At 68.2% G+C, this 57,312-nt stretch carries 48 protein-coding genes and 4 pseudogenes (1 of these 52 only partly in view); 5 read left to right on the plus strand and 47 right to left on the minus strand.

Annotated elements, in window-relative coordinates:
* Window positions 1-23: 23 nt before the first annotated feature.
* Window positions 24-794 (minus strand): annotated as a pseudogene (locus tag ACWHYQ_RS00005) (CheR family methyltransferase); the annotation flags it as partial.
* Between the two features lie 12 nt (window positions 795-806).
* Window positions 807-2,750 carry a HEAT repeat domain-containing protein gene (locus ACWHYQ_RS00010; RefSeq protein ID WP_447973759.1) on the minus strand — a complete coding sequence of 648 codons (1,944 nt, stop codon included), beginning with the start codon at window positions 2,748-2,750 and terminating at the stop codon, window positions 807-809.
* Between the two features lie 293 nt (window positions 2,751-3,043).
* On the opposite strand from ACWHYQ_RS00010, the gene ACWHYQ_RS00015 reads away from it, so the two are divergent.
* Window positions 3,044-4,021: a P-loop NTPase gene (locus tag ACWHYQ_RS00015; protein ID WP_447973760.1), complete on the plus strand. Its 978-nt coding sequence runs from the start codon at window positions 3,044-3,046 to the stop codon at window positions 4,019-4,021.
* A gap of 147 nt (window positions 4,022-4,168) precedes the next feature.
* On the opposite strand, the gene ACWHYQ_RS00020 is transcribed toward ACWHYQ_RS00015, so the two are convergent.
* On the minus strand, window positions 4,169-8,398 hold the full coding sequence (locus tag ACWHYQ_RS00020; protein WP_447973761.1) for a glycosyltransferase: 4,230 nt from the start codon (window positions 8,396-8,398) through the stop codon (window positions 4,169-4,171).
* A gap of 475 nt (window positions 8,399-8,873) precedes the next feature.
* A pseudogene (locus tag ACWHYQ_RS00025) lies at window positions 8,874-9,617 on the minus strand (NAD-dependent epimerase/dehydratase family protein); the annotation flags it as partial.
* Window positions 9,618-10,032: 415 nt separating this feature from the next.
* On the opposite strand from ACWHYQ_RS00025, the gene ACWHYQ_RS00030 reads away from it, so the two are divergent.
* Window positions 10,033-10,293, plus strand: coding sequence for a flagellar protein FlaG (locus tag ACWHYQ_RS00030; RefSeq protein WP_447973762.1), 261 nt, complete (start codon window positions 10,033-10,035; stop codon window positions 10,291-10,293).
* Window positions 10,294-10,312: 19 nt separating this feature from the next.
* Complete coding sequence (gene fliS / locus ACWHYQ_RS00035) at window positions 10,313-10,723, plus strand: flagellar export chaperone FliS (RefSeq protein ID WP_447973763.1); 411 nt, start codon at window positions 10,313-10,315, stop codon at window positions 10,721-10,723.
* A 470-nt stretch (window positions 10,724-11,193) separates the two neighbouring features.
* Here the strand turns inward: fliS and fliD are convergent, their stop codons facing one another.
* The 4 genes from fliD to ACWHYQ_RS00055 all read right to left on the minus strand — a co-directional run bounded on the left by fliD (window position 11,194) and on the right by ACWHYQ_RS00055 (window position 15,997).
* On the minus strand, window positions 11,194-12,591 hold the full coding sequence (gene fliD / locus ACWHYQ_RS00040; protein ID WP_447973764.1) for a flagellar filament capping protein FliD: 1,398 nt from the start codon (window positions 12,589-12,591) through the stop codon (window positions 11,194-11,196).
* A 142-nt stretch (window positions 12,592-12,733) separates the two neighbouring features.
* Window positions 12,734-13,555, minus strand: coding sequence for a flagellin N-terminal helical domain-containing protein (locus ACWHYQ_RS00045; protein WP_447975606.1), 822 nt, complete (start codon window positions 13,553-13,555; stop codon window positions 12,734-12,736).
* A 5-nt stretch (window positions 13,556-13,560) separates the two neighbouring features.
* Window positions 13,561-14,250, minus strand: coding sequence for a hypothetical protein (locus tag ACWHYQ_RS00050; RefSeq protein ID WP_447973765.1), 690 nt, complete (start codon window positions 14,248-14,250; stop codon window positions 13,561-13,563).
* On the minus strand, window positions 14,174-15,997 hold the full coding sequence (locus ACWHYQ_RS00055) for a glycosyltransferase family 9 protein (protein WP_447973766.1): 1,824 nt from the start codon (window positions 15,995-15,997) through the stop codon (window positions 14,174-14,176). Before ACWHYQ_RS00055 ends, ACWHYQ_RS00050 begins: the two co-directional genes overlap by 77 nt.
* A gap of 86 nt (window positions 15,998-16,083) precedes the next feature.
* Between ACWHYQ_RS00055 and tnpA the strand changes: the two genes are divergently transcribed.
* Together tnpA and ACWHYQ_RS00065 are read left to right on the plus strand one after the other, a co-directional pair.
* Window positions 16,084-16,497 carry an IS200/IS605 family transposase gene (tnpA, locus tag ACWHYQ_RS00060; RefSeq protein ID WP_447975607.1) on the plus strand — a complete coding sequence of 138 codons (414 nt, stop codon included), beginning with the start codon at window positions 16,084-16,086 and terminating at the stop codon, window positions 16,495-16,497.
* A gap of 3 nt (window positions 16,498-16,500) precedes the next feature.
* On the plus strand, window positions 16,501-17,634 hold the full coding sequence (locus ACWHYQ_RS00065; protein WP_447973767.1) for an RNA-guided endonuclease InsQ/TnpB family protein: 1,134 nt from the start codon (window positions 16,501-16,503) through the stop codon (window positions 17,632-17,634).
* Window positions 17,635-17,677: 43 nt separating this feature from the next.
* Here the strand turns inward: ACWHYQ_RS00065 and ACWHYQ_RS00070 are convergent, their stop codons facing one another.
* From ACWHYQ_RS00070 to ACWHYQ_RS00260, 39 genes and pseudogenes are all read right to left on the minus strand, one after another.
* Window positions 17,678-19,504 carry a CgeB family protein gene (locus ACWHYQ_RS00070; protein WP_447973768.1) on the minus strand — a complete coding sequence of 609 codons (1,827 nt, stop codon included), beginning with the start codon at window positions 19,502-19,504 and terminating at the stop codon, window positions 17,678-17,680.
* The gene (locus ACWHYQ_RS00075) at window positions 19,473-20,798 is read right to left on the minus strand and encodes a glycosyltransferase family 9 protein (protein ID WP_447973769.1); all 1,326 of its coding nucleotides are present in this window, start codon (window positions 20,796-20,798) and stop codon (window positions 19,473-19,475) included. The genes ACWHYQ_RS00070 and ACWHYQ_RS00075 overlap by 32 nt, the downstream gene beginning before the upstream one ends.
* Before the next feature lie 9 nt (window positions 20,799-20,807).
* Window positions 20,808-22,568 carry a flagellin N-terminal helical domain-containing protein gene (locus tag ACWHYQ_RS00080; RefSeq protein ID WP_447973770.1) on the minus strand — a complete coding sequence of 587 codons (1,761 nt, stop codon included), beginning with the start codon at window positions 22,566-22,568 and terminating at the stop codon, window positions 20,808-20,810.
* A gap of 77 nt (window positions 22,569-22,645) precedes the next feature.
* Window positions 22,646-24,043: a flagellar hook-associated protein FlgK gene (gene flgK / locus ACWHYQ_RS00085; protein ID WP_447973771.1), complete on the minus strand. Its 1,398-nt coding sequence runs from the start codon at window positions 24,041-24,043 to the stop codon at window positions 22,646-22,648.
* A gap of 305 nt (window positions 24,044-24,348) precedes the next feature.
* Window positions 24,349-24,651 (minus strand): flagellar biosynthesis anti-sigma factor FlgM, encoded by a 303-nt coding sequence (flgM, locus tag ACWHYQ_RS00090; RefSeq protein WP_447973772.1) that lies wholly within the window; start codon window positions 24,649-24,651, stop codon window positions 24,349-24,351.
* Window positions 24,652-24,793: 142 nt separating this feature from the next.
* Window positions 24,794-25,156, minus strand: a complete 363-nt coding sequence (locus ACWHYQ_RS00095) for a rod-binding protein (protein WP_447973773.1) — start codon at window positions 25,154-25,156, stop codon at window positions 24,794-24,796.
* Window positions 25,157-25,178: 22 nt separating this feature from the next.
* Window positions 25,179-26,321, minus strand: a complete 1,143-nt coding sequence (locus ACWHYQ_RS00100; protein WP_447973774.1) for a flagellar basal body P-ring protein FlgI — start codon at window positions 26,319-26,321, stop codon at window positions 25,179-25,181.
* 58 nt (window positions 26,322-26,379) lie between these two features.
* On the minus strand, window positions 26,380-27,135 hold the full coding sequence (locus tag ACWHYQ_RS00105; protein WP_447973775.1) for a flagellar basal body L-ring protein FlgH: 756 nt from the start codon (window positions 27,133-27,135) through the stop codon (window positions 26,380-26,382).
* Window positions 27,135-27,614 (minus strand): flagellar basal body P-ring formation chaperone FlgA, encoded by a 480-nt coding sequence (gene flgA, locus ACWHYQ_RS00110; protein WP_447973776.1) that lies wholly within the window; start codon window positions 27,612-27,614, stop codon window positions 27,135-27,137. The genes ACWHYQ_RS00105 and flgA overlap by 1 nt, the downstream gene beginning before the upstream one ends.
* A 359-nt stretch (window positions 27,615-27,973) precedes the next feature.
* A complete protein-coding gene (flgG, locus tag ACWHYQ_RS00115; RefSeq protein ID WP_447973777.1) occupies window positions 27,974-28,765 on the minus strand; it encodes a flagellar basal-body rod protein FlgG in 792 nt (263 codons plus the stop codon).
* 157 nt (window positions 28,766-28,922) lie between these two features.
* Entirely contained in the window at window positions 28,923-29,690 is a 768-nt protein-coding gene (locus ACWHYQ_RS00120; protein ID WP_447973778.1) for a flagellar hook-basal body protein, read from the minus strand.
* Window positions 29,691-29,999: 309 nt separating this feature from the next.
* Entirely contained in the window at window positions 30,000-30,872 is an 873-nt protein-coding gene (locus tag ACWHYQ_RS00125; protein WP_447973779.1) for a FliA/WhiG family RNA polymerase sigma factor, read from the minus strand.
* Window positions 30,873-30,995: 123 nt separating this feature from the next.
* The gene (locus ACWHYQ_RS00130; RefSeq protein ID WP_447975608.1) at window positions 30,996-31,832 is read right to left on the minus strand and encodes a MinD/ParA family protein; all 837 of its coding nucleotides are present in this window, start codon (window positions 31,830-31,832) and stop codon (window positions 30,996-30,998) included.
* Window positions 31,823-33,286 (minus strand): flagellar biosynthesis protein FlhF, encoded by a 1,464-nt coding sequence (gene flhF, locus ACWHYQ_RS00135; protein ID WP_447973780.1) that lies wholly within the window; start codon window positions 33,284-33,286, stop codon window positions 31,823-31,825. The genes ACWHYQ_RS00130 and flhF overlap by 10 nt, the downstream gene beginning before the upstream one ends.
* A gap of 12 nt (window positions 33,287-33,298) precedes the next feature.
* Window positions 33,299-35,292: pseudogene (gene flhA / locus ACWHYQ_RS00140) on the minus strand (flagellar biosynthesis protein FlhA).
* Window positions 35,293-35,368: 76 nt separating this feature from the next.
* Complete coding sequence (gene flhB / locus ACWHYQ_RS00145) at window positions 35,369-36,466, minus strand: flagellar biosynthesis protein FlhB (protein ID WP_447975609.1); 1,098 nt, start codon at window positions 36,464-36,466, stop codon at window positions 35,369-35,371.
* A 108-nt stretch (window positions 36,467-36,574) separates the two neighbouring features.
* Window positions 36,575-37,239, minus strand: a pseudogene (gene fliR, locus ACWHYQ_RS00150) (flagellar biosynthetic protein FliR); the annotation flags it as partial.
* Between the two features lie 55 nt (window positions 37,240-37,294).
* Window positions 37,295-38,833 (minus strand): flagellar biosynthesis protein FliQ, encoded by a 1,539-nt coding sequence (fliQ, locus tag ACWHYQ_RS00155; protein WP_447973781.1) that lies wholly within the window; start codon window positions 38,831-38,833, stop codon window positions 37,295-37,297.
* Between the two features lie 90 nt (window positions 38,834-38,923).
* Complete coding sequence (fliN, locus tag ACWHYQ_RS00160; RefSeq protein ID WP_447972081.1) at window positions 38,924-39,292, minus strand: flagellar motor switch protein FliN; 369 nt, start codon at window positions 39,290-39,292, stop codon at window positions 38,924-38,926.
* Window positions 39,293-39,318: 26 nt separating this feature from the next.
* Window positions 39,319-40,287: a flagellar motor switch protein FliM gene (fliM, locus tag ACWHYQ_RS00165; protein ID WP_447973782.1), complete on the minus strand. Its 969-nt coding sequence runs from the start codon at window positions 40,285-40,287 to the stop codon at window positions 39,319-39,321.
* Window positions 40,288-40,327: 40 nt separating this feature from the next.
* On the minus strand, window positions 40,328-40,888 hold the full coding sequence (locus ACWHYQ_RS00170; protein WP_447973783.1) for a flagellar basal body-associated FliL family protein: 561 nt from the start codon (window positions 40,886-40,888) through the stop codon (window positions 40,328-40,330).
* Window positions 40,889-41,149: 261 nt separating this feature from the next.
* Window positions 41,150-42,397: a flagellar hook protein FlgE gene (locus tag ACWHYQ_RS00175; RefSeq protein ID WP_447973784.1), complete on the minus strand. Its 1,248-nt coding sequence runs from the start codon at window positions 42,395-42,397 to the stop codon at window positions 41,150-41,152.
* Window positions 42,398-42,418: 21 nt separating this feature from the next.
* Entirely contained in the window at window positions 42,419-43,078 is a 660-nt protein-coding gene (locus tag ACWHYQ_RS00180; protein WP_447973785.1) for a flagellar hook assembly protein FlgD, read from the minus strand.
* A gap of 191 nt (window positions 43,079-43,269) precedes the next feature.
* On the minus strand, window positions 43,270-44,295 hold the full coding sequence (fliK, locus tag ACWHYQ_RS00185) for a flagellar hook-length control protein FliK (protein WP_447973786.1): 1,026 nt from the start codon (window positions 44,293-44,295) through the stop codon (window positions 43,270-43,272).
* A 217-nt stretch (window positions 44,296-44,512) separates the two neighbouring features.
* A complete protein-coding gene (locus ACWHYQ_RS00190) occupies window positions 44,513-44,995 on the minus strand; it encodes a MotE family protein (RefSeq protein WP_447973787.1) in 483 nt (160 codons plus the stop codon).
* A gap of 155 nt (window positions 44,996-45,150) precedes the next feature.
* Window positions 45,151-45,627 carry a flagellar FliJ family protein gene (locus tag ACWHYQ_RS00195; protein WP_447973788.1) on the minus strand — a complete coding sequence of 159 codons (477 nt, stop codon included), beginning with the start codon at window positions 45,625-45,627 and terminating at the stop codon, window positions 45,151-45,153.
* Window positions 45,624-46,937, minus strand: a complete 1,314-nt coding sequence (locus ACWHYQ_RS00200; RefSeq protein WP_447973789.1) for a FliI/YscN family ATPase — start codon at window positions 46,935-46,937, stop codon at window positions 45,624-45,626. Before ACWHYQ_RS00200 ends, ACWHYQ_RS00195 begins: the two co-directional genes overlap by 4 nt.
* On the minus strand, window positions 46,930-47,577 hold the full coding sequence (locus ACWHYQ_RS00205) for a FliH/SctL family protein (RefSeq protein ID WP_447973790.1): 648 nt from the start codon (window positions 47,575-47,577) through the stop codon (window positions 46,930-46,932). The genes ACWHYQ_RS00200 and ACWHYQ_RS00205 overlap by 8 nt, the downstream gene beginning before the upstream one ends.
* Window positions 47,574-48,578: a flagellar motor switch protein FliG gene (fliG, locus tag ACWHYQ_RS00210; RefSeq protein ID WP_447973791.1), complete on the minus strand. Its 1,005-nt coding sequence runs from the start codon at window positions 48,576-48,578 to the stop codon at window positions 47,574-47,576. The genes ACWHYQ_RS00205 and fliG overlap by 4 nt, the downstream gene beginning before the upstream one ends.
* On the minus strand, window positions 48,579-50,177 hold the full coding sequence (fliF, locus tag ACWHYQ_RS00215; RefSeq protein ID WP_447973792.1) for a flagellar basal-body MS-ring/collar protein FliF: 1,599 nt from the start codon (window positions 50,175-50,177) through the stop codon (window positions 48,579-48,581). It abuts the gene before it with no gap.
* A gap of 27 nt (window positions 50,178-50,204) precedes the next feature.
* The gene (fliE, locus tag ACWHYQ_RS00220) at window positions 50,205-50,507 is read right to left on the minus strand and encodes a flagellar hook-basal body complex protein FliE (protein WP_447973793.1); all 303 of its coding nucleotides are present in this window, start codon (window positions 50,505-50,507) and stop codon (window positions 50,205-50,207) included.
* 96 nt (window positions 50,508-50,603) lie between these two features.
* On the minus strand, window positions 50,604-51,068 hold the full coding sequence (gene flgC / locus ACWHYQ_RS00225; RefSeq protein ID WP_447973794.1) for a flagellar basal body rod protein FlgC: 465 nt from the start codon (window positions 51,066-51,068) through the stop codon (window positions 50,604-50,606).
* Window positions 51,069-51,196: 128 nt separating this feature from the next.
* Complete coding sequence (gene flgB, locus ACWHYQ_RS00230; RefSeq protein WP_447973795.1) at window positions 51,197-51,604, minus strand: flagellar basal body rod protein FlgB; 408 nt, start codon at window positions 51,602-51,604, stop codon at window positions 51,197-51,199.
* 22 nt (window positions 51,605-51,626) lie between these two features.
* The gene (locus tag ACWHYQ_RS00235) at window positions 51,627-53,177 is read right to left on the minus strand and encodes a sigma-54-dependent transcriptional regulator (protein ID WP_447973796.1); all 1,551 of its coding nucleotides are present in this window, start codon (window positions 53,175-53,177) and stop codon (window positions 51,627-51,629) included.
* Window positions 53,178-53,418: 241 nt separating this feature from the next.
* Window positions 53,419-54,687 (minus strand): sigma-54 interaction domain-containing protein, encoded by a 1,269-nt coding sequence (locus ACWHYQ_RS00240; RefSeq protein ID WP_447973797.1) that lies wholly within the window; start codon window positions 54,685-54,687, stop codon window positions 53,419-53,421.
* Between the two features lie 117 nt (window positions 54,688-54,804).
* Window positions 54,805-55,365 carry a PilZ domain-containing protein gene (locus ACWHYQ_RS00245; protein ID WP_447973798.1) on the minus strand — a complete coding sequence of 187 codons (561 nt, stop codon included), beginning with the start codon at window positions 55,363-55,365 and terminating at the stop codon, window positions 54,805-54,807.
* A 38-nt stretch (window positions 55,366-55,403) separates the two neighbouring features.
* A complete protein-coding gene (locus tag ACWHYQ_RS00250) occupies window positions 55,404-56,792 on the minus strand; it encodes a diguanylate cyclase (protein ID WP_447973799.1) in 1,389 nt (462 codons plus the stop codon).
* Between the two features lie 76 nt (window positions 56,793-56,868).
* A complete protein-coding gene (locus ACWHYQ_RS00255) occupies window positions 56,869-57,057 on the minus strand; it encodes a hypothetical protein (RefSeq protein ID WP_447973800.1) in 189 nt (62 codons plus the stop codon).
* Between the two features lie 6 nt (window positions 57,058-57,063).
* Window positions 57,064-57,312: the 3' portion of a two-component system sensor histidine kinase NtrB gene (locus tag ACWHYQ_RS00260; RefSeq protein ID WP_447973801.1), read on the minus strand. It continues 1,146 nt past the right edge of the window; only the last 249 of its 1,395 coding nucleotides appear in the window; its start codon lies beyond the right edge, outside the window; its stop codon occupies window positions 57,064-57,066.

Below are 57,312 nucleotides of genomic sequence, written 5' to 3' on the forward strand. Positions count from 1 at the left end.
TTGGCGTGTAGGGGACGAAAGGCCCGCGACAGGGTATGCAGGGACTCGGAGAACCCGATGACCAGGTACCCGTCGGGGCGCAGGCAGTCGTACAGGCCGTTGACGATCTTCTGCTTCGCGGCCTCGTCACAATAGATCAGGCAGTTCCGGCAGAAGATCACGTCCATCCCCCGGATCATTTTCAAGCGTGGCGCGTCGTAGAGGTTCACGTGGGCGAATTTCACGAGCCGCTTCACCTTCGCCGAGAGCACGTACTGACCGTCCTCCACGGTGAAGTACTTCTCGAGCAGGGCGGGCGGGACGTTGCGCACGGCGTACGCCCCGTAGATGCCTTTGCGCGCGGTGGTCAGTGCCGCCTCGCTGATGTCGCTCGCTAGCACCTCGATGGACCAGCCCACGAACGCGGGCTGCTCCAGCAGCAGCATCGCCAGCGTGTAGGGCTCGTCGCCCGTCGAGCAGGCCGCGCTCCAGAGGTGGAGCTGCCTGGTGTCCTGGTTCCTCTGGAGCAGGGCGGGCAAGACCAGGTCCGTGAACGCCTGGAGCTGCGGCAGGTCCCGGTAGAAGTACGTCTCGTTGGTCGTGACCAGGTTGAACAGCGCGTGCAGCTCCCGGTCCCGCCACGCGTCGTCGTTGAGCAGGGCGCAGTATTCCTCGAAGGAGGCGCAGTTCCGCTCCTTGAGGCGGGCCTGGAGCCGGCTCTCCAGGACGTATTTCTTGTTGTCCTGGAAGTAGATCCCGCTCTGCTCGTAGATGAAGTTGCGGAGGGCGGCGAACGTGGCCGCGCTCAGCTCCATGGGGTGCGTCCCTCACTCCCCCAGGCCCGCCGCCCACCCATCCCGCGCCAAGACCGCTGCGGCGGCCTCGCGGACGTCAGGCCGCTCGTGCTGACACAGCTCGGCCAGCCGCGCGCGGGCTTGCTCGCCGCCGATCGCGCCCAAGGCCGCGACGGCTCCCCGGCGCAGCCAGGCCGGCTCCCGCGCGCTCGCGGCGATCCGCGCGAGGAGCGGCGCCGCTTCGGTCGCTCCGAGCGCGCCCAGCCGCTCGATCGCCCGGAAGCGCACCCAGGCGTCCGTGTCGCTCAGGCTCTGGGTCATCAGGGCCTGGCGCGTCTCCGCGCAGTCCCAGCGGGCGAGGCCCGCCACGGCCGCCAGGCGCACCTGCTCGTGGTCGTCGGCCAGGGCGAGAAACAGGGGGCGGAACGCCCGCGCATCGTCGAAGCGCCCCAGCGCCGCCGCCGCCGCCTGCCGCACCGTCCACTCCGGGTCGTTCATCGCGTCCCGGAGGGGCTCCAGCCCCTCCGGGAGCCGGGCCAGCCCGATGGCGCGCGCCGCGGCTTCGCGGACCGCGGGCGCCGGATGCGCCAGCAACGGCACGAAGTCCGCCAGGCGGTCGGGGCCCGCGACCCGGACCAGCGTCTCGACGATCGCCTCGCGGACCTCCTGGTAGCGTTCGGTGGTCAGCTTCGCGAACAGCGCCCGCACATCCGCGTCGCGGCCCGCGCGCCCGAGCCGCCGGACCGCCTCGCAGCGGACGTGCCCCGTCGGGTCCTCCACGGCCTCCGCGACCCGATCGAGCGCCTCGGCGGTGCCGATCTCGGCCAGCGCCGCCACGGCGAGCCGGCGCAGCTCCCAGTTCTGGCTCGTCTCGCGCACCGCCGCGAGCGCGGGGACGGCCTGGGGAGCCCGCAGCTCGCCCAGGGCCCGGACCGCCAGGGCGCAGACCGGCTCCTCTTCCGGACGCACCGCCTCGAGCAGGGTCGCGACATCGCCCGTCCCGACCAGCGCCCGCACCGCACAGGCCTCCACCTCTTCCGACGGGCGCGCCCAGCGGCGATAGGCGGCCAAGACGGCGCGCGTGCCGCGCGGATCGCCCAGCCGGCCGAGGCCCGTCATCGCGGACAGCCGCACCGCCTCGTCCGACGGATCCTGGCTCGCTTCCGTCAGGATCGTGAGCCAGACGGAGCGGTCCAGCGCGGCCCAGAGGGCCGCGCCCGTGTCCTCCGGGATCGTGGCCAGGGCCTTGATCAGCGCCGGGCGGAGGTCCGGCTCCGCCGCCGCCGCCAGCTCGAGCAACACCGGCCCGGCGGCGCCGGTCCGGTCCAGCGCCGCGACGGCCTCGATGGCGGCACAGCGCACGGCGCCGCGGCCATCCCGCACGAGGGGCAGGACCGCCGGGAGCGCGGCCGCGTCACCGATCTCAGCCAGCGCGGTGAGCGCGGAGAAGACGACCCATTCCTCGTCCTGGAGCCGCGCCGTGAGCGCCGGCACCGCTTCGACGGCCCGGAGGCGTCCCAGCGCCTCGGCCGCTGCGGCGCGGACGTTCGGGTTCGGATCCTCGAGCCGCGCGACCAGCGGGCCGACCACCCGCGGATCGGGCTGATGCCCGACCGCGTCCACCACCAGCTTGCGGACGTGCGGATCCGGCGCCGTGACCAGGGGCAGCGCCGCGTCGAGCGCCGTGGGCAGGAGCTGCTGGAGCACCTCGACCGCCATGGTGCGAATCGCGGCCGGCGCGCGCAGCAGACCAACAAGCCGCGCGACCACTGCGGGCCCGCCGACCTGGACCAAGCCGTCGATCGCCGCCTGCTGGACGCCGGGATGCTCGTCCTGCAGCGCCGACACGAGCCGCTCGATATCCTGGTCTCGTCCGCGCACCGCCGCGTCGGCCAGGTCCGCGCGCCGCGGCGTGGGATCTGGCCGTCCGGCCCCACTGCCCGATGTGGCTGTCTGGGATCTCGCTCCGTCACCCACGGCTCGGCAGAATTGGGTCTCGCTGCGGGTTGGTCCCGACTCCAGGGAGCGTCGGCTCGGGCCGGGCGCCCCGCGTCATTCGCCGCGCCGACGGCACAGCTTCAGCTCGGTGTTGACGAATCGGACGCAGTCCGCTTGGATCTTTTATCGGCAGTTGCCGCAAAATCTTGAGATGCCTGACGCGTCTCTTGCATCGGCACATCGAGACCGGATTGGCTGGCTGGGTATGGATGCTGCATTCGCTCCGGTGTGGGTCGCACCCGGACCTTGGAGGTTGGCGTAGAGGGAGAGCCATGGCAATGATTCTTTCGGTCGGTTCCGGCAAAGGCGGGGTCGGCAAAAGTGTCCTGGTCGGCAATCTTGGTCTGCTGCTCGCGCGGCACGGCTTCCGTGTCGTCCTGGCGGACTTCGACGTCGGCGGAGCCGATCTGCATATTCTGTTCGGGCTGTTTGATCTGCCGGCCACGTTGACCGATTTCGTGCAGCACCGCGTGTCGTCGCTGGAGACCGTGGCACTCCCGGTGCCGGGCCAGCCACACCTGCGCCTGATTCCTGGGACTGGCGAGACGCTCGCCACGGCCACCCTCCCCGCCGCCCGGAAGCAGCGGCTGATTCGCCGACTCAGGGAGCTGGACGCGGATGTCATCCTCGTGGATGTCGGGGCCGGCACGAGTCCCCACACGTTGGATAGCTTCCTCATGGCAGACTTGCCTCTTGTGGTCACGACGCCGGAACCCACCGCGGTGTTGGACGCGTATCGATTCCTCAAACTCGCCACCCTTCGGCGGGTTCTGTCGGGGTTTCTGGCGCGGGGCGCTGTCGCGGCGGCCATCGCCGATCGGGAGTTTGTGAGCGTGGACGCCATCCTCGACGCCGTCGGGGCCGCTGAGGCCAGCGGCCGGGCGGTGGCGCATCAGCTGCTGGCGACCTTTCGGCCCGCGTTGGTCGTCAACCAGGTCACAGGGCGGGCCCGGGTGAACATCCTCCAGCTCCAGCGCCTGCTCCGAGACTACGTAGGGGGTACCGTGACCTGCTTGGGAGAGGTGCCGGCCGATGACGCTGTCCCGCGAGCCGTGCGGCAGTACTTGCCCGTGGTGGAAGCCTTTCCGACCGCCCCGGCCGTACAGGCGCTCGACCGGATTGCCACGGTCCTTGTCCAGGCGATCCACGCTCACGGCGCGTCACGGTCCGCGGCCCCGCCGGCCGCCACCGTGCCGCCGCGGTCTCTGCGGCCGCCCAGCGAGACCGCCCCCAGGCCGTGTGGGGCGTGACCTGGTGAGGGATGCCTGTGTTCGGGCACTGAGGACCGGCCCGCCTGGCTGCTTCAGGGCCGGCCGGTCACGCGACGGAGGTCGCGTCGCAGCAGGACTGATGCTGGACAGGATGGGGCGCCGCCGACCCGCCTGCCACGGGATCGGCTACCTGGCGTCGGCCACCCTCATCTGTAAGGCGTCCAGCCCCTCGTAGGCGGGATTCAGGCGACGGATGGTTTCATATTCCCGCTTCGCGGCCCCTTGGCATCCCAGTCGCCACCAGACGCTAGCGAGTGCGAAGCGGGCGGCCAGATCCAATGGACGCCGTTCCACATAGGCCATCAGCCGGTCGGCCAGGGGCCGCCACCACTGCAGCGCGGTCCCGGCGCGCAGGAGTCCATGGATCGCTGCCGGCGAATCCGGCTGGGCGTCGTGGGCCGTCTCAAATTGTTCCCACGCCTGGGCGGCTTGGCCTTGGCCCAAGTAGGCGAGCCCCAGTCCCATCCGGATTTGTTGGGGATCCCCGCCCGCCTGACGGGCTCGTTCAAACGTCGTCGCCGCCGCCTGGTTGTCGCCCTGCTGGAGTTGGATCAGCCCCAGCACCACCAAGGCTTCGCCCGTGGGGGGCTGCAGGGCGTTCACGTGGGCCGCGGCCTCGGCCAGCGCGCCGTCTTGCAGTGCCAACCGGGCCAGGGCGAGTCGTGCGTCCGGCGCCTCTTCAATCATCAAGAGCCGTCGCCAAAACGGGGCCGCCTGCGCGGGGATGCCCGCCCATTTGCAGACAAAGGCGGCCCAGCGCAACACGCTGACCTCAGCGGGCCAGTCATCAGGGTTCGCGAGGGCCGCCCGCAGCGCGACGAGGTCGCGTTGCTGGGCGTGCCGTTGCACGGCCGCCACGTGGGCCCACTGCGCGCGGTCCTGCGCCGTCCGGAGCGGTTCGAGGACGGTCCGCACCAGCCCCTGCGCCGTGTGGAGTCGACACGCATAGCCGTCCGGCACCGTCAGCAGATCTTCATCGGGCAGCCACCAGGATTGGCTCCATCGCGTGAACCACCGGTGGCCGTTAGCCTCGTCATGCGTGAACCGGCCCTCCGTTTGGCTTTCCAGGTGATAGAGCACGCTCCGAGGTTGATAGACAATGCGACCGCCCCGGTCACGAATGCGGAGACAGAGGTCCACATCCTCGAACCCGTTGCGATAGGCTTCGTCGAACCCTCCCACCGCTTCATAGGCTTCCCGCCGGACCAAGCAACAGGCCGCCGTGACGGCCTGCAGGTCCCGTCGGCGATTGACGACCGCGGCGTCAGCGGGAAACCCGCGATAGAGGTGATAGGGCCTGAACCAGGTTCGGGAGAACGCGATGCCGGCATGCTGAATGGTGCCGTCTGGGTAGAGCAGCCTGCTGCCGACGATGGCGACCTCCGGATGCTGCTCTGCTTCGTCCACTAATGCGGTGAGCCAACCGGGGAGGGGAATGGTATCGTTGTTCAGAAAGACCAGGTACTGGCCTCGGGCCGCGTGCGCCCCCTGGTTACACGCCGTGGCAAATCCCCGGTTGTCGGGGTTGCGAATGATCTGCACGTCACCGCCGAGGCTGCGGAGGAAGGCAGGGGTTTCATCCGATGAGGCGTTGTCGACCACAATGACCTCGTAGGTCACCCCGTGGGTGACCTGCGCCAGCGCGGTGAGGCATTGCCGGGTTAACTCGACCTTGTTGAACACGGGGATGATGATTGACGCGGTGTAGGGATGCGCCGCGGGTTTGCGGTGTCCCGCCGGGCCCGCCTCCTTGCTGCGGGCCGGGCCCGCCTCCCCGTTGCGGGCTCGGATCTCGTCGCGGACGCCTCGCTCATAGGCGGCTTGCAAGAGCGCCCCGTAGAGGGGATAGAGGATGGTCTGCGCATAGACGTGATCGCCGCGCTGCCCGTTGATTCGGACGGCCCCCAGCGTCGTGAGATTCAGCCGTTCGGCTTCGAGCACGGCGGCCAGCTGGGCCTGATAGGCCTCGTCGGTAGAGCGGTCCGTCTGTTGCAGAAGGGAGCTCGGCAGCACCCATGCGCTGACGTCGGGATGCTTGGCGGCGAAGCGCACCGCCATGCGACCGGCCTGATATTGACGCGCCGCGAACCCCTCGACGGTGATCTCGTGGTGGTGGCGCGTCACGGCCTTGGGGTTGTACTGCAGCCGCAGGCCTTGGCGGGTCAACCGATAGCCCAACTCGATATCATCGTAGGCCGGATAGGTGAACGCTGGATCGAACCACGTCGCTGGCTTGCCGAGCAGGCTGCGCTTGATGGAGACGTTGCTGGTGTAAAACAGCCGAAAATCAGCTTGCCCGTTGCGCACTTCGTGAAACGCGAACTGCTGTCCGCCTTCCGGCGACACGATGTATCGCATCAACGGCGTGACGGTGATGGCCGGTGACCAGTCAATAAATCCCAGCATGGCATCCAGCTCAGCGGGATGCTGCTGATGGAACGTCAGATGGGCTTCGAGGAACGCCGGCTCCGGGATCATGTCGTCGCCCGTGAACACCACGATCTCGCCGCGCGCCGCCTCGATGCCCAGGTTCCGCGCCGCGTTGGCTCCTTGATGGGCCTGGGTCAGGCACCGCAAGGCATACGGCGTCTGGATCTGCTGCAGGACGCGGGGGGTCTCGTCACTCGACCCATCATCCACCACAATGACTTCGAACTGATCGGCCGGGAGGGTCTGGGCCGCGAACGCCGCTAGCGTGCGGGGCAGCACGGTCTGTCGGTTATAGGTGGGAATCACCACGCTGAGGCGCGGCGGGGCTGAGGCGCCGCCGGGCACGCTTGAGCGGGCTGGATCCGCTTCCCCGCGACGGGCCGGGTCCGCTTCCCCGCTGCGGGGCGGGCCCGCCTCCCCGCTGCGGGCCGGGCCCGCCCCGTCGCGGCGTGCTGAGTCGGCTCCCTCGAGGCCCGCCGCGTTGGCCGCCGCGTGGGCCGCCTGCTGGATCCGTGCTATCGGGGTCTCTAAGCGATAGGCCCAGCGGAGCAGCTGCCGGTAATGCTGGCGCGCCAGGCTGGGCTGCGTATCTCCGGCGCCGCCGGGCTGCCGGCGTTGCTGAATCGCAAAGCCGTCTTCCAACCACTGTTTGCCGAGGAGGAGGTCCTCGCGTGTGAGGTGCGGCGTGTGCATGGGGAGTTGATGGCCGCCATAGTCCTGCCAGTCGAACGACTCGATCCACCCTTCACGCTGCGCGTCCGTATAGAGCGGCGTTCCCGGATACGGCGTGATGACGGTGACGCCGATGGAATCGGGCTCGTCGCGCTGAATCAGCTCGTACGTCTCGACGATGGACTCCCGGGTTTCCTGCGGGAGGCCGACCATTAACAGATAATGCAGGCGGATGCCGAGTTGCCGGGTCTGGCGTCGTAGATGAGCGAGTTTGGGAACGGTCAAGCCTTTTTTGCCGTGCCGATGCTGCATGACGCGTTCATCGCCGGTTTCGACTCCGATGAGCAGCCAGGTGCAGCCCGCCGCTCGCATCTGTTCCAGGAGGGGGTCGCTGAGGCAATCCACGCGCGTTTCACAGGCCCATTCCAGGGCCCACCCGGCCTCCCGAATCCGCTCACAGAGCTGGATGATGCGGGCCTGGTTGAGGGTGAAGGTGGCGTCGCGGAAGTAGAGCTTCGTGATGCCGAGGTCTTCCACGATTGTGCGGAGTTCGGAGACAATGCGGTCCGGGGATTGGGCCCGCCACTTGGTGCCTTCCACCAAGGGATACGGACAATAATACCGGCAGGGATACGGACACCCCCGGCTGGTTTGTAGGGTTGCCACCGGCTGACCGAGCAATGGGTATCGATACCGGGCATTGGGTAACAGATCGCGCGCCGCCACGGGCAGGCGGTTCAGATCCTGGACCGGTTCCCCAGGGTCCCTCTGCACGATGCCGTGCTCGAGCCAGGCACAGCCCCGGCGCGTGCGACCGGCAACGAGATCGCCAATGCTCAGGTCGGCCTCGCCGTAAATCATCAGATCGGCTCCGCTGTGGCGTAACAGGGTCTGCAAGACGCCAGGGTCCTGCACGGCCGTTTTGCCAAACACTTTGGCCGTCGGATGACGACGGCGCAGGTCAGCCAGCAACGCCGTATCGTGGGTCCATGTCGGTAACGAGACCGTCGCAATGAGGACGTCCCAGGACGTCCCCTCGAGGTGGGCGCAGGTGCTCGCGGCGTCCAACCCGAGTGGATCGGCGTCGAGGAGCTGGACCGCGGCACCGTGCTGGCGTAACGAGGCTGCCCAAATGGCCAGATCCAGCGGGGGCAGGAGCATCGCGGCGTGACTGTCGAAGCCCAAGCCTCCCGCCATGCTGCGACTGATGGGACGAACCGTCAGGGAGGGGCTGTTGATCAAGGCAATGCGCATGGGTGATGACGCTCCGGATTGGCTGCGTCCTGGTTGCCCAGGGCGCGGGCTGTCTCTCTGCCGGGCCGCACGGCGGGGTCGGCCCCCGCCGCCGGCCGGGCCGGTTCCTGCGCTGCCGGCCGGGCCGGTTCCTGCGCTGCCGCCGGCGGGCCGGCCCGCCCGGCACCGGGAGGACCGGTGGGCGAGGCTGAGCGGAGGCCCGGTCCAGCAGCGTCGCCAAGAGGCCGCTGGCCTCGTATCCCTGCACCGTGGCCGCCAGCCCGCGCTCGATGGACCATCGGGCGTACGGGCCGATCGCCGTGCACAGACGGCCCGGGTGGTAGACGCGATGACTCCGTTCGGGGGGCCCCATGAGGAAGTAGGCCCAATCGGCTGGGAGCGTGGCCGTTGGCGGGCCCGACGCCGGGTCCCCGTTGGACCCGGCGGGCCGCCAGTCCGGGAGCCCCATCAGGTCGGCGAGGGTGTGAAGCCACTCGCCCACGGTCACCGCGTGAGGCCCTGGCAGCAGATAGAGTCCGGTCAGGCGCCGATCGATCGCGCGCATGATCGCTTCAAGGAGGTCGTCGATATACAGGGGTTGGAAGCGCCGTTGGGCCAGTGCCGGCCAGACGCCAGCCACGGTCTGAGGCTGCACCAACGCCAGGAGCGACGAGGCGACCAGCCAGCGGCTGCCAGGTCCATAGACATTACCGATGCGGAGGATGAGGGTCTGTCGCGCCATGGAGTCCCCCCAGGCGGCCACGAGCGCCTCGGCCGCCGCTTTGGTCTGGCCATAGGCTGAGACCGGCCGGCGTGGCCCGGTTTCAGCCAGGGGACTCTCGGCCGGTGACCCGGGCCCTTGCGCTTCGATGCTACTGGCCAAGACAAAGTAGGGCACGTTGAGCTGGGTGGCGAGGGACAAGGCTCGCCGGGTCCCCTCCACATTCACCGCCCACGAGGTCGGACTGCTGACCGAGACATCGGCGGCGAGATGACAGAAGACTTGTGCCGGCTCAAGGTGGGCTGGATGCGGCAGGCCGCGCGCCGAGGCCAGATCGCACGGGACCACCGTCGCCCCTTGGTGCGCGAGGGCGCGGGCCCGCGGCGCCTCTCCCTGTCGGGTCAAAATGGTGACGCGGGCCCCCGAGGCCAGGAACCGGGCACTGAGGCCGGAGCCGATAAACCCGGCGCCGCCGCTCACAATCAAATGGTGACTCGAAGCTGATCCAGCTGGGGACATCGCCCACTCGCAAGGACTCCGGCGATTGCCATCTGGGACGCGTGATGCGTTGTTGACTATAGCAATTCTTCTGCCACGGCCGTTCCTGCCATCCCACCTCAGTTTGGAGGAGGGAGCGGCGTCGTGTCCGCCCCTCGGCTGGGTCAATTTTGCCTAGTCGGCGACCGCATCTCGGTCCCTGTGGGTCGGGGGTTGCCCGGGCGCGGCCCCGACTTCAGTTTTCGGCTTTGTCTGCCGATATGTGGTTCAGATCGACTGGATTCCCCGAGTCGGATCGTTCGGGTCCGTTGGCCGGGATCCTGGCGCCACATATCCGATGCCTCTCGACGAGCTTCCACCGGTCGGAGCCGGAGTCAACGCACTGCTTCCGTTGTCTCTCACGGGTGTCGTTCGGACTGGGACCGTGACGTCCCGCATGTCGGGTGCGGATTCCGCCCCTGCGCTGGCGGCCGGGCCGCCCCCCGCGCTGGTCCGAGGGGAATCCGTCCATCCCCTCATGATCGCCTCGCTTGTCTATTTGCAGTTCGAGATCGATCGCGCGACCCATCAGGTGGTGGTCTCCGTCATCAATCAGGACACCGGCCAGGTCATTCGGCAGATCCCCCCCGAGGTCCAGCTGGCTCTGGCCGCCTACTTTCGTGACGTGACGGGCACCCTGCTGAACCGGAACGGCTAACTGTATGGCGCACGAGCCGATGAGACCCCGCCAGCTGGCGGACATGTATGGATGGCATGTCGTCTTCCAGGCCTCACCGGTTGAACGCGTGTTGCTGCTCTATGACCGAGCGATTGTGTTGCTCAAGCAGGCCACCGCGGCCCTCGCCGCTCATCAGCTCCGAGAGAAAGGGGAAGCGCTCAGTCGCGCGCTCGACATCCTCGTCTATCTCCACGCCAGCTTGGATCACGACCGGGGTCTTACCATTGCGGCCCGACTGGACCAGCTCTATCGGTATATGCTCTGGCGGCTCACCACGGCGAACCTCGCCAACGACCCTGTGGGGGTCGCCGAAGTAATCCAGTTACTGGCGACGCTGCGCGAAGGGTGGCAGGGCGTCGTGCGGGCCGCGGCGTCGGCCCCGCAGCCCCGGGCGGCGTCACGGCTCTGATCCCCACCCCCGTCCGCGCCGCGCCCGGCCCTCCGCGGCGTCCGCCTCCGCTCAGTCCGCCATGGTCGGGGTGAGGGCAGCCGACGCCCGGCTGTCCGTTCGAGTCGCCGGTCCCGTGTCGTGGTCGGCGGCAGGACCCCGATCTGACGGAGCGTGTGGTGCAGATGGACCAGTCGCTGGTGCTGGGCCACCACGACTCGGAGCTGATACGCCAGGACGGCGTGCGCGACCCGCGCCTGGTCCAGCACCTGCTGATCCCGTGTGCAGAGGGCGTCGGCCTGAACCGCCGTCACCAGGCCCTGGGCCAGGACCCCGGCACGATGGTGATACCAGGTGAGGCCCGCCGCCCAGCGCCCGGTGCGGGCCGCCTGCCGGGCCCGCTCCGTGATGACGTCGAGTCGATCAGCCGACCCGCCGGCCGGCGGCGCTTCCCTGGGCGTGGGGGACTGGGGCATGGGGCCCCGAGCCACTCAGCGGAGTTGCGTCCACAAGGTCAGGGCCTGCATCTGACTGTTCAGGGTCCGCAGCACGGCATCGAGTTGCGCGAATTGCTGCTGCAGCGAGGCCTGATACTGGCTCACCTGATCCTGTTGCTGTTGGATCGCGTCACTCAGTTTGGCGAGCTGTTCGGTCAGCGACTGCTGCCGGGCCGGGAGCGCGCCGGACGCCGGATCTTGCAGCGCGTTCACCGCGTTGACGAGCCGCTGGCCAACGCCCGGGGTGCTGGGACTCCCCACAAACAGGGCCTGGACCGCCGCCGCGTTGGCGTTCACCGCCGCGTTCAGCTGGGACTGATCGAGCGAGAGCGTGCCATCCCGCTGCACGCTGAGGCCAATGGCGCCCACGCCGGTGAAGGGCCCCTCCCCGGGGACGGAATCCAGCAACGCGCGGCGGAGTTGCTGGATCGTCGTGCGCGCTGCCTGTTCGCTGAAGAACGGGCCCCCTTGGTGGGTCGTGGGATTGTACGTGGCGTTTTGGTTCAGATACGTGACGAGGTCGTTGTAGGCGCTGACCAGGGAGGCTATCGGGGTGGTGATGGCGCTGACATCCCGGGTGACGGTCAGGGTGACCGGCGCGGTGGAGACCGCTTTGAGGGACAGGGTGACCCCAGGCAGTGCATCGGTGATGGTGTTGCTGGCCCGCTGAATGGTGAGGGGCGACTGGGCGGGATTCCCGAGCAGGATCACGGCGTCCTGCGCGGCCTGTAAGGTCACCGTCCCACCGGATCCGGTCTGGTTCAGGAAATCCAGACTGGTGGTGTCGTTGGTGATGGTGATCGCGTTGCTCGCGCCGGTGTTCGTCGCGGTCAACACCAGCCGGTACGCAGGGTTGGTCGCAGTGCCGGTATTGACGATGGACGCGGTCACTCCGGCGGTGAGCGCATTGATGCTGGTCGCCAGATCCGTGAGCGTGGCGCCGGCGGCGAGCGTGATAGTTTGTGGCGCGCCGCCCCCCACCTGAAACTCAAACGTGGCCCCAGTTGTCGTGAGGCTGGTTGTGGGGGATGCTACTGCGGTCGCGGCGGTATTGGTGATCACCTGCGCGGTCGCCAGCTGTTGCACCTGAAGCATCGTACTCCCGGGGACGGCTGAGGCCGAGGCGGAGGCGACCACCACCGTCGGATCGCTGACGCTGGCCGTGTTCTGCGTGAAGCTGGTTGGCGTCGCCAGCGACTGGGCGAGGCGCTGCACCGTTGTCAGTTTCGCGCTGAGGGTCGTGTAATCCGATTGGAGCGTCTGGAGCGCCTGTTGCTTGGTTTGCAGGCGGGTGATGGGGACCTGCCGGAGCTGCACGAGCTGGGCAAGAAGCTGCCCGTAGTCAATCCCGTTGCCAAGTCCGCCGACGCTGAGGGGAGGGATCGTGCTCATGGTCGCCGTCTCCGGGGTCTCCGGGGGTCCCGCGATCCGCGAGGCCTCTGCCCTTCACGGGAGGGGCAGCAGGGATAGAGGCCGCGTGGGGATTCGATGCCTGGAACGGCGCGCCGGGGTGGGCGCCCCGGCGCGCCGCCGATTACCGCAGCAGCGTGAGCGCAATCTGCGGCAAGGTATTGGCCTGCGCCAAGACCGCGGTCCCGGCTTGGACCAACACCTGATTTCGTGTGAACTTCGCCGTTTCCGCCGCAATGTCGGCATCTCGCAGCACGGAATCGGCCGACTGGAAGTTTGTGGTACTGACCTGGAGATTGCTGACGGTCGCCTGCAACCGATTCTGGTAGACCCCGTAGGTGGCTTGGGCCGACGCGACGTTGTTGAGCGCCGTATCCAAGGCGGCAATCGCGCTCTGGGCATTGGCGGCGGTGCTGATGTTCACCGCACTGATGCCCAACGAGGCCGTGTGCAGATCGGTGAGACTCAGGGACAGCTGGTCGTTGGCCGAACTCCGGAACCCGATTTGCAGCGTGACGGTTTGGCTTCCGCTGAGCAGTTTGACCCCGTTGAACTCGGTGGTCTCCGCAATCCGATCGATTTCGGATCGAAGCGCTACAAACTCGTTGTCGAGATAGCTCTGCGATTGGCTGTCGAGGGTCCCGCTCGAGGCCTGGACGGCCAGCGCGCGCATCTGCGACAACAAGTTGGACATGGTGCCCGCGGAACTATCGGCGACCTGCAAGAGACTGACGCCGTTGTTCGCGTTCGCGATGGCTTGATTGAGCGAGCTAATTTGGGCACGGAGATTGATCGAGATCGCCAGGGCCGCCGGATCGTCCGCCGCTGAGTTGACCCGAAGCCCCGAGGAGAGCCGCTGGACCGACTGCGACAAGGCTTGGGTGTTCCTCGACAGATTCAGCTGGGCGATGAGCGAGGCGACGTTCGAGTTAATATCGAGACTCATTGGATTCACTCCCTGTTAAGGGTGGATGCTGTGGGCGACTGTCTCGGGATCCCTTGTGCTTCCTTATCGGCAGGTTGGGGCAATTCTTGAGCTCCCTGCCCCAACGGTCGGTCTTCGGCGGCGGGGGCCTCAGGCCAAGCTGACGCCACGCGGGCGGCGCCGCCCGCGCGCGTCAGCTGCGGCAGGATCTCGTAGTCCAACTGATCCGCAATGCGCACCAGATCCCCGGCCGTTCTCGCCTCCAACACTGCGGTCATCCACGTGGTCCAGTGCGCGATCTCCTGCGCCGGCACGAGCCCGTAGGGGTGGACGGTGAGGGTCCATTCCACATAATCCGCCAGACAGCCCAGCCAGCGGTCGAGCGGCTGCAGCGCCGTCGCCCCCACGCGAAGCTGGTGGCTGATCCGGGCTCCCTCCTCAGCCAGCCAGGCGGCGTACTGGGTGGCGGCGGCCACACTACGGCGGACGAGGTCTTCAATCGGCTGGGAGATGGCCCGGACCATCCCCGCGCGCCCCACCGGCTCGGCCAGGAGCTCGGGCCGTATCTCGCGATCGGTGATGATCCGGTCGCCAATCGTCAGCTGCGTGATGAGCCGGTGCTGGGCCGCCGCTCGGTCACTAAGCTCGGTCAAGACGGATTCCAGCGACTGCGACTCGGCGACGTCCCAGGTCTCGTGATCGAGGTAAATGCGCATGGGTAGACTCCTTTCGTGGAGGCCTGGCGGGCGGCGGCTGGCTGAGGCGCGTGATGGCTGCCGCGATTGTGGCGATCCGACGATGCCATTGCCGATAAGCCTCGACCTGTTGCCAGGCCATTGCTGACACCTCAGCAGCGTCGAGGCTGCGGAGCTGTTCCAGCAGCATCACGGTCACCGGTTGGGTGGCCGACGAGGACAGGCCGATCGGGAGGATCGACTGCGCGTCCTGGTCGAGGCGAGTCTGGTGGGCGTGCAGCTCGGTCACCGGGAGTGGCGACCGACTGGCGACCGCCGCCACCTGCCGGGCTTGTCGAACCAGGCGCGGGCCCGCCGTCCGCAACGTCTCCAGGACTGGTCTGATGGTGTCAAGATCAGGAGGCGGCCCCGGGACCGGGATCCGGCTCGGGCTTCCGGTCAAGTCCTCGTACCAGAACCGTCGCCACCACCATCCATACCAGGTCAGCAACGGATCCTCGTGCCCCATGCGCAAGCGGAAAGCGCCCAGGCCGTCTTCGTCGATCGTTGACTCATAGACCCGGACGTCGCTGGACCAGGCCGGAAAGGCCGCGTGGCCTAAGCGGGCCAGCCCAAGGTCCACCACCAGCTCTGGGGGAATGCGTCGTTTGCAGGCCTGGTCCACGCAGATGCGATGGAAGCTACAGGGGGCACAGGCCAGGTCCGCTTGAATCACGAGATGCCCGGGGCCATACGGGCCGGTTTCGCGAAAATCCACGGGACCAACCGACAGGTTGATGACTGGGGTCCCGAGTGCGACCGCGAGATGCATGGGCCCAGTATCGTTGGTGATCAGGAGCTGGCACTGCGCCAGCACGGCCATCAACTGGGGCAAGGTGGTGCGGCCCACCGCCTGAATGACCGGGACCCGACCGGCAGTCGCGCGGTCCACGCGCTGGGCATAGGCCGTCAGCGCGGCCTGCGCCGCTGGCTGTTCTGGGGCGGTCCCCAGGAGGATGAAGCCACTGGTGGGGTCCCGCCGCCCCCAGATGGCCAGCAGGTGCCCGAAGCTCTCCGGTGTCCAGGCTTTGGCAGGGTCGCTGGCGCCGAGATGGACGGCGATCCAGGTGCGGGGCAGGGCCCCCGGCGCCCCCCGACCGGTTGGGGTGGGCCCGGCGCCGCTGGCGGCGTCGGGCCCGGCGTGGGCTCGGCGAGCGCGCGCCGCTTCGGCGGCGAGCCAGGGCTGGATCCAGTCACGCTCCGAGGGCGGCACCGTGAGGGAGAGCGGGACGAAGGCCCCCGGGCCGCTGCCGCCGAGCGCATAGAGGTCCACGAGATTGAAGCGATTGAAGGGCCGGTAGCGGGCGAGATTCGCAAAATAGGTCATCCAGGATCCGCGACAGATGATGGTCCCGTCGGGCGCCGCCGTCGCGCCTCGCACGTCCCGACCGCTGAGGACCGCGGTGAGCAACGCGCTCGGACGCGTGAAGGTCAGATTGATGATCCGGTCATAGTGCGTCTCGATGAGGGGCGTGACCCAGGCAGTCAGCTCAGCGCACAAGGCCACCACGGATCGGCCGTGCATCCGAGCTTCCACGAGCAGCCGTTGAAAATCATAGGCGATCACGCGCCGCACCCCGCTGAGGAGCGCCGCCATCGGCGCACAACTCGTATCCACGAGCAGATCCACGGCCATATCTGGCCGTTCCTGGTGCAGCCGGGTCACGAGGGGGCCGGTCTGGACCAGATCCCCAAGCCGGGTCACATTGATGATCAGCACTTGCTTCATAAAACCCCCGCAAGGAAACCCGCGACTTCAGTCGCGGGAGGAATGGCGGTTGCGCGAGGCGCACCATGTGGTGTCCCATGTTGCCCATGGTCGATGTTGTTACCAATAGGAATTGTGTCTATCAAACGGCCTACCATGTGATCTGGTGTCCGAAGTATCGGCATGACGTCCTGACAGGGGCGGTGGCAAAGGAAACGGGAACGATGCTGGACGCGATTTGCATGGAGCGAGGATGGCCGGTCAGTTCCAAAGAAATCCAGCCAGACCATATCCACCTGTTCGTCAGCATCCCACCCGCTGTCGCCGTGGCCGATGCCGTCAAGGTGCTCAAGGGCATGACGGCGCGTCTTCTGTTTCAGCGCTTTCCGGCGCTCAGGGGCCGGCTCTGGGGCGGTCACCTGTGGTCGCCATCCTACTACGTGGGCACCGCCGGCAATGTCAGCGCCGAAACCATCCGGCGCTACATCGAGCGCTCCGAGCATGTCACCAAGAGGCGCTGAGCCATGATGCGCACTGCGTCGATCAAGCTTGATGCTTCGCCTGAGCAGGCGGCACGCCTTGCGGCCTTGCAAGCGGCCTACGCCGACGCCTGCAACCGACTGGTGCCGATCGTGCGCGAGCATCGGGTCTGGAACAGGGTTGCGTTGCACCAGCGTGCGTACTCGATGCTGCGGGCAGCAACGCCGCTGGGCAGCCAGATGTGCTGCAACGCCATTTTCTCGGTCTGCAAGGCGTACAAGACGCAGAAGGCTCTTGGGCGCATCCGCAAAGACGCCGAGGTTCCGGGAATCCGCTTCGACCGAGCTTCTGTGCATTTCGACAAGCGCACCTACTCCCTCAAGGGCGAGACGGTTTCGCTCAACACCCTCTCCGGCCGCATCACGGTTCCCATGCGTCTGGGCGAGCATCAGCGTCGGATCCTCGAATCCGGGCCGTCTAGGGAAGCCGAACTCGTCTTTCGCAAGGGGTGCTGGTACTTCAACCTCGTCGTCGAGTCTGGCGACATCGAGCCGCGTGCTTCCGGTCCTGTGATGGGCGTGGATGTGGGCGAGAACAACCTCGCCGCCATCAGTACGGGCCAGGTCTTTGGCGGCGGGGAACTGCGTCATCGACGCGACACATACCTTGCCCTGCGCCGCCGTCTTCAGTCCAACGGCAGCCGCAGCGCCAAGCAGAAGCTGCGGCAGGTCTCCGGCAACGAGGCGCGGCGCGTCAAGCAGATCAACCACGAAACGAGCAAGAAGATCGTCCAGGCCGCGATCGAGGCGGGTGTTACCAAGATCGTGATGGAGGACTTGACGCACATTCGCAGCCGCATCAAGGCAGGAAAGCGCGTGCGAGCTAGGTTGCATCGCTGGGCCTTCCGGCAGCTTCAGCGCTGTGTCGAGTACAAGGCGAAAGTGGCCGGTATCGCGGTCGAGTACGTCGATCCGGCTTACACGAGCCAGATCTGCTCCTGCTGTGGCGAGATCGGCAAGCGCATCAAGCATCGTTTCGTGTGCGAACAGTGTGGTCTCCGGGCGCACGCCGACTTGAATGCCAGTCGAAACCTTGCCCGGATTGGCGGAACGGCAGTTCCGCCAAGGGCGGCTGTAAACACGCCTGATGTTCCAGTAAGTGGCCATGCTGCTTGCTGAGAATAAAGCCTTCGACTTCAGTCGAGGGTTGTTTACGAGCCCCCTACACCACCAGATCCTTGGTGTCCTGCCGATATTCATCGAGCAGCAGGACCAGCAATTCGTCTCGAGACAAGCGGGCCAGCGGCCCTTTGCGCCGAATCTGGGCGGCAAGGTCTTTGATCTCGACCCGCTGCATCGGCGGAACGGTCCGCAAGGTGGCGGCCAACGCCGGCGGACAGAGGGCATGCTGCGCGAGCCTCCCCGCCTGCCGGTCCCCCCGAAGCAGGGCCCCAATCCGATCCGGCTGCGCCACGCCGAGGTGGGCGAGGAGGGTGTGCATCCGCTGCACATAGGTATGGTCGGCCAGGACGCGGCGACGGGCGGCCTCCCCCATGTGCCGGCGCGCTTCCGGCTCATGCACAAAGCGTCGGATGAGCGGGACCATTTCGTCGGCGGTGCGAAAGACGGCCACCTCGTCGGCGGTGAAAAGGTCCGGCAACAGCGTCCGCTTGTCGACCACCTGAAACGCCCCGCAGGCCGCCAGCTCAAAGGTCCGCGGATTGACATAATCCCCCTGAGGATCCACCCCATCGCCCGTCCAGGAATGGAGATTCACGTTGACGGCGGTCGCATTGAAGATTTTCACGCAGAGGTCGGGGGCGAGCCAGGCGCCACGGCGTTGCCACGCCGGCTGCAGCGCGTCGGCACCGTCCCATTCGGTCCCCCACAGCTTAAACGTCCACTCCGGTTGCATGAGACGCGGGAAGAGCTGCCGGCGGTTCCGGTAGCCGGTCCCCACAAACGCGACATCGGCGCCGAACTCGCGGACTTCCTCTGGGGTCAGGGTCACTGGACGATGCACCAGCGGATCGGCGGCCACGGGCAAGTAGCTGACCTGCTGGGCTCCAGCCTGACGCAATGCCTCCAGGCAGGTGCCCTGTTGAATCACAAACCAAAACTCATAGCCGGTGGCCAGTTGTTGCCAGTAGGTGAAATGCCGGGCATTCTCGACAAACCAGATCGCGGTCACGAATCGATGGCGGCGCAGTCGTTCGAGGATGGGGAGGGTTAGCGGCGCTTGCGCCAGAGCAAGGACCACGTCCGGGGGATCTTCGGCCAGCCGAGCCACGGTCCACCAGCCAAGCGTTTCGGTGAGTCGGGCCTGCACCGTCGCGCGCATCCGCGGATCGGTCAGCTGGTCCATGGCTTGCACACTGGGTGCATGCACTTGCTGATCGATCCAGGTGACGCGATGGCCCAAGTGTTCCAGCGCCGACACGGTATAGTGCGCGATGGGGAGCGAGCCGCCCGCGACGGGGCCCACCACAGCGATGTGCAGCTGCCCGCTGGCTTGAGCGGCCAGGTGGCGTCGCAGCGCGGCCTCGATCTGCTCGTAGGCGGCGGCATGCGGGCGCGCCGCCGGCGGGAAGGGACAGAGCCGGAGCGGTGGGGGCAGGGCGGCCACCTGGTCGGCGATCGCGTGGGGAGGGCCCCAGGCCCACGTCACCTGGGTGATCCACTCGGTGAGTGGGCGTGCCTGACAGGCATCGTACAGAGCCCGCACGTCTGGCACCAGCAGCACGAGGGACGTCTGTGGGGGCAGACAGCGGCACAAGGCTTCCGCATGGTAGAGCAGGCCAACGCCCACGATGACCACGGTTTCCCCGGGCTGCCAGCGTCGCCGCTGTTCCTGGGCCCAGACCTCCGCCTCCGACCACGGGTCATAGGCGCTATGGATGTGGCGTCCGTCGAACCGTGCCGTGGGCAGGCCGTTCTTGGCTTCTTGGACCGTGAACATCCCGCCGGGGACCGTGCGCAGATGCGCGGCCAGGGCGGGATCCCGCTGGGCGATTCGTTCAAGGTTGGTATTCCACCACGGTGCACTCATGGACGTTCCTCCGGGGTGTCGATGGAGCGGAAGCGGGTTCTGGCGGACAGGGTGCCAGCGGGGCGGGTCTGGCCTCGCCGCCGCTGGCCGCCCGGAGGGTGGTCCACACCCGTGCTCGGGGATCCTCCGCCTCCATCACCCCATCGGGCTGAATAAATGAGACGCCCAGGTGATCGAGACGACTGCGATACAACGACCACCCGGGGGGCCGGCGGCTGGCCGATGCGTTCAGCAACAGCGCCACACTCTCGGCGATCGGCCAGGAGGTAGGTGGGAGCGGCTCTGTCGCGCGCGTCTTCCCATCGGCGGTCGGGCCGCCCCCCGCGCCAGCGGTCGGACCGCCCCCGGCGCCGGAATCGGGCTCCGCCTGCCACACCCAGTGCCCTTCTCCATAGGGACCGGTTTCATGCACACGCGCCCCTGCGATATAGAAGCCGAGCGCCTGAGCCCCGAGCGCGACCCCCAGGTGAAGCGGGCCCGTATCTGCTCCCACCACCCAGGCGCATTGCGCCAACACGGCCGCGAGCTGCCTCACGTCGGTGCGGCCGACAACGTTCCACAGGCGGCTTTGCAGCATGGGGGGCAGCGCCGTCTGAATCGCCCAGCCCGCTTCGTGTTCCCCGGCGCCGCCCACGAGGACCGCGCGGCCCGCGGAACAGGCCGTCAGCCAGCCGGTTAACAAGGCCGCCCACACGCGCGGGGGGATTCGGCGGGAGGGCGCCCCCGCGCCCACCACGAGGGCCAGTCGGATCCCGGTCCCCTGCAGAAATCGGTCCAGGGTTCTCGGGAGTGGCACCGTCGGCGCGGGCAGGGTGGGCGCACAGCCCGGTGGGGGCACTCCACACAGTCCGCACCAGGCGTCGGATAAATGGATCCGATTCGCGCCCCGATGGGCCGCCACCTGCCGGAGATAGGCCGCCCAGGGGGGCAACTGGCGATGCAGGGGCCCGTACGCGCCTGGACCGATCACCTGGGTGCCCAGCAGATGGGCCAGCAGGATCGCCCGTGGGTGCGCGTTCAGGTTCCACACCATCTCGTAGGGCTTGGACACGAGCCGCTGGAGGACGCTCTCGGCTGCCGCGATCCCCCCGTGCTTGGCCAGCCAGGTCCATACCAGTCCGTCCCAGGCGATCACCTGCGACACGCCAGGCGCCTGTTCCGCCAGCGGGCGCAGGGGCGCCGGGCAGAGCAGGTCCAGCGCCCGCGCGCGCCCGCTCCGGTGGAGCGCCAAGAGGACCGGCAGGGTTTGCACCAGATCGCCTAATCGAGCCAGTTGGAGCACCAGCGCGCGCATGCCGAATCCCTACCGCAAGAACTGCAAGAGCGAGGTCTGCAACAGTCTGGCCAGTGCGGCCTGGGCCGCCTGGATCGCATACTCCTGCGTGGCCAGCGCGGTCACCACTTGGCTGATATCGGCGTCTTGATCCTGCGCGCGTGCTTGCGCGAGGGCGTCGCGCGCCGTTGTGAGGTCGTCTTGCGTCGTCTTCAGGCGGTTGGCCGCCGCGCCGAGTTGCGCCTGGGCCCCAGTCACCTGGGCGATCGCTTGATCGAGGGCGCTCACGCTTTGGGTGATGCCGTCGCGGTCCTGCCCCTGCAGCGCCGTCAGCAGGCGTTTCAGCGACGCAAACAGATCCGTGGTCGGCCCGGAGAACACGGCTTGGCCGGGCAGCGTGGTCATGACGGGGGGGCCGGCATCGATCGGAATGCGGGGCAGTCCCGTATTGCCTTGATATTGAAGCCCGGTGCGCACCGCATACCGATCGCCGGCGGCCGGGCCAGTGGGGCCGCTCGTCAGCGTGACGGCCAGCCCATCGAACCGGATGGCCTGACCCGACACATACGGCTGATGGGCCTGGACTACGGTGGACGCCACGGCGACGGCCACGGTGTCGCCGCGCTGGGGCCCGCCGCCCGGTCCATCCTGCAGGATGACCCGGAGGCCATCGAAGGTGATGGCCGCGCCGGATTGGTAGGCGTTGTCGCTCGACACCACTGCGCCGGTCGTCCGGTCCCGAATCGTGTACTGCGTGTCCGACGTGAACACGATCTCATAGTCGTCGAGGGTCAGTGCCGTCGGATCGACGACAGTTGCGCTGGCCACCCGCATCTGGCCACGATTGGTGGACGCCGCGGTGGCCGTCACGGGAGCCGACACGTTGTAGACGGACACGCTCGAGGCAGACTCGAATTTGATCACATAGTCGTTCAGGGTGGCCTGGGTGGCGTCGTCAATCTGGCCTTGGGAGATGGTGGCGTCTCCGGTGTTGGTGGGGGCCGCGGTGGCGAAGGCTTGCAGGGCATAGGGCGCGGCGCCGGTGGTCGTGCTGCCCCCATTGAAGCCCAGCTCCCCTCGCGCCGTCCCGCCGGTGACCGTGACGGTCGAGCGGGGCCCCGCGCTCGTGGAGACGATGACGAGTCGGCCGTCCTCATACGTGACTGTGACGCGTTTCCCGGCCGCGCGGAGGGTTGCGTCCGTGTTGATCTGGGCTTCTACCAGGGCGGCTGCCGCTGGACCGCTGTAGGTTCCCGCTGGCAGCGTGATCACGCCCGAGGCGATCCCATCCACGGACACGTGGAGCGTGTCCGTGCTCCCGCCGGTAATGGTTACCGGCGTCGTGAGCGTCGTCCCCGTGGCGCGGCCGCGGGTGCTGGTCCCCGTGAAGAGGGCCTGCCCGTCGGTGGTGGTGTTGGCCAGGCCTTGCAGCTCGAACAGCAGCTGCCGGATTTCCCCCGCACCGGCGGCCCGCGCCGGTGGTCCGCTCAGGTCGCTGCTCAACTGGACGGCCAGGGTCTTCGCCCGCGCCAAGACATTGGTGACGGCGGTCAGCGTGTGGTCGGCCATCTGGAGCTGCCCGGCGCCCGCCTGAGCATTGCGGAGCCACTGGTCCATCTGCGCGAGCGACGCGTTTCGTTCGACGAGGCGGCTATACGCCACAGGATCGTCCGACGGGGCGTTCACCCGCTTGCCTGAGGCCAGTTGTGTTTGGGCCGCCAGCAAGGTCGCCCGGGCCTGCTGCATCGAGGTCATCAGGATTCCAAAGAGCTGTTGGTCTGACACTCGCATTGGGGTCCTCGCTGGCTCCGTCTCACTCGGTGCGGCGGTGCTCAGGGGCTTGTCGGACGCCGGGTCCGCGCAACGGATCACCGCTTCATGGAGACAATCGTTTGCAACAGGTCGTCGGTCATCGTAATGATCCGAGCGGCCGCCTCGAAGGCCCGTTGCTGGGCCAGCAGATTGACGAGTTCCTCGTCCAGCGACACGCCGGACACCTGCGCCCGGGTGGCTTGCAGGTGATCCTGGATCGCCTGCTCGGCCTTGAGGTCGCCGTCTGCCTGGTTGGCGGTCGCGCCCAGGGTGGCCGCCGTCCGCGCGTAATACTGGCTCATCGTCAGGTTGTCGAGTGCCGCCAGCACGGCGGTCGGGAGCGTTCCCAGGGCCAGGGCGTTGGCGCCGTCGCCGGGCACGCCCGCGGCGCGGTCTGCGGCCGCGACCTCGTTCGGGTCCGTCAGCGCGACGCGTATCGTCGCGGCCGTGGTCCCGGTGGCGTCGAAGAACGCCTGGCCGGTCGAGCCGTCCAGGCCGTAGCCCGCCGCATGCTGGTCGTTGACCTGCGACACCAGGGTGGCTGCGAGGCGGTTGACCGCGTCGAGGAGCCCTGCGATCGTCGTGTCGCGCATGATGAGCAGCCCAGCCAGTTGGCCCCCGGTGAGTTCTGACGACAGATCAAGCCGCTGGCCCGTTGATTCATCCGGGTAGAGCACGGCGAGGTGGCCGGTGGGGGACGCGCCCGCCTGGCCCACGAGGGCATAGGCGGTATCGCCCGACACGAGCACGTGACCGTGTCCCACCAAGACGGTGAGGCGGCCCGGCGTCTCCTCGAGCGTAGAGACCGCAATCTGGTTTCCCAGCTCATTGAGCAGCTGGGTCCGCCGATCCAGCAAGTCGTTGGGGGTCTGCCCGCTCGCCTGGGCCCGTGCGATCTGCTGGTTCAGGGCTGCGATCTGCTGGGCCTGGGCGTTGATGGTGGCGAGGGTCTCGCCGACTTGGCGATCCACCATCCCTTGTGTCTCAGTCAAGAATGCGGCCATGCGATGGAACTGCTCCGTCAAGGCGGTGGCTTTGGCCAGCAGGACGGTGCGGGCGGCCGCGTCGGCCGGATGGGTCGCGACATCGTGCCAGGCTGCGAAGAAGGCGTTGAGGGCGGCCCCGAGGCCTTGATCCGCCGTGTCGCCGAATTGGGTTTGGAGCTGGGTCAGTGTCTGCTGAATGACGGTGAGCCGCCCGAGCTGGGCCTGTGAGGCGAGCCGCTGCTGCTCTACGACGGCATCCACCGCGCGTTGAATGCGCGTCACCGCCACTCCAGTTCCAAGCTGCCCAGGGTGTGCCTCCATCGGCATGGTGGTAGCGAGCTGCGCTGTCTGTCGGGAATACCCCGGCGTGTTCACATTGGCGATATTCTGCCCGGTGACGGCCAGGGCCCGCTGGGTGGCCAGCAACGCGGATTTTCCGATGCTAAGCAGGGCCAACACGTCGGACATGGGTTCTCCTTTTGGCTCGACGAGCGGACGACCGGAGGCCGGCGATCCGTGCCGTCTGGACCCTCCTCTGGTTCTCCTGAACCTCCCTACGGCTAAAACCCGGGGGGGTTCTGAGGGGAACCACCTCTCCCCTCTCCCCTCTCCCCGGCTCTCGTCACAGGCTTGCGCATGGGCGACAGCATCCGGGGCCTCGGCTTGGGCTCTCCCCTCTTCTGCGGGCGATCCGCTGTCAGGCGCCGTGGCCGGCCGGGCCGGTCCCCCCGCGGCCGGCCGGGCCGGCCCGTTTCCGCGACGTAGCCGGGGGCCTAGCGAACGGCGTCCGCTAACACGTTCCGGATGATGGCCTCCGCCACGGCCTGGCTGCTCACCTGATAGGTGCCGGCCTCAATGGCCTGCCGGATCTGCTCGACCCGTGCGGCACGGGGTTCATCCGGCGCCTCAGCCAGCGCCTTGAGCCGCTGAATGTCCCTCGCATGTTGGGAGATGGCGACCTGATCCTCGGACGCCCCCGGGTGCGACGGCCGGCTGTTGGCGGCCCGGCCCGGCTCCTGCGTCCCCAGGAGCAGTCGGCTCAGCGCTCCTGCGCTCCCATATCCAGCAATGTCCATAGCTGTCCCTCTCCGCCAGTCGGGCCCCCGGGGTGGGCAGCTCCCCTACGGGCCCAACTTCTTGTATGCCAGTTTCCTTATCGGCAGATCGGGGCTACAATGTTACGGTCCAGCTCGGTTCAATCCGAGGCCGGCCCTCCCGTCACCCCGGCGGACGCCAGGGTCCAGCATTGTCCTGGATGCTGGCGTTCGCTGGCATGACGGAGTCGGAGGCCAGGTTCTCTTCCAAGAACTTCGCGAGCCCGAGCCCCCCCGCCTGGGCGGCGAGTTGTCCGATCTCCTGGTCATAAAAATAAGAGTAGTGATCGGCCGCCCGGCTCGGCAGGATCCCCTTCGGCACGGTTTCCCGCATGACCTTCATGAGGTACGCGACGAAATAGGCCTCGAATGCTTGCGCGGCCTTCCGGATCTCTGCGCGGCTCCCGCCGTCCGAGGCCCGGAGCGATCGCTCGGCGGGGAGCCCGGTGGCGAGTGCCGGCCTCGCCAGCTCGTCAGAGCGCGGCATCCAGGATTCCATGGGGCACCCGTTAGATAATTTCCAGATTGGCCTGCAGCGCCCCGGCCGCCTTCATTGCCGCGAGGATCGCGACCAGGTCTCGCGGCGTGACGCCAACTGCATTGAGTGCTCGGACCACCTCGCCGAGCGTCACGGTCTCATCGATCTGCAACAAGCGGGCCGGTTCTTCCTGCACATCAGTCTTCACGTCCGGAGTGACCACGGTGGCTCCGCCGGATGAGCCGATGATGGGCGCCGGGGGCTGGGACACGGTGAGCGTATTCTTGATGGTGATCGTCAGGTTCCCGTGCGCGATGGCACAGGTCGAGAGCCGGACGTGCTCGCCGAGCACCACGGTCCCGGTCCGCTCGTTGACGACGACCTTCGCCGGCACGTCCACCTGCACGTCCAGCGCCTCAATCGTCGCGATGTACTGGACCACCCGGCCCTGGAAGTCGGCCGGGATCGTCGCCCGGACCAGCCCCGCGTTCACCGGGACGGCGCTGCCCTTCCCGAAGACCGCCTCGATCGCGTCGGCGATCCGGATGGCGGTCGTGAAATCCGCCTGCCGGAGGACGATGGAGACCGTGTCCCAGGTATCCAGATTCACTGGGACTTCCTTCTCGACGATGGCCCCGCCGGGGATCGTCCCGGCCGCCTGGTGGTTCTTCGTGACCGTGTTCCCCCCCCCGCCGCCGGGGCCGCCGAGGAACCCGCCGATGGAGATCGGCCCCTGCGCGACGGCATAGACCTGCTGGTTCGGCGCCTTGAGCGGGGTCAGCAGCAGCGTGCCCCCCTGCAGGCTCCGGGCGTTGGCTATCGAGGACACGACGGCATCCACGGTCATCCCCGGCTTCGCGAAGGGGGGCAGCTTGGCCGTCACCATGACGGAGGCGATGTTGCGGGTCAGCAACATGATCGGGTCAATCACCAGATTGATGCCCATCTTGTTGAGCATGGACATCATGGCCTGCACGGTGAACTGGCCGCCGATCACCATGTCGCCCGTCCGGTCCAGCCCGACGACGAGCCCGTAGCCGTAGAGCTGGTTCTCGCGCACCCCCTCGATCGTCGCGATGTCCTTGACCCGCGCCGCCCGCGCCGGCCCCGCGGCGAGCGCACAGCCGACAGCGAGCAGCACACCGCAAGCAATCAGGGTCCTGGACTGCCGCATGCCTCCCCTCTTTTCGCCCGTCACGGCCGGCGCGCCGCGGCTCTCGGTTCGCTTCCCCTCAGAACGGATAGATCCAATCCAGGATCCGCACCAGCCAGCCGGGCCGTTGGACGTCGTCCACGACGCCGAGGCCGGTGTACTCGATCCGCGCGTCCGCGATGGCGGTCGAGAGCACGGTGTTCTTCGTGTCCACGTCCACGCGCCGCACCAGTCCGCTCAGGATCATCGTCTGCTTCTCGCTGTTGACCGTGACCTCGCGGCGCCCTTCGATCCGGAGATCGCCGTTCGGCATGACCTCGGTGACGATCGCCGACATCGTCCCGGTCAGCGTGTCCTCCCGGTTCGTTGCCCCCTTCCCGCCGAATTTGTTCTTGGCGTTCGCGCTCACCGCGAGGTCCTGGGCGACCACCTTCTTCAGCGACAGCCCCGGAATGCCGAAGGTGAGGCCGTCGAGCGCGTTATCAATCGTGGACTCGCGCTCGGCCTTGGTGTCCGCGGTCTTGGACCCCTTGTGCTTCTCCATGATCTTGATCGTGATGATATCGCCCACCCGCATCGCCCGGAGGTCTTCGTAGAGATAGGCGCGCCCGTTTTCCTCCACCCACAGGGAGCCCATCGTCTTGGGCGGCGGCAGCGGCGGGATCTGGACTGTGCGCGTCGACGCTGTCGGCTTGCTACAGGCCACGAGCAGCAGGGCGAGCAGCACGAGGCCCCTGGCGAGCAGGCCGCCCGCCGGCGGCCGCGCCGCCCCGTTCGCCCGCTCGATCACGGGCCTGCCTTCTGGCCCCTTGCCCCTCGCCTCTCGCCCGCCCATCAGAATTCCACCTGGACGACCCCCGGCGCGATCACCGTCGCCTGGAGCTGCTTACCCGAATCCACGTTCGTCACGACAATGGACTGCCCGACCACGCCCCCCGCCTTGGTCACGCCGGCCGTCCGGACCGTCAGGCCCCCGCGCTTCGCCTCGATCACGACCCGCTCGCCCTTGCGGACGGCGTAGGGCGCGCTCAGGGACGACAGGCGGAGCGGCTGGTGAGGCGGCAGGGCCCGGACCGCGCGCTTGCCGACTGCGTCCTCGCGTCGCCACACGAACTCCGGGTGCGCCTCCGTCAGCGGCACCCGGATGACCGCGAGGTCGTCCTCCTCGAGGAGGTCATCCTTCCGGATCAGCCGGACTGGCGCGACGACCTCGGCCTGCGCTTCCACCGCCGCGGTGACCGTGACCGTCCGGACCGGTTTTCCATCCACCGCGAGCGTGAGGGTGAACGAACGAGGGCCGGCATGGGTCTCCACCCCCTCCTCCGTCACCCGAGCGATCACTGCGCCAGATGGAAGCCAGATCGGCTGGCGGGGCTCCAGGATGCGGACATCGATTCCGGTGACTCTGCCCGCCAGCTGTCGCTCAAGATAGTGGACTAGCGCCTGGCGAATATCCTCGAGAGAGACAACCTGACTCGCGGCGGACGCCCGAGGTCCGGCGGTTGGCCGGGCCGTCCCCTGCGCTGGCGGCCGGGCCGCCTCCCCCGCCGGCGGCCGGGCCGGTTCTCTCATCCGGTTGGCTGCGGTGTTCTCCAGAGCATCCGCCGGTGTCCCCGCGACCATCAGCCATCCTATCGCAATCAACAACAGTGTGCATGCCCGATTGCTCATGACTATCTCCTGAGATTATTCGCAATCTGCATCATCTCATCGGAAGCCTGGATCGCCTTGGCGTTAATCTCATAGCTCCGCTGGGCGATGATCATGTTGACCATCTCTTCGGCCAAGTTGACGTTCGAGCTTTCTAACATGCCCTGCTGGATGAGGCCGAACCCGGTCGAGAAGCCTGGCACCCCCTGCAAGGGCGGGCCCGAGGCGAAGCTGTCCAGGAAGAGGTTGTTCCCCATCGCCACCAAGCCAGCGGGATTGTCGAACCGGACCAGCTGGATCTGGCCCACCTGCGTCGCTTGCGTCACCCCAGGGAGCAAGACCGAGACTGTGCCATCCTGGCCAATATCCACCTTGAGTGCCCCGGATGGGATCGTGATCGTCGGCGTCAGCACATCGCCGTCGCCCGTCACGATATTCCCCACGTTGTCGCGTTTGAAGGAGCCGTTCCGCGTGTACATGATCGTGCCATCTGGCCTCGTTACCTGGAAAAACCCTGGTCCATCAATGGCCAGATCGAGCTCATTGCCGGTTTGGCGAAGATTGCCTTGGACCCATTCTTTTGCAATGGTGAGTGGCCGGACGCCCCCACCCACCTGCATGCCCACAGGAAAGATTCCCACATTGGACGCGTTCGTGCCTGGCAAGCGCTGGATCTGATAGAGCAGGTCGGCGAACTCTGCTCGGCTGCGCTTGAACCCGTTGGTGTTGACGTTGGCCAGATTGTGCGCAATCGTGTCGATATTGAGCTGTTGCGCGGTCATGCCGGTGGCGGCTGTCCACATGGCTCGAATCATAGAACCTCCGCGAGGAACCCCGCGACCTCAGTCGCGGGGTGTTGACGGGTGTGTTCTTTGGCAATCGGCACGAGGGGCGGCGAGGGGCGGGGGCCCCTTGCGATGAGCGAGCCACGCTGCGCCGCGGCGGCCGCCGGATCGCCCCTCGGATCGCGGCTTACGCCACTCGACCCAGTTCCTGAATCGCGAGCCCAGTCATCTGGTCGTAGGTCTGCATCACCTTCTGGGAAAATTCATAGGCGCGCATGACTTCGATCAACTTCACCATCTCCATGAACGCATTCACGTTGGACGCTTCGAGTTGCCCGGGCACCACCGTTGGCGCCGCGAGGGGCTTGGGATTCGTCCCGGCGAAGAGGCCGCCGCCGAGCGGAACCAGACTCCGGGGGTCCGGAAATTCCACGACTTTGATTCGTGCCACTTCCTCGTCGTTCACCAGGATGTGCCCACCGGCCAGCACCTTGACCTCGCCGGCCTTGAGCTGGATCTCGCCGTTCACCCCCATCACCGGATCGCCGGCCTCCGTCACCAGCCGCCGCCGGGGATCCAGATGAAACATCCCGTTGCGCGTATAGCGGAGGCCTGCCGGCGTGTTGATTTCGAAGAACCCTGGTCCCTCAATGGCCAGATCCCAGGGTTGCTTGGTCTCGCGGCGCGCCCCTTGGCGGTCATCAATCCGCACCTCGCGGGGCGCCACAAAGACGCGCGCCGTGGCGGCGCCGGTCGGCCAGCTCGGCACAACGGCTCCCAGCGCAATCGGCGCAGCGGGCTGCACCCAGGCGACTCCCGGCACAAGCGACTGAAAGGTCGGGTCTAGGCGCTTGAACCCTGTGGTATTCAGATTCGCGACGTTGTGGGCGAGCACGTGAAGGCGATGTTCTTGCGCGAGCGCACCAGAGAGGATGGGATAAATTCCTCGGTCCATCGAGGCTTGCTCCGTCTGATCATTCGAGTGACTGTTCTGGACCACCAGCAAACCCTATGCCATCTGGTGTGCTGCCGGGGGTCCGGCTCCATTCCGCGTGAGGGACCGGCAGAACCTAGCCGGACCACGCCATGGCCGTTCGCTGGCTGCAGAGGCCGTCCAGGAGCGCGGCGGCATGCTTGACCCAGGAGGCGGAAAAGTTTGCCGAGTGTCGTCATCCGCCTGGCTGCCTCTGCCTCGTTCCGCGCGAGGCGCCGCGGCGTGGTTCGCTCGGGACAACCGTGTGCTTTCACCAGCGTTCTGCATAGATCAGTCGGCTAGCAGCACCTTCAGCTTGAGGATGGCTTTTCCATGGATCTGGCAGACGCGCGATTCGGTAACCTTGAGGATGTGGCCGATTTCCTTCAGAGTGAGCTCCTCAAAGTAATAGAGCGAGAGCACCAGTCGCTCTTGGGCCGGCAGCGCGTCGATCGCGGTAGCGAGCCGCTGGCGGATTTCTTCGGAGACCACACGGGCTAACGGGTCTGCCGATCGGGAGTCCGCTACCTCCACTGGCTGCGAGGGGTCCTCCTGATGGTGACGCAGCAAATCCTCGAGGCTCAGCATCACCAGCTGGCGGGTCTGCGCCAGCATCTGATCCAGTTTGTCGAGGGAGCAGTGCATGGCATGGGCGAGCTCTTCGTCCGTCGGCAGACGACCAAGCTGGTGTAGCAGCGTCCGCTGGTGGTGTTCCAGGGCTGCGAGCTGTTCGTGCACCGACCGTGGCACCCAGTCCATGGCCCGGATCTCGTCGAGCATAGCCCCACGGATTCGGTGCTCCGCATACGTCTTCAAGGCGATCGCTCGCGTCGGATCGTATTTCTCGAGGGCATCGAGCAGGCCGATGAGTCCGGCGGAAACTAGATCCTCGGTCTCCAGCGATGGAGGCAACCGTGTGGCCAGTCGGCGCGCGAGGGCCCGTATCCGCGGCAGAAACTCCCGAACGAGTTGGGTCGGGTCGATGGGGCACGTCCCTGACCCTGTTTCAGGTGGGTTGGTCCGGGCCGGCCCGGCCGACGGCGGGGGAACCGGCCCGGCCGGCAGCGCAGGAACCGGCCCGGCCGGCGGTGCCGCAAAGCCAGGCTTGGTCGGCCGCCGACGCGCGGCCGGGGTGGGTGCTGGTTGGTTCGCTGACTGTGGCATCGATGGTTTGTCGACCTAGTTGGTGTAGCCGGCAGGGGGGCAGCCCGGCCGCCCGCGCGGGGGGCAGCCCGGCCGCCAGCGCGGGCGGCCCGGCCGCTGACGCGAGAGCCAGCCCGACTGGGTTTAGGCCCCAACCGGCATTCCGACGGAGGGTCTCGCCTCCGGCGCGCGCGGCTGGCCGCGTCCGATACGAGTTGCCAGCTGCCGCAACGCTCGACTGGCCGGCGCACGCGGAAACAGCTCGATGACCGCCCGTTGCCGCGCCACGGCCATCCGAACGGCGTCATCCGTCGGAATAGCCCCGAGATAGTCCAGGGTAATCTCCAAGAACCGATTGGCCACCAGACGGAGGCGCCGCACCACTTCTTCGCCGTCCTCAGGACGGCTTGCCATGTTCACCACGAGGTGAAAATGCCGCATGAGGCCCTGCCGGGAGACCACCTTCATCAGCGCATAGGCATCCGCGATCGCGGTCGGCTCCGGCGCCGTCACGACGAGCATCTCCTGGGCAAGGCTCGCAAAAAACAGCACGTTGGCGGCGATCCCAGCCCCGGCATCGATCAGCAGCACATCGGTCGCGCCCGTGGCGTGGTCCAGCGCGTCGAAGAGGGTTCGCCGCTGACCCTCCGTCAGGGCGGTCAGTTCTGGAACCCCTGAACTGGAGGGGAGAATCTGGATGCCGCCTGGACCAGGGATGATGACGTCGGTCAGGGTCCGCTCCCCGCGCAACACGTGGGCCAGCGTATACCGAGGCACCAAGCCGAGCAGGACATCGAGGTTCCCCAGCCCCAGGTCGGCGTCCAGTACCAGCACGCGTTGGCCCGCTTGTGTCAGCGCGAGCGCCACGTTCGCCACGATATTGGTCTTCCCGACCCCTCCCTTGCCGCTCGCCACCAGAATGATTTTCTTGGCCGTTGGCAAGCTGATCGGAGAACCAGGTTCCACCGCCGTTACCACCATTTCCACCAGGCTCCTTTCTTCGGTGTTATCAGCCGCGGAATGACAGACTTCGGTGACGGCGTTGAGGCCGGGAGCCGCGCCGGCGCCGCGGACCGGGCCCGTTCTGGCGCCGCGGGCTGGGCCCGTTCCGGCGCCGCGGGCTGGGCCCGGTCTCGCGTCACCACCGGCATGGGTGGAGATTCCGACAGCCCACTCCGTGTCCTCGGCCGCAGTCTTCCGCCTAGCAAGAGATCGGCCATGCGTTCGGCTCGCACCAACTCCAGATCCTCGGGCACATGCTGGCCCGTGCTGAAATAGGACAGCGCCCAGCCCGTCCGGCGCATCAGCTCGAAGGGGGCCCCGTACCGCGTCGTCTCATCGAGCTTCGTGAACAGCAGCCGGTTGATGGGAAGCGCGGCGTACCGATCCACGGCGTCGAGCAGATCCTCGTCGCGCGTTGTGGCGGAGAGCACCAGATGGATCTCCAGCGAGCAGTTGGTCGTCACGATCCGCTGCAGCTCCGCCATCTGGTCCGGATCCAGCGGGGTCCAGCCTGGCGTATCGACCAGAATGAGGTCGGCCTGGGCCCGGCGGCGCACGATGGCGGGCAGCTCCTCCGGCGTTAGTGCAATGTCCAGGGGCACGCCGATCGTCTGTGCAAAGAGTCGGAGCTGCTCGACTGCCGCCACGCGATAGGTGTCCATCGTGACGAGCGCCACTGCGCGCCGCTCCTGCCCATGGGAGTGGGCGGCGAGTTTGGCGATTGTGGTCGTTTTTCCCACCCCTGTGGGTCCGACCAGCATGACGGTTTTTTTCCACTCGCCCGGGGCCAGCAGCGGCCCGCCGGTCTTCGTCTCCTGGATGAGCAGCCGGGCGAGCGCGGCGCGAACCGTCGCGTCGGTCTTCAGCTCGGTCGGCGGAGTCGTGGTGGCGAGCCGGGCCACAAGCTGGAGGGCGGTGCTGACGGACAGTCCGGCGCGAACCAACTGATCTCGCGCCGCCTGGAGCGGCGGCGGCAGGCAGGGGGGCTCGTGTGCCGCGTGGGACCCCGCCGCCTGCTCAAGCAGCCGGCGCATCTGCACCAGCTCGGCTCGGATGTTCACCCAGGCTGCGTCGGGTCCTTCCCCAGGCGCCCGCACGCAGCTCGGACACAGTGGCTGCGTCGGGCTCGGGCCCTCCTCCGGAGGCGGCGGCCCCGCCCCCGCGCGGCGTAGCTCTCGCTCGAACTGGGACCCCGCCCCTTCCAGGGACACCGGACCGGGACCAGAGGACGGCGGCGGGGCCGCAGGCCGAGCCGCAGGGTCGACATCCACAGCGGCGGTCACCTCGATCCAGGGGCGGCCGAACAGCCCAAACAGCGCGCCGCCCCGCCGGACCTGCTTCGTCGAGAGGATGACCGCGTCCGGACCCAGCTCCGCCTTGATCGTCCGGAGCGCCTCCTGCATCGTCAGGGCCTGGAACGTCTTGATCTTCATCGCGGCTCACTCCTACGCCTCGGCCACCTGGGCTGTCTCCAGCACCTTGATGGTGGCCATGGCGTCCACCTCGCTGATGGCCAATACCGGCATCGCCGGCAGGAACCGCTCCGTCAGCCGGCGGAGGGGGCGGCGGAGCGGCGCCGAGCAGAGCAGGATCGGCGGCTGGCCCTGCGCGGCCACGCGCTCCACCGCCTGTTTGAGCGACAGCAGCAGCTTCTGCGCAAGCACCGGATCCGGCATCCAGGCGCCGCCAAGACCACTGGCGGCGGCCTGCTCCGCGAGCTGCTGCTCGACGCGCGGATCCACCGTGATGACTGGCAGCGTCCCGTCCGGGGCAAGGTACTGCCGGGTGATGGTGCGGGCGAGCGCCTGGCGGGCGGCCTCGATGAGCGCCTCCGGGTCCTTCGTCGCCGCCGCCTGGTCGGCGACCGCCTCCAGGATGGTCCGCAGGTCCCGGATCGGGACCCGCTCCCGCAGCAGGCCCGCCAGCACGCGTACCACGCCCCCGAGCGGCAGGAGCGCCGGCACCAGCTCCTCGACCAGCTTCGGATGCGTCTTCGCCAGCTCGTCGAGGAGCGCCTGCACCTCCTGCCGGCCGATCAGCTCGTGGGCGTGGCGCTTGATGAGCTCGGCCAGGTGGGTGGTGATGACCGAGCTGACGTCCACCACGGTGTAGCCCGCCAGCTGGGCCTGCTCCCGTTCGGCGTCCGGCACCCAGAGCGCGGGAAGGCCGAACACCGGCTCCTTGGTCGGGAGGCCCTGGACCGCCTGGCTGTCGGCGGTCCCCGGGTTGATTGCCAGCACGTGCCCCGGCAGCACCTCACCCCGCACCAACTCGACTCCCTTCAGCAGGATCGCGTACTCGTTCGGCCGGAGCTGCAGGTTGTCCCGGATGTGGACGGGCGGGACCAGAAAGCCCAGGTCCGCGGCGGTCTGCCGGCGGAGCCCCTTGATCCGCTCGAGCAACACCCCGCCCTGCTCCCCGTCCACCAAGCCGATCAGCCCGTACCCGACCTGGATCTCCAGGAGGTCCAGCGGCGCCGGCGTCGCGACCAGCTCGGGCCCCCGCCCGACCGGCTCCGCCCGCGCCGCCGCGGCCCGCGCGCGCTCCCGTCGGGCCAGCTCGTAGGCCAGCCAGGCGACGAGGCCGCCGAGCGCGAGGAACGCCGCGTGCGGCAGACCGGGGATGAGGCCCAGGCCGAGGAGCACCCCGCCGCCGTCCAGAGGGCCTTCGGCGACACCAGCACCTGCCGCGCGATGTCCTCGCCGAGGCTTGACTCCGAGGCCGCCCGGGTCACGATCATGCCGGCGGCGGCCGAGACGATCAGCGCGGGGACTTGCGCCGCCAGCCCCTCGCCCACGGTGAGCAGCGTGTAGTTCTGGGCCGCGGCCGCCACGCCCATCCCCTGCTGCAGCACGCCGATCGCGAGGCCGCCGACGATGTTCACCAGGATGATGACCACGGCCGCGATCGCGTCCCCGCGGACGAACTTGCTCGCGCCGTCCATGGCCCCGTAGAAGTCGGCCTCTTGCGCAATCTCGCGGCGGCGGCGGCGCGCCTCCGCCTCGTTGATCAGCCCCGCGTTCAGGTCGGCGTCAATGCTCATCTGCTTGCCCGGCATCGCGTCCAGCGTGAAGCGCGCCGCCACCTCCGAGATCCGGCCGGCGCCCTTCGTCACGACGACGAAGTTGATGACCACGAGGATCACGAACACCACGAGCCCCACGGTGAAGTTCCCGCCGACGACGAAACTGCCGAACGCACGGATCACCTCGCCCGCCGCGGCCGGCCCTTCGTTCCCGTGCAGCAGGATCAGGCGGGTCGAGGCGATGTTCAGCGACAGCCGCAGCAGCGTCAGCATGAGCAAGACGGAGGGGAAGACCGAGAACTCCAGCGGCTTCCGCACCTGCATGCTGACCAGGAGGACGAGGAGCGCCAGCGTGATGTCGAAGGCCAGCAGCAGGTCCAGCAGCAGCCGCGGCAGGGGGAGCAGCATGATCATCAGCGTGCCCACGACCCCGACGGACATGACGAGGTCAGGCTGCCGCAGCCAGGAGGCGACCGGCCAGGTCTGCTCGTCAGCGCGCATTCGGCACCTGCGGCCCCTGCCCGCGCGCCCGATAGACCAGCGCGAGGATCTCCGCCACCGCCCGGTAGAGGTCGGCCGGCACCTCGCGCCCGAGGTCCACGAGCCGGTAGAGGGTCTGGGCGACGAACCGGTTTTCCACCACCATCACCCCGTGCCGGCGCGCCACCGCCTTGATCCGCTCGGCGAGCTCGCCGGCGCCCTTGGCCACGACCATCGGCGCCGCCATCGTCGCCGCGTCGTACCGGAGCGCCACGGCCAGGTGCGTCGGGTTCGTGATCACGACGTCGGCCTTCGGCACCGCCGCCATCATGCGCTTCCGGGCCATCTCGCGCTGCACGCGACGGACGCGCGCGCGCACGAGCGGGTCGCCCTCCGTCTCCCGCTGCTCCTGCTTGACCTCTTCCTTGGTCATCCGGAGCCCGCGCTCCCACTCGAACCGCTGGTAGGCGTAGTCCGCGGCCGCGATCGCGGCGAGGGCGAGCCCGATCCAGAGGGCCGCCTTCGCGAGCAGCGCCGCCGTCAGGTGCAGGACGTCGGCGAGGTCGTAGGTCCCCAGCGCCGCCAGGTGCGGGAGGTCGTCCCGCACGGCCGCGGAGACGACGCCCACGATCACCACGACCTTGAGGACGGCCTTGGCCAGCTCGACGGCGGCCCGCCAGGAGGCGAGCCGCGCGAAGCCGGCCGCGGGGTTGAGCCGGGAGAAATCCGGCGCGAGGCCCTTGGTCGGCCAGAGGAAGCCGGTCTGCACGAGGAAGGCCCCTACCCCGACCGCCGTGAGCCCGAGCAGCAGCGGCGGCAGGGCCAGCGCCAGCCCGTCCAACCCGGCGCGGGTCAGCAGGGCGCGGACCGTGTCTGGACTGACCTCGAGCCCGGCGCCCGCGCCGGCCGCCTGCCCGAGCCATCGCCGCATGACCTCGACGAGCTGCGCCGCGCTGTGCTCGCCGGCGAGGCCGAGCAGCGCCAGGCCGGCGAGCAGCACGGCCGCGGTCGGCACCTCGCGGCTGATCGGGACCTGCCCGCGCTCCCGGGCCTCCTTCCTCCGGCGCGCCGTCGCCCGCTCGGTGCGCTGACCCGCCGGCTCAGCCATCCCCAGCCCCCGTATCAAGCCGTGGACCGTGTCGGCGAGGCGGACCAGCTCGGCTTCGATGAGCCCAGCGGCGAAGGGCAAGGCCGCGCCCGCCACCAGGAGCCCGCCCGCGATCGTGATCGGAAAGCTCAGCAGGAACACGTTGATCTGGGCGACCGCCCGGCCCAGCGCGGCCAGCACCAGGTTGACCACGAGCAGCGTGGCCATGACGGGCGCGGCCAGCTTGAGCGCGACCAGGAACAGCCCCTGCGTGACCCGGAGCACGTCCTCCACGAGGGCGGCCGGGAGCCGCGCCCCGAAGGGCGGGATCACCGTCAAGCTCGTGGCGATGGCGTCCACGACGAGCAGGTGTCCATCCAGCGAAAGGAACAGGAGCGACGCCAGGAGCAGGACAAGCTGGCCGATCACCCCGAGCTGCTGGGCGGAGGCGGGATCGACGAGCTGGACCACCCCAGCCCCATCTGGGTGCCGATGAGCTCGCCCGCCATCTCGATCCCCGCGAACAGGGCGCGTGTCGCCAGGCCGATGGTCAGTCCCACCAGGAACTCCGCCGTCAGGCCCGCGCCGAGCAGCAGCGCGTCGTCGGGTGGGGCCGCCGCCCGCGCGAACGGGAGCAGGACGAGCGCGAGCATCAGAGCCACGCCGGCCTTGACCGGCACGGGGATCGCGCGGCTGCCCAGCAGCGGCCAGGCCGCCAGGATCCCGGCGACCCGCGTCAGGACCACGAGCAGCGCCTGGACCTGCGGGAGCGCGACATGGAGAAGGTCGTTCATCACGGACTCCGCCGGGTCACTGCTCCATCCCCTGCCCCCTGCCCACCGCTTCTCCTCACCGGACCATCTCCGGAATGCCGCCGAGCGTCGCGGTCGTGAAGCTGATCAACAGCTCCAGCATCCAGGGCAGGAACAAGAACGCCGTGGCCACGACGGCCAGGACCTTCGGGACAAAGGTGAGGGTTGCCTCATTGATCTGGGTCACCGCCTGCACGAGCCCGACGAGCAGGCCGACGAGCAGGCTCAGCCCCAACATCGGCGCCGACACCAGCAGCATCGTCTCGATCGCCCGCCGTCCGATCTCGATGACGGTTTCAGGGGTCATCTGCTCCTCCAGCGCGCCGCGCGCCACCAGCCGCTTCCACCCCCGTTCCCCGTTTCTCATCGTCGCTCTGGGCTGCTGGCTCCTGGCTAATGAAAACTCCTCAGCATCGAGCCCACCACCAGATACCAGCCGTCCGCGAGCACGAACAGGATCAGCTTGAACGGCAGCGAGATCACGACCGGCGGGAGCAGCATCATCCCCATGGACATCAGGACGCTCGCGACGACCATGTCCACGATCAGGAAGGGAATGTAGAGCAAGAACCCGATCTGGAACGCGATCCGCAATTCGCTCAGGATGAACGCCGGAATGATCACATGCGTCGGCAGCTCGTCGGCCTGGGCCGGCTTCGGCCGCCTGGCCAGCCTCGACGAACAGCTCGAGGTCCTTCTCCCGCACCTGCCGGAGCATGAACTCCCGGATCGGCACAAGGCCGCGGGCGAGCGCCTCCTCGTGGGTGATCTGCTCGGCCAGGAACGGCTGCAGCGCGGTCTCGGAGACCCGGTCCCAGACCGGCGCCATGACGAAGAACGTCAGGAACAAGGCCAGGCTGATCAGCACCTGGTTGGGCGGCACCTGCGGCGCGCCGATGGCCTGCCGCAAGAAGGCCAGCACGATGACGATGCGCGTGAAGGCCGTGACCATGATGAAGAAGGCCGGCGCCAGGGAGAGGACGGTCAGCAGGGCCAGGAGTTGAATGACGGTGGCGGTCGCGCCGGGCCCGCCGCCCAGATCCAGCGTGAGCGAGGGGCTGCCAGCCCAGGCCGACCCCGCCCCCACGCCCGTGACGACCGCGACCGCCGCGACGGCCAGCCGGGCGCCTCGGGTGCACTGCCGCACCAGCTTCGAGGTCCCCGCCGCATCCTGGCTCACCGACGTCCCGCGGCGCCGCCGCGGGAGCCTCCCGGCGCCGGCCCCGCTCCAGGCCGCCACGGCGGCGAGTCCGGCGCCGCTTCCGGCGGCGGGCCGGGGACGGGCCCGCTGCGCGAGCAGGCGCGCCACCCGCTCGGGGTCACGGATCCGCCCGAGGGGCACGAGGCTCGTGGCGGTGGCCCCTAGCACGAGCACCTCGCCGGCGACCGCGACAACGAACACCTCCCGGCGCGGCCCGAGGGAGCCGGTGCCGAGCACCTGCACGAGAGGGCCCTCGGGGTCGGCGGCTCCGATCCGCCCGAGGACGCGCCGCGCCACGCCCCAGCCGAGCAGCAGCACGCCCAGCACGACGGCGAGCGCGGCGACCATCCGGATGAGGCTGTCCCAGAGATCCATGATCCCCTCACCGGTCAACGCGACGGGGACGAACCGACGCGGCGTGCGGGCACCGCGGCCGTCGCGGTGTCTTTCCGTCCCCGCGTCTCCTCATTTCAACTGTTGCACCCGCTCGACGGCGCTCACCACATCGGTGAGGCGCACACCGAACTTCTCGTTCACGACGACGACTTCCCCGCGCGCCACCAGACGGTTGTTGACCAGCACGTCCATGGGCTCGCCGGCCTGCTTCTCCAGCTCAATGACTGAGCCCTGCCCAAGCTGCAAGAGATCGCGAATCAGCATGCGCGTCGAGCCGAGCTGCACGGACACCTGCATCGGAATGTCCAGGAGCAGATCCAGGTTCCGGGGCAGGGCCTCCGCGCCAGGTGGCTCGGGGGCCGCAGCCGCTCGGAGCTCGGAGGCCGCCTCGGCTTCGGTCAGGTCGCCCTTCTGCTGCACGATGTCGAGATTCGACATGCCCACTCCCCTCCCCGTTCCTCGCGTCACGTCAACGCCCGGCTGACCCGAAACACCTGGCTGCCCCGCATGACGCCGGCGCTCCCCAGGAATTTCGGGCGTCCCTCCACGAAGCAGGTGAGGGGATCGCCGGGGCTCTGGTCCAGCACGATCACGTCGCCCGGCGCGAGATGCAGCACATCCCGGACGCGCATCGTCGCCGTGCCAAACCGCACCGTGGCCTCCACCGCACAGTCCTGCAAGGCCTCCTTGAATCGTGCGGTCCAGTCGAGGTTCTGCTCCAGGCGGTCGGAGAAGAAGCCGGAGTACAGCTGTTCCTTAATCGGTTCGAGCATGGCGTAGGGGTAGGCCAGGAAGAGGTCTCGGCTCGTCTCGCCGAGGTGCACGCGCAGGGTGATCGCCACCACGATCTCCGAGAGCGACACGATCATGGCGAACTGCGGGTTGCTTTCCGATCGCGAGAGCGTGACTTGAACGGGCACCACCGGCTGCCAGGCCTTCTCCAGGTCCCGGAGGGCCTGGGTGGCGACGGTCCGGATGATCCGTTGCTGGATGGGGGTGAAGTCCCGCCCCTCAGGCTTGACGTGCGAGACCCCGCTGCCACCAAAGAAGTAGTCCACCACGAGGTACACGACCATGGCGTCCATCACGAACAAGCCGTAGCCCCGGAGCGGGTCCATCTGAAACACGGTCAACGAGGAGGGCACCGGAATCTTCTTCAAGAACTCGCTGAACTTGAGCACTTGGGTCCCCACCACGCTGATGTCGACCATGGTGCGAAGCAAGGTAGTCCAGGACAGCGCTTGGAGGCGGGCGAACCGGTCGCTGATCATCTCGAGGGTCGGCATCCGCCCGCGGAAAATGCGTTCCTGACTGGTGAGATCATAGGGCCGAACGCCAGAGGTCGGCGGCGCCGGCGGCGCCGTCTCAACGGCACCGGATTCGATGCCTTGCAGCAGCGCGTCGACTTCCTCTTGCGAGAGAATGCGCTCCATCGAGCCGACCGTGGGGAATGGTCCAGGGGCCTCGCCCTTCCTACTGAATGACGAATTCCGTGAAATAGACGGTCTTGATGCCGCCGTTGGGCAACATCGCGGCGATCCGCTGCGTCAGCTCGTCGCGGAGCTGGAACTTTCCCTGCGTGCTCCGCAGGCTGGTGGAGTCCTTACCGGACAGCAGAATCAGGACCGCATCTCGGATTTGCGGCACCCGCGCGGCGACCTCAGCGGAGGCCTCCGGCCGCGCCAACTCCAGCTTGATCGTGAGCTTGAGGTAGCGGACCTCCGGCGTATCAGCGAGATTCACGATAAAGGGATCGAGATCGTAGAGTGGCCCCACCGTGCTGGGCGCGCTCCCTATCTGACTAGCTTCGGTGGACGCCGGCGCGGCTGGGGTCTTCGCATGGTTCGTGGCCGGCGCCGCATCGAGCTTTCCACGGAACAGCCACCAGCCCACGGCACTGCCCGAGGTCAGCACCGCAATCACTCCAACTATCAGGATCCACCGCTTCTTCGTCGGCTGGCCCGATGGAACCGGGCCGCCGGCGCCAGTGACCGAGCCGGCGAGCGGTGTTGGACCTTCCGTCACATTTGCCATCGCACCACGCTCCTTGAGATCGTCACGGGATCACAGCTTGTCTGCAACGGCCGTGCCACCCAGCTGCTCTTGAGCCGACTCAGTTCCCGCTCAGTTCAATCAAGAAATTCCGTTCGTTTGTGGAGGCGGGCGCCGTCCCCCGCTCATGCCTCAGCGAGCGCGGTCATCCACTTTGTTGACACTGTCGGATTTTTGACACCAGCGGCAGGCGAGTGCTCGCAAGCGGCGCAACCGACCAGACGCGCATGGGTGGGGGTCAGGCTACCGCTTGAGATTCATGATCTCGAGCAGGAGATCATCGGCTGTGGTGATGACGCGCGCATTGGCTTGATATTCGCGTTGGGCTGCGATCATGTCCACGAACTGGTTGCTCAGGTCGACGTTGGACTGCTCCAGCGAGGCCGGCGCAATGGCCCCCAACCCGCCCGTTGCTGGCTTTCCCAGGGTGGCCAGACCGGCGGTGGCTGTTGCCTCGAACAGGTTGTTGCGCCGCGGCGCCAGCCCCTGCGGGTTCACAAACCCAGCGAGCGCCACTTGACCCAGTGCGCGAGTCTGGCCATTCGAGAACCGGGCGATCACTTGCCCATCTCCATCGACCCTGATGCCTTCGAGCGATCCGGCTGGGTAGCCGTCCTGCGTCAGCCGAGTCACCTCGGACGCCCGACGGTCCTGCGTCATGCCGCCGAGATCGAAGGCGACCGTCGTTGCACCTGAGTCAAACGTGAGGGTGACGACAAGCGGAGTGGCTCCAGCCGGCGTCCCATCAGCTTGGAACGTGAGGGAACCAGTCCCGGCGACGGCGCCATTGGCCACGACGTGGTAGGTCCAGGCATTCGAGCCGGTCTTCGTGAAGTAGACCGTGACCAGGTGTCCCGCCCCCTGCGCGTCGTACACCGTCAGCGAGGTTGCAAAATTCGACGTACTGGACGGATTCGCCAGATCGAACCCGCTGGGGATGACAGCGGCGGCAGCATCCACATTGCCCATGAGGGCCACGCGACTGGTCGCGCGAGCGGGCGAGACCAGTGGGCCGGTCCCCGCGCCGCCGGGCGCCCCGGCCTCCGTCGCCATAGTGGTCAGCGTCCCCAGCGTCGTGGTGATTGCGCCATTGGAGTCCGCCAGGTACCCCTGCAGCCACTCCCCGGTCGGTGTCGCGAGGCGGCCGCTCGCATCCACGCTGAATTGGCCCGCTCGTGTGTAGAAGGTGTTCCCGGTGCTGTCCTTGACTAGAAAGAACCCGTTGCCCTGAATGGCCAGGTCTAAAGGCTGACCGGTGGCACTGATGAGTCCTTGGGTGAACACTGATTCCACCCGGGGCGGTGCCGTGCCCACCCCCACGTCTCCGCGCGCGTTCCCGCGCAGATACTTGGATCCCACCAACTCGGCGAACACCGGTCGACTGGCCTTGAACCCCACCGTGGCCGCATTCGCCAGGTTATTGCTGATCACCTGCAACCACCGACCCGTGGCCTCCAAGCCACTGAGCCCTGTATACAGCGCCGTCAACATCCGCTGGCCTCCTGCGTGACGCTAGAAGACTGCCTGCACGTCTGTCGGATCGACGGTCAGGCCCCCCACAAGCAGCTGCGGCCGTCCCGTGACCATGATCATGCCCGTGACCCTGGCCTGCATCATCGGGCTGACCGCCACAGTTTGTCCCGTCGCGCTGTACGCACTGATGGCAAGATGATAGGAGCCCGCTGGCGCCGCGTGGCCCGCTTGATCCAACCCATCCCAGCTCAACTGGTGTGCCCCGGCCGGCTGCGCCCCGGCCTGGATCGTCCGGACCGGCCGGCCGGCCGCGTCGAGCAGTGTCACCTGCACGCGCTCGGCCTCCTCGGCCAGCGTGTAGAACATTGTCGTGGGACCTGTTCCATGCTGGATGATGGGTCCCCCCAGTTGGACTTGTCGCCCCAGCAGGGCAACCAAGCTCGCCCACTCCTGAGTCTGTTGCGTCGCCCGGCTCTGCTCCATGAGCGTCACCAGCTGCGTCATCTGCTCGAGCTGGCTGAATTGTGCCAGCTGTCCAATAAAGGTCTCGTTGTTCACCGGCTGGAGCGGATTCTGGTACTGCAACTGCGTCACCAGGAGCTTGAGGAACACATCCTGGCCCAGCGACGGCGACCCACCAGAGGCCGGCGCGGGCGGCGCCGCCACCGTTTGACGGGAAAGCCCGGTGATGCTGTCCATCTCGTCCTCCTCTGCGCGAGGGACCCCTCCGACGGAACAACCCGGTGGCAAGAGCCATGCCACCGGCCGCCCTGGTCCAAGACCCGTGCCGGTTCCCCCGTGCCGCCAGAGAGTTCGAGGCCGTTTCAGGAAGAATAGGTGGGGCGAACGGCCGGGGCGGCGTGGCGGCCCAGGGACGTTTCTGCAGGGAGCTAGGCAAAAAGATTCAGCGCGCGGCGGCCGCCGCTCTTCCCGTCGGGACCCGCTGTCGGCTCGATCCCGGGTGTCTCGACCGGCCCAGTCGCTTCGGAGGGCTCAGGGGCGGTTCCCGGGAACGGGGCACCGGTCTCGGACTGGTTCCGCTCTCGCCCGGTCGTGGAGACGAAGAAGCTCCCGACCGCGAGCCCCTGGGCGCCGAGCTCCGCTTCCAGCCAATCCCGGTGCTCGATCAGGTACTCGCGCAACCCCGCCTGTTCGGTGACGAGCGAGGCGTAGACGGTACGGTCCGCGAGCGCGACGTGGAGTCGGATCCGCCCGAGGTCCTCCGGTTCGAGCTCGAGCCGGATGGACGGGATGCCCTGGTCGCCCGTAGGCTCCGGAAGGGGCTCCGCCAGCAGGGGTCCCGTAAGTACGCCCGCTGGCGCCTTGGCCGCCGCCCCGGCTGTCCGGCCAGTCGCGCCACTGGCCAGCACCCCCAGCCCGATCCCGTTGTCAGCGGGCCTGGAGGGCCCGCCCGGGGTCGCCGGTGGCTTACCCTCCGCTGCGGCCGTGCCATCCCACCCGCCAGCGGCTGGGCCGCCCTGGCCCCCCGCCGCGGCGAGTGCCCGCCCGTCCATCCCCGGCTCGCGCCGGGCGGCCACGTTCAGCACCTCCACTTGGCTCCACGCGGGGTCTTCCGGTTGGTCGGCCGACGGCGCCGATTCCACGTGACGGCCAGACTCATCCTCGGGACGGAGTGCGGCGGCTGGCGGACGGTCGGCCCGGGCCGGCTCCTCGCGCGAGTCGCTCGGCCGAGCGGCGTGGTCGCTGTCGCCGACCGCCGAGACGGCCCTTGCCTGTCGCCAGGCGGCCGACGGCGCCGCCGCTCGGCTGGCCGTGGGCGATTCACGAGCTCGGACCCGCGCCAGGCTGGCCGGCCGCGGCGCGCGATCCGCCCGAGCGGCCTCCGATTCCGGCCTCAGGTCTGGCCCACCGGACAGGCGTCCGTCCAGGCGCACCACCGACGCGAAACCCGGCATCAGCGCCAGCCATCCTCCGTCGAGCGTTCTCAGCACTGCGTCTGAATCAGACCCGCTGCGTTCGGTCTCCCCCGCTCGCTCGACAAGCTTCCGCTGGAATGTCGACCGGTGTCCGGGTCCGTGCGGCCCCAAGGCCAACCCGCGCGGGACCTCCGTCGTGTTTGCCTCGCGCGGCGGGGCCAGAGGGTCCTGGACCGTTGTCCGCATCGGTCGCTCCTCACTCGGAGACCAGTTGCGCCGTGAGCTGCGCGGCCCGCTCCGGTCGCACCTGAGCCAGAATTGCGCCGGCGGTCTTACTCTTGAGCGCCCGCAAGAGCCGGAGCGCCTGCTCGCGCGGCATCTTCTCGATTCGCGCGGCGGCCTCCTCGGGCGGCATCGCCTCGTAGATCTTCGCGAGATGGGTGAACGCCGCCTGGCGCGCCTCGGTGGCGGTGGCCGCCTGCTTCGCTTCGAACGCTCGGCGACGGGCCTCCTCCGCCTGCACCCGTGCTTCATACCGCGCGAGCAGCTCTTCGATCTCCCGCTTCAGCACCATGAGCCGGGTCTCCGCCTCGCGCACCTTCGCCTCCCGCCGATCGAGCGCCTGCTTGCGTTGATCGAGCAGTGCCAAGATCTCGGCCGGTACTGCCAGTGCCGGTCCCTGGAGCGACGGTGGCGGGCGCAGGGCGGCGGGCACCGAGTCCGGTGGTGATGTGCTCACTGTGGGCCGCTGCTCGCCTGGTGGCCCTGCACCCATGCCTAGGCCTGTCATGATGATCAGTGAGATCAGCAGGCCTCCCCTGCGACGCGACGGGGTCCAATTCCTGGTTGCCGTGCCCCGACACTCGCCCGTCGGCGTGCCGCATCGGTTTCCTCTCATAGGACGCCCTCGCGCGATCCGCGGGGCTGGGCAGCCGTCTGCCCGTCCCGGGCCGAGACGAACTGCCGGCCGGCGGCCTCATCCAGGTGGCGCTGCGCCGCCGCGGCCGCCCGCCGCCGCTCGCCGGCCGCCCGGCGCCGTTCCAGGGCCTCAAGCTTCTTGCGCTCCCGAGCCGCCTCGAGCGCCTCCGCCATCTTCTCCGTCCAGTGGCGATGGGCCTCGGCCACGGCGGCTCGCGCTTTCGCGATCGCCTCCGTCATCCCCTCCATCAGCACGTACCGGCCCGCGACCTCGTCGGCCGGCAGACCCGCCCGCGCCGCCGCCAGGGCGCGCTGCGCGTCCTGCTCGGCCGCCGCCTCCAGCCGGGCCCGCTCCGCCAGCGCCTGCTTCAGCGCCTGCTCCACCGCGACCCGCTCCACGCGCAGCGTCTGCTCGAGCTGCGCCCGATAGGTCCGCAAGACGGCGAGGTTCATCGGAGTCCCTCCGCCAGCTTGAGCAAGGCGGTCCGGGAGTCCGCCCAGCTCACCCGCTGGTCCATCTCTTGCCGCAGGTATCGTGTGATGGGCTCCACCATCGCGACCGCCCGATCGAGTCGCGGGTTCCCACCCGCCTTGTACGCGCCGATCGTGATCAGCTCCTCGGAGCGCCGGTACAGGGCCAGGGTCTCGAGCAGCGCCCGCGCGGCCGCGTCGTGCTCCCGCGTCACGATCTCCCGCATCACGCGACTCGTGCTCTGCAGCACGTCAATCGCCGGAAAGTGGTTTTGTGCGGCCAGCTCCCGCGTGAGCACGATATGCCCGTCCAACACTGACCGCGCCGCATCGGCAATCGGATCGGCCAGGTCGTCGCCCTCGACGAGCACCGTGTACAGCCCGGTGATCGTGCCGGGCCCGTCCCCCGTGCCGGCCCGCTCGAGCAGTTTGGGCAGGAGCGCGAACACCGAGGGGGGGTAGCCCTTCGTGGTCGGCGGCTCGCCGATCGCCAGCCCGACCTCGCGCTGGCCCTGGGCGAAGCGGGTCAGCGAGTCCATTAGCAGCAGCACCTGCTGGCCCCGGTCCCGGAAATACTCCGCGACCGCGGTCGCGAGGAACGCCCCACGCACCCGGACCAGCGGCGGCTGATCCGAGGTAGCCACGATCACGACCGACCGGGCCAGCCCCTCGGACCGGAGGTCGCGCTCGAGAAACTCCTTGACCTCGCGCCCGCGCTCGCCGATCAGGGCGACCACGTTCACGTCGGCGACGGTGTGGCGCGCCATCATGCCGAGCAGCACGCTCTTGCCCACGCCGGACCCGGCGAAAATTCCCACCTTTTGGCCACGCCCGCAGACGAGCAGGCCGTTGATCGCGCGGATGCCGAGGTCCAACGGGTCTGTGATGCGCCGTCGCCTCATCGGGTTGAGCGGCGCGCCGTAGAGGGGGACTTCGGCCTCAGCCGAGATTGGCCCTCGGCCGTCCAGCGGCTCGCCCAACCCGTTCAGGACGCGCCCGAGCAGCCCCGGGCCGACCCGGGCGGCGGCGGGGCGCCCGCGCAGGATGAGGCGGCTGGCGGGGCCGATCCCGCGCAGCTCGCCGAGCGGCATCAGCAGCACCTGCTCGTCGCGGAATCCGACGATCTCCGCCGCGACACGGTCCTCGCCATCGTCCGGCACGATCTCGCACTGCTCGCCGACCGCACGCATCGGCCCTCGCCCCTCGATCACGAGCCCAACGGCTCGGCTGATCCGGCCGTGCACCGCGACCGGATCCGCCGCGGCGACGCGGGCGCGCAGGCGCTCAATCATCGGGTCCCTCCCGGCCTTCCCGGCGGCGCAGCGCTTCCCCGAGGCGGGCGAGCTGGACCTCCAACCGCGCGTCCGCGAGCCGGCTCGGCGTCTCCACCAGGCACCCACCCCGCGAGACGCGAGGGTCGCTTTGGATCTCCACGATGGCGCCCTCGCCTGCCGCGACGAGCGCGGCGCGGACGCCCTCGAGCACGGGCACGTCCTGGGGGTGGACCCGGATCGTGAACGGCCCCCCGTCCCGGATCCGCGCGACGAGCTCCTGTGCTTGCGCCGCCACCGCCGCTCCCAGCACCTCGCTCCGTTCACGAAGCACCTTGGCGGCGATCTCCAGCGCGAGCCCAGCCACTAGGTCTTCCGCGTCACGCCCCCACGCTTCCCGGTGGGCCTGGAGTTCCCGAACGAGCGCGGTGAGCAGCGCGTTTTGCCGCTCGAGCGGCGCGAGCATCTGCTCCTGCATCCGGCGCTCCCCGTCCGCCACGCCCCGCTCGTAGGCCTGCTGCTCGCGCTCGTAGGCCCGCTGCTCGCGCGCCGGCTCCTCCGCCGCCCGGGCGCCCGGGGAGGTGACCGCCTGCAGCTCGTAGGGCTGGAGCGCCGCCGCGCCCTCCGGCTTGAGCACCCGGGCGAACGCCTTCGTGATCATACAAACTCCTCCCCGGCCCCGCCGATCACCAGGCGGCCTTCCTCCTCCAGCTTACGGCAGAGCTTGAGGATGTTCTGCTGCGCCTTTTCCGCTTCGCTGACCCGGACTGGCCCGCGGGCCTCCATGTCCTCCTTGAGCATCTCAGCGGCGCGGCTGGACAGATTGCGAAACACCTTGTCGCGGATTTCCGGACTGGCCGCCCGCAACGCCAGGGCGAGATCGTCCTTGCTGACCTCCTTGAGCAGCTCCTGCATGCCGCGGTCGTCCACCTGCACGAGGTCCTCGAAGACGAACATCAGGGAGCGGATGGTTTCCGCCAGCTCGGCGTTGCGCTCCGTCAGCCGGACCATGATGCCATGCTCCATGCTTTTGTCCAGGCGCGTCAGCAGTTCGGCCGCCACCTTGGTGCCGCCCAGGCGCTCGCCGCGTGCCGGACCATTGACTTTTAGCACCTCTTGGAAGACCTCGCTGAGGTGCGTGAGGACCTCTGGCTGAACGTCTTCGCTGAGCGCAATCCGCATGATCACGTCGGCGCGCAGCCCCTCTGGCAAGGCGGCCAGCACCTGGCTGCCCTGCTCCGGATCCAATTGGGCCAGCACCACGGCGATCGTCTGGGGATGTTCGGCCTTGATGAGTTGCGTAATGGCCCGCGGGTCTAGCCACTTCAAGGCTTCCAACCCTGGATACGCGGTCATCGTTACGGTCTCCAGGATGCGTGTGGCTTTCTCCGGCCCCAGCGCCTTGGTCAGGATCGTGCGAATGTACTCCTTGCCCTCAAAGCCAATAGCGCCTTGCGCCTGCACCGCTGCGAATTCTCGGATGACGGCGTCTTCGTCCTCACGCGAGATGTTCGCGAGTTCGGTCATATAGGCGCCAATCTTGCGAATGTCTTTCGGGTCGAGATGACGCATCACGGCGGCGGCGGCGTCCTCCCCGATGGCCCGGAGGAGAATGGCGGCTTTCTCCTCGCCACTGAGTTTGCGAGGTGACGATGGCGTCATCTACGCCCCTCCCCTCAGCCATTGCCTGATGACCAAGGCGGTGGTTTCCGGATTGCGCTGGGCCTGGTCTACGAGCTGCGCCCGCGGCGCAGCGGACAGCGACGCCTCCACCTCGCTCACCGTCATCGGAAGCTCCTGGGGCAGCGCGCGGCTGCCCGCCGTTGGCGCGGCCGGGGCCGCTGTGAGCGTCGCGATCAGCGGCCGCACGACGATGAGCAGGATCAGCACAAACAGCAGCACAGCGACGCCGTACCGCACGTAGGGCGCGGCGGCCGTCAGCGCGGAGACGCCCGCCTCGGCGGTCGCGCCGGGCCCCTCCTCGGCCTCCACGTCGAAGGGGATGTTGACGACCTCCACCTGATCGCGACGTTCGGCCGAGAAACCCATCGCCATCTTGACGATCTCTTCGATCTGCTTCATGTCGGCCTCGGACCGCGGGATATAGATCCGCTTGCCACCGGCCTGGTTGCCCTCCTTGGGCATCTCGTAGGTCCCGTCCACGAGCACGGCCACGGAGAGCTGCTTGATGGTCCCGACCGGTTCGACGATGCGCGAGACCGTCCGGCTGATCTCGTAGTTCACCGTCTCGTGCTTAGTCTGACTGCTCTGGCTGCTGGCCTGGACCGGCCCCTCGGCCTCCGCGGGCGCGCCCGCCCCCGGCACATTCGACGCGACGCCAGGCGGGCCGCCCGCCGCTGGCGCAGGCGCTGGGCCCGAGTTGGTGGCACTCCCGCTGGTCTTCTCCGATTGGCGCTGCTCGCTCCGGACGACCTGGCCGTTGGGATCGAAGCGCTCCTCGGTGAGTTCGACCTGCCGGAAGTCCAGCACGCTGGAGACGCGCACGACGGCCTTGCCCGCGCCGACGATCCGCTCGAGCATCGTCTGGATGCGCTGCTCGATGTCCTTCTCCAGCGACCGCTGGTACTCGAGCTGGGAGCCGGAGAGCCGCGTCGGCCCGTCGTCGGCCGCCTCGGAGAGCAACCGGCCGTGGCCGTCCACGACCGTCACCGCTCCGGGCTGGAGCCCCTCGACGCTGCTCGCGACTAAGTGGACGATCCCCTGCGTCTGTGCCTTGCTTAGCGACGCCCCCCGGCGGAGCGAGAGCACGACCGAGGCTCGCGGTCGCTCCTGTTCCGAGCTGAACAGCCGCCGCTCCGGCACGGCCAGGTGCACCCGCGCCCGCTCGACCTCGGGCAGCTGCGCGATCGTCCGGGCCAGCTCGCCCTGGAGCGCCCGCCGGTAGTTCAGTTTCTGGACAAACTCGGACATCCCGATCGTGTTGCGGTCGAAGATCTCGAAGCCGACCCCGCCCCCGTGCGGCAACCCCTGGCTCGCAAGCTGGAGCCGCAGCTCGTGGACGCGTGCGGCCTCCACGAGGATCGACCCGCCACCCGCGCCGACCTCGTAGGGGATCTTCGCCTCCTTGAGCTTCTCGATGATGGCGCCCGCATCGTCCGGGGAGAGGCCGGAAAAGAGCACCTGCAACTCCGGCTGCTGACTCCAGAGCGCCACCGCGACGAGCGCGGCGACCGCGGCGGCCAGCCCGATCACGATCGTGAGCCGACGTGCCATCGGCAGTGCTGCAAATTTAGCGAGCATGCCCCGGTCCCTCTCCCCCTGGACGGTTTAAATCTGCATCCGCTGGATCTCTTCGTAGGCGCTCACGATCTTGTTCCGGATCTGCATCATAAGCTGGAAGCTGATCTCAGCCTTCTGGAGCGCAATCATCGTCTGGTGGAGATTCTGGCTGTCACCGCTGACCAGGGCTTCGACTGCATGCCTGGCGTCGAGCTGGATCGCATTGGTCTGTGTGATCATGTCTCTGAGCAGCGCCTGGAAGTGACCGGGTGCTGCCCCATGGGTCGCCCCGTCACCGGAACCTGATTCCATTGGGATGGGTGCCGGTATGCTGATGCGGATGTCCTCCATTGCTCCCTCCTCTGGCATCACTCTTCCGCGGCCCTGCCCGCTCCGCGGTGCGGCCACGCTGCACTGGCGCATCGCGCCTGGCGCGTTACCCCTCGCTTATCGGCTGATCTCCAGGGCACGATTCCACATGGCGCGCACGGCGTTGATGGCTTGCAGATTTGCCTCGTATGCCCGGTGCGCCGTCATCAGGTCTACCATCTCTTCAAGCACGTTGACGTTGGGTAGGTGGACATACCCGTTCTTGTCGGCATCTGGATGCGTCGGGTCATACACAACTTTGCCCGGTCGTAGGTCTTCCGTGATCTGTGAGACGGTGACGCCAACCAGCCCCTCGCGGACTGCTCCGGCCCCCATGCTGCCAGCCCCCACATTCACCAGCGCCAGCCGGAACAACGGCTTGAGCGGAACGGCACGGAAGAGCACCATCCGGCGCCGGTAGGGGCCGCCCTCCGCGGTCCGGGTGGACTGGGCGTTGGCGAGGTTGCTTGCAATGACGTTCAGCCGGTGACGCTGGGCATCCAGCGCCGACACTGAGATCGCTAAGCTGGTGTTGATGTCCATCTTCCGTCTCGCCTTCAATCAGGCGCGCCCCGTTCCGGCGTCTCTTTTGCTGACAGGCTAGCGGCCGCGCCGCCCCGCCCGCCGGCGGCCGCGCCGCCCCGCCTGCCGGTAGCCGCGCCGCCCCGTGCCTACCGGGCCTCCCGAATTGCGGCCAGCACTTGTTGGAACCGCATTGCCAGAATCGTCGCAGCCGCCTGGTACTGCATGGTATTCTCAGTGAGGTTGGCCAGTTCTCGGTCCAGGCTGACCGTATTCGCGTCAAGCCCCGCCGACCCCTCTGGAGCCGTGACCAGATGGGCTGCGGTCAGACTGGTGAGGCTGGGATGCCCTCCCAGATGACGAGGATGCGTGATTCGCAGCTGGCTCGCCGGCGTCCCGTGCAGCACCGCCATCAACATCTCTCGGAACGGCAGCTCCTTCGCCCGATAGCCCGGCGTCTCCTCGTTCGCAATGTTGGAGGCGATCACCTGGTGCCGGGCCGCACGAATATCGAGCACCCGTTCTAGCATCGTCATGGTCCGATCAAAGAGCGTCATCGAGCTCCTCCATGTTGGTCCCTCAGACTTCAGTCCAGGTAACTTGTTTGGTGTCCTCTGGGACCTGATTTGCAGTCACCTGATCGACGTTCCACCCCTCTTGCCGGTACTCCCGCAGCTTGTTGCGGAGTGTGCGGACACTAATTCCAAGCCGTTTCGCTGCCTGTGTCCGATTCCCCTTGCACTGTGCCAGGGTGCTGACAATCAGCTCTCGTTCCATTTCCCACAGTGAGCACCCGGCCGACCCGTTCCGGGAGGCTGGCACAGCCGACCCTGAGCCTGTCGGCACGGCTGACCCCGAGTCTGTCGGCACGGCCGACAATCCGGGGGCTCCCGGTCGGCTAGCCGTCAGCTCATCAGCCGACACATGCTCCGGCTCGATCACGCCGCCGGCCGCGAGGAGGACCGCCCGCTCCATGACGTTTTCCAGCTCGCGGACATTCCCGCGCCAGGGCCGCATGGCCAGCGCGGCGAGCGCAGCCTCGGAGAGGGCGGGCGCGGCCAGCCCGTTCCGCGCGGCGCAGGCGGCCACAAAATGTCGGGCCAGCAGCGGGATGTCCTCCGGCCGCTCGCGCAGTGGCGGCAAGGCGATCGGAAAGACGTTCAACCGGTAGAAGAGGTCCTCGCGGAACCGGCCCAGTTCCACCTCGCGCCACAGGTCCCGGTTCGTCGTCGCAATGACCCGGATGTCCACGTCCACCGGCTCCCGCCCGCCAATCCGGTCCACCACCCGCTCCTGGAGCACCCGCAACAGCTTGGCTTGGAGCGCCACGTTCATCTCGGTGATTTCATCGAGCAGCAGGGTGCCGCCGTGGGCTAACTCGAACTTGCCCAGCTTGCGGCTCACGGCGCCCGTGAAGGCGCCCCGCTCATAGCCGAACAGCTCGCTCTCCAACAGGCCGTCCGGCAGCGTCGCGCAGTTCACCGCGATGAACGGGCGATGCGCCCGGGGGCTCCGGCTGTGGAGGTAGCGTGCGAGCAGCTCCTTGCCGGTCCCGCTCTCGCCGGTGATCAGCACGGTGAGGGAGGTGGGCGCCACCAGCTCGGCCGCCGCCAGGAGCCGGCGCATCGCCGGACTCTGCCCGAGCAACGGCCGCGACTCACGCCGACTGAGGCGACGCCGCGCGGCGGTCTCTTCGAGCACACCACGGGTGTCCGTGGGCTCCCGCCTCGTTCTCTGGTCCTCCTCCAGTCGCGCGAGGATCTGTTCCAGCGCCTCGGCGGCAAACGGCTTCTGGAGCACATCGCTGGCCCCGTTTTTCATCGCCTCCACCGCAAGCTCCACCGTTCCATACGCCGTGATCACCACCACATGGACGGTTGGCACGCAGCGTTTGATCTCACGGAGCACGTCCAGTCCACTCGACTGGGGCAGATACAGGTCGGTCAGCACCACCCAGGGTGGGGTCTGACGAACGATGGCAAGCGCCGCGTGGCCGTCGGCGACGGCTTGGACCTGATAGCCGTGACGCTGGATCAACTCACTCAGCGCCGTCCGCATGGACGGTTCATCGTCCACGACGAGGACGAGTCGGGATTCGGTTCGGGTCTCGGGGACCCGTTCGCACCACATGGGTCAAGACGCTCCTTCTTCGTTGTTGTGGGGGGCACGGGCTCGTGGCGGAGCGCCCACCCTGCCTGGGCTGGTGGGCCCTCCGCACTCAGCGCCCCCTGTCCTCTCCTCAGTCTGAGGGATCAGAGTCCGGATGTGGCCACACGGAGGACCTCGCAGGAACCGATCCCCCTACTGACCTCTCTTCCGATCTCTCACTCCACACCAGCGGGAACGACTGCCGGACCGACGGCTTCCTGGTTTAGGCGATCGGCGCGGTCGCGGCCCCGTTGGGGGCCCTCCGGGGTCGTCCCCTCGAGCCGCCTGGGCCAGACCGCTGATCCGCTGGAAGTGGCCAGACCGGTAACCGCCAGATCGTCGCTGGCACCTGATCCCCGCTGACCTCTTGTCGCTCACTGGGCGCCGTCGCGTCGTCGTGGGTGCTGGCTTCTGACCACGTGGTCCACTGCGGCCCGTATCGTCGCTTCAGCCGCCGCATCCGCTCAATCAGCGTCGTGCGGTTGATCCCCAACAGCCGTGCCGCGTGAGCAATGATCCCGTGTGTCTGCCGCAGGGCGCTGGCGATCCAGCGTGCTTCGGTCGCCGCCAACGTATCGGCGAGACAGAAGCCCGGGCCCAATTCCAGCAGGGGCTCCTGGCGCGCCGATGCGCCAGGAGCCGGGCTTGCCGGCGGCGGACCAGGGGGCGCCGAGGAGAACGCCAGGTCCGCCGGCTCAATGACGCCGCGGCCCTTATACACCACCGTCCGCTCCACCACATTCTCCAGTTCCCGCACATTCCCAGGCCAGGGATAACGTTGCAGCGCCGCCAGCGCCGCGGCGCTGATCGTGACCGACTGGCCGAGAGTGGCGATGAGTTTGGTCATCTGAGACGCGACCAACGCCGGGATATCTTCTGGGTGCTGCCGCAACGGAGGGACTACCAGGGGGAGCACGTGAAGCCGATAATAGAGATCCCATCGGAAGAGCCCAGCCCGACAGAGGGCCTCCAACGAGCGGTGCGTCGCCGCGAGAATCCGGACGTCGACCGGTTTGGGCTGGCGACTGCCGATTCGATCGATCACCGAGTCCTGCAACACGCGCAAGAATTTGACTTGCATCGCCAGGGACAAGTCCCCGACTTCGTCCAGGAACAGGGTGCCGCCGTGGGCCAACTCGAATTTGCCCGGCTTCCCGGTCACAGCCCCGGTGAAGGCCCCCCGCTCGTACCCAAACAGCTCGGCTTCCGCCAAGGTCTCGGGAATCGCGCCACAGTTGATCGTGATAAACGGCCCCTGCCGGCGGTGGCTGTGCGCGTGAATCTCCCGGGCGACGAGCTCCTTGCCGACCCCGCTTTCCCCATAGATCACCACCGCGCAGTCGCTCCGCGCCACGGCCTGGATCTGTGCCCGCAGGCGGTGCATGATGGGACTGTCGCCGATCAGGCGCGAGCTGATCGTCAAGGGAGCCGGCCCGGCCTCGCCTGTGTCCGGACCTCGACTGGGTCCCCCGTCATTGATTGTGTCAGCCATCCTCATCGCTCAGTTCCGTCGAGTCCCCCCTCGCCCCGTCATGGCCGTTCCGGTCGACTTGCCGGTTGGGGGCCCCGCGCGCTCACGACGACCGCGGCTCCTGGCTGGTCGGCTCCCCTAGGTCCCGTCTTGCTGGGACCGGTGCTTGCGCAGATAGTCCGCTTGCCGTCGGAACACATGCCGGATGAGGCGCTCGCGGTCGTCCTCTGGCAGATCGACAAACTCGATGGCGACCAGGGCCCCGTGTCGCGGTGGACTCATAGCCTGACACCAGACGACCGTGCCGGCCGCACGAATGCGCTGAAACGGCGGCAGGATGAGATCGACCCTCACTCGGGTGCCGACGGGACAGATCCACCTGGTTTCGCACCGAATCCCGCTTCCGCTCAGATTGACCTTCCGGGCGATCGGGAGACGGACCGCTGCCAGATTGTGCCGCGCGAGGGCGAGGAGCACCTGTTCCAGCAGCCATTCCAGCTTGGCGAGAGCCGGGCTCAGGCCCGACGCCGGATCAGCGTCGGGGCACCCTTCCATCCGCACCGCGTCCAGCGTCGCGTACACTGCCTCGATCGACGGGGGTGGCGTGTCCTGGGCCCAATCAGGACCCGGCCCGTCCGCCTCCGGCCACACCTCCACGAGGAGCCAATCATCGACGCGATAGTTGGTGCGTTGGTCCATCGGCTTGTCCCCCTCCGCCTCGCGGGTGCCCGGGTTCGTTACGCCGACGCGGGGCGCGCGGTCTCCTCCCTGGCGTCCCGCTGAACCGGGGCAGCCGACGGGGTCGCGCCCGGTTCGAGCTGGAGCGGTTCTTCTGCCACCTCCACGCGGTTGCGGCCCCGCAGTTTGGCCCGATAGAGGGCGGCATCGGCGCGGGCCAGCACGGTGTCGGCAGGTTCGTCGGTGGCCGGGCTCCAGGTGGCCACGCCGATGCTGACCGTGACGGACACGGGCACCCCGTCGACCAGGCACGGGCTGGCGGCAATTTCACGGCCAATGCGGTCGGCGACCGCCCATCCGGCGTCGCGGTTGGCTCGCGGCATCAGCACGGCAAACTCTTCCCCGCCGTATCGGGCCACCACATCACCCACCCGTACCAAGCTCGTGATGCGTTCCGCTAGCATCTGGAGGATGCGATCGCCGGTGACATGCCCGTGCACGTCGTTAATGTCCTTGAACCGATCGAGATCAATCACCAGCAGACTGAACACGCTGCCGGTGCGCCGGCTCCGGTCCATCACGCGCGCGATTGCCGCCCGCCAGGCCCGTCGATTGGCGAGGCCGGTGAGGGGATCGGTGTACGCGAGGGCCCGGACGTGCTGATGCTGCGCGGCGTTCTGCAAGGCCATTGCTAACGGACCGGTCACGGTCTGGAGCCACTCTTGCTCGTCCGGCGAAAACGGGCGCGCGCGGTGGCGCCCCACGCTCAGACTGCCGACGGGGTGCGTCGCCACCTGCAACGGCAGATCCAGCCGTGCGTCGCCCTCGGCCTCGTTGGCGTCGCCCGGCTTGGTGCGGTATGTCCACGTCCACGCCGGCTCGTCCCAGTGGATCGTGAGCCAATCGATGGGCACCACGGGGGCGAGATGCGCGGCGAACGCGGCGCCAATCTTGTCCTGCGCGAGATGCGCGGCGAAGGCTTGGCTGATTTGGGCCAAGGCTTGCCAGCGCGCGTTCGCCTGCCGCAAGGCGTTGCGGTCGCGTTCCAGGTCGACATACGCCGTCGCCAGGGCGGTTTGCATCCGCTGCACGCGCCAAAAGGCTTGTTGAGTCCGGAGTCCATGCCGGACCGCCGCCCGGAGTCGCGAGCGGCGGCATGGCCAGACGACATAATCGACGACGCCGGCGCGCATCCACCAGGCCGTCCGTTCCGCGCCATCATCGGGCCCCACCAGCACCACCCCGGTCGCCTGCTGCCGTTGCACCCGGGCGATCCAGGTTTGCAGGGCGCGTCGCGGCCGCGCCGTGTGATACACGATGAGATGGATCGGTCCCCCATCCGCGCGGCCCCCGTCGGCGCGGCCCCGCGCCACGCACACCACCCGATAGGGCGCATGCGCCAGCATCGCCGCGAGCCGCGCGCGGATGGATACCGATCGGCTGCACACGACCACCACCGCGCGCCCAGTCGGATTGATCGGCGCCGGGTCTCTTCGGGACCGGGGGCTCACCGGGCGTTCGGATTCAGGGCGTGGCGGCGCGGCCCGGCCCCGGGCCGAGGGCTGTCGCCGAACCGGCGGTCTTCGCCGCGGCGGAAATGGTGACCCGGTCCTCGACCGGTGATCCGCTCGCTGGCGGCTCGCCGCCCGGCAGCCGGAGGAGCTGGGCATAGACTCGTATCACATTCTGAATGGTGCTCACGTCCATCAGCATGATGCCTCATGATCCGATTCCTGCTCTGTTCTGGTCCCTTGACGCCCATCTGCTGAGCTGGTTCGTGCTCGCCTTTCGACCGTGAGGCGTCGACGCAGGTTCCCATTCAGGACACCGTGGCCATCGCGACGGGCGCGGACAGGTCCCGTTGTCTGCTGGCTCGCCCGTGGCGGCGCCGGCCGGCTCGGCTGGCCCCGGCAGCAGCAGGACGACTGTGGTCCCGCGGCCGACCGTGCTCTCCACCTCGACCCGTCC

The organism is Nitrospira sp. Kam-Ns4a (assembly GCF_965152595.1).

Coding starts and splice junctions, on each gene's coding strand:
- ACWHYQ_RS00015 (WP_447973760.1), top strand. CDS start 3,044: ATGGCAATGATTCTTTCGGTCGGTTCCGGCAAAGGCGGGGTCGGCAAA.
- ACWHYQ_RS00020 (WP_447973761.1), bottom strand. CDS start 8,398: ATGCGCATTGCCTTGATCAACAGCCCCTCCCTGACGGTTCGTCCCATC.
- ACWHYQ_RS00030 (WP_447973762.1), top strand. CDS start 10,033: ATGTCGGGTGCGGATTCCGCCCCTGCGCTGGCGGCCGGGCCGCCCCCC.
- fliS (WP_447973763.1), top strand. CDS start 10,313: ATGAGACCCCGCCAGCTGGCGGACATGTATGGATGGCATGTCGTCTTC.
- fliD (WP_447973764.1), bottom strand. CDS start 12,591: ATGAGCACGATCCCTCCCCTCAGCGTCGGCGGACTTGGCAACGGGATT.
- ACWHYQ_RS00045 (WP_447975606.1), bottom strand. CDS start 13,555: ATGAGTCTCGATATTAACTCGAACGTCGCCTCGCTCATCGCCCAGCTG.
- ACWHYQ_RS00050 (WP_447973765.1), bottom strand. CDS start 14,250: ATGCGCATTTACCTCGATCACGAGACCTGGGACGTCGCCGAGTCGCAG.
- ACWHYQ_RS00055 (WP_447973766.1), bottom strand. CDS start 15,997: ATGAAGCAAGTGCTGATCATCAATGTGACCCGGCTTGGGGATCTGGTC.
- tnpA (WP_447975607.1), top strand. CDS start 16,084: ATGGTCGATGTTGTTACCAATAGGAATTGTGTCTATCAAACGGCCTAC.
- ACWHYQ_RS00065 (WP_447973767.1), top strand. CDS start 16,501: ATGATGCGCACTGCGTCGATCAAGCTTGATGCTTCGCCTGAGCAGGCG.
- ACWHYQ_RS00070 (WP_447973768.1), bottom strand. CDS start 19,504: ATGAGTGCACCGTGGTGGAATACCAACCTTGAACGAATCGCCCAGCGG.
- ACWHYQ_RS00075 (WP_447973769.1), bottom strand. CDS start 20,798: ATGCGCGCGCTGGTGCTCCAACTGGCTCGATTAGGCGATCTGGTGCAA.
- ACWHYQ_RS00080 (WP_447973770.1), bottom strand. CDS start 22,568: ATGCGAGTGTCAGACCAACAGCTCTTTGGAATCCTGATGACCTCGATG.
- flgK (WP_447973771.1), bottom strand. CDS start 24,043: ATGTCCGACGTGTTGGCCCTGCTTAGCATCGGAAAATCCGCGTTGCTG.
- flgM (WP_447973772.1), bottom strand. CDS start 24,651: ATGGACATTGCTGGATATGGGAGCGCAGGAGCGCTGAGCCGACTGCTC.
- ACWHYQ_RS00095 (WP_447973773.1), bottom strand. CDS start 25,156: ATGCCGCGCTCTGACGAGCTGGCGAGGCCGGCACTCGCCACCGGGCTC.
- ACWHYQ_RS00100 (WP_447973774.1), bottom strand. CDS start 26,321: ATGCGGCAGTCCAGGACCCTGATTGCTTGCGGTGTGCTGCTCGCTGTC.
- ACWHYQ_RS00105 (WP_447973775.1), bottom strand. CDS start 27,135: ATGGGCGGGCGAGAGGCGAGGGGCAAGGGGCCAGAAGGCAGGCCCGTG.
- flgG (WP_447973777.1), bottom strand. CDS start 28,765: ATGATTCGAGCCATGTGGACAGCCGCCACCGGCATGACCGCGCAACAG.
- ACWHYQ_RS00120 (WP_447973778.1), bottom strand. CDS start 29,690: ATGGACCGAGGAATTTATCCCATCCTCTCTGGTGCGCTCGCGCAAGAA.
- ACWHYQ_RS00125 (WP_447973779.1), bottom strand. CDS start 30,872: ATGCCACAGTCAGCGAACCAACCAGCACCCACCCCGGCCGCGCGTCGG.
- ACWHYQ_RS00130 (WP_447975608.1), bottom strand. CDS start 31,832: ATGGTGGTAACGGCGGTGGAACCTGGTTCTCCGATCAGCTTGCCAACG.
- flhF (WP_447973780.1), bottom strand. CDS start 33,286: ATGAAGATCAAGACGTTCCAGGCCCTGACGATGCAGGAGGCGCTCCGG.
- flhB (WP_447975609.1), bottom strand. CDS start 36,466: ATGGCTGAGCCGGCGGGTCAGCGCACCGAGCGGGCGACGGCGCGCCGG.
- fliQ (WP_447973781.1), bottom strand. CDS start 38,833: ATGGATCTCTGGGACAGCCTCATCCGGATGGTCGCCGCGCTCGCCGTC.
- fliN (WP_447972081.1), bottom strand. CDS start 39,292: ATGTCGAATCTCGACATCGTGCAGCAGAAGGGCGACCTGACCGAAGCC.
- fliM (WP_447973782.1), bottom strand. CDS start 40,287: ATGGAGCGCATTCTCTCGCAAGAGGAAGTCGACGCGCTGCTGCAAGGC.
- ACWHYQ_RS00170 (WP_447973783.1), bottom strand. CDS start 40,888: ATGGCAAATGTGACGGAAGGTCCAACACCGCTCGCCGGCTCGGTCACT.
- ACWHYQ_RS00175 (WP_447973784.1), bottom strand. CDS start 42,397: ATGTTGACGGCGCTGTATACAGGGCTCAGTGGCTTGGAGGCCACGGGT.
- ACWHYQ_RS00180 (WP_447973785.1), bottom strand. CDS start 43,078: ATGGACAGCATCACCGGGCTTTCCCGTCAAACGGTGGCGGCGCCGCCC.
- fliK (WP_447973786.1), bottom strand. CDS start 44,295: ATGCCGGGTTTCGCGTCGGTGGTGCGCCTGGACGGACGCCTGTCCGGT.
- ACWHYQ_RS00195 (WP_447973788.1), bottom strand. CDS start 45,627: ATGAACCTCGCCGTCTTGCGGACCTATCGGGCGCAGCTCGAGCAGACG.
- ACWHYQ_RS00200 (WP_447973789.1), bottom strand. CDS start 46,937: ATGATTGAGCGCCTGCGCGCCCGCGTCGCCGCGGCGGATCCGGTCGCG.
- ACWHYQ_RS00205 (WP_447973790.1), bottom strand. CDS start 47,577: ATGATCACGAAGGCGTTCGCCCGGGTGCTCAAGCCGGAGGGCGCGGCG.
- fliG (WP_447973791.1), bottom strand. CDS start 48,578: ATGACGCCATCGTCACCTCGCAAACTCAGTGGCGAGGAGAAAGCCGCC.
- fliF (WP_447973792.1), bottom strand. CDS start 50,177: ATGCTCGCTAAATTTGCAGCACTGCCGATGGCACGTCGGCTCACGATC.
- fliE (WP_447973793.1), bottom strand. CDS start 50,507: ATGGAGGACATCCGCATCAGCATACCGGCACCCATCCCAATGGAATCA.
- flgC (WP_447973794.1), bottom strand. CDS start 51,068: ATGGACATCAACACCAGCTTAGCGATCTCAGTGTCGGCGCTGGATGCC.
- flgB (WP_447973795.1), bottom strand. CDS start 51,604: ATGACGCTCTTTGATCGGACCATGACGATGCTAGAACGGGTGCTCGAT.
- ACWHYQ_RS00235 (WP_447973796.1), bottom strand. CDS start 53,177: ATGTGGTGCGAACGGGTCCCCGAGACCCGAACCGAATCCCGACTCGTC.
- ACWHYQ_RS00240 (WP_447973797.1), bottom strand. CDS start 54,687: ATGGCTGACACAATCAATGACGGGGGACCCAGTCGAGGTCCGGACACA.
- ACWHYQ_RS00245 (WP_447973798.1), bottom strand. CDS start 55,365: ATGGACCAACGCACCAACTATCGCGTCGATGATTGGCTCCTCGTGGAG.
- ACWHYQ_RS00255 (WP_447973800.1), bottom strand. CDS start 57,057: ATGCTGATGGACGTGAGCACCATTCAGAATGTGATACGAGTCTATGCC.